We start from the raw sequence: 48,674 nt of genomic DNA, 5'->3' as shown, positions 1-48,674 counted from the left end.
TTTATACCCTAAAATCAAAGATTACAAATTATAAACTGCTTTGTATGCGCTATACAAACAATACTTTATAGCATTGATTAGATTATACCAAACACAATAAAAGTCCTAGAAGCTAACTTCTAGGACTTTTGTTGTTTATATTTATGCGTGTAAACAAAAAAAGAGAGTAACATTATGTTACTCTCTTCTATAAAATTGTATTTATGTTATTTATTCTTCTTCTCCTGAAGTATCTTCCTCTTCTTTGTTAATACTGTTTTCCAATATGTTTAACTTCTTCAGCTTTGCTTTCCAGGTATTTAAAGAATCTTTTTGACTATTTATATTTTTAAGAACATTTTTTACTAAAGGATTGTCTTCTGAAGCGTTAGAAAAGAATTGTAAATTATTTTCTAATTGACGTATTTCATTTTTACTTTCATCAATTTTCCTTTTAATAAATAATCTTTCTTTGTAGATAGCGTTTTCATTATCGCTTGCAGATAATTTTTGAATTTTATCACCGTACTTAAGTAATTCAGATTCTTGTTTACTAATATCTAGCTTTCTGAAAATAGCATCTAAAATGGTATTAAACTTGTTATTAATGTTTTTCTTTTTGAAAGGTACGTGACCATACTTTTTCCATTCATTAATAAATTCTTTTATATCAGCAACGTCTTTAGATCTGTCTCCAGATAATTGAAATTCTTTAAGTTTGTTTAAACACGCTGTTTTGTGTTCAAGGTTTACAAGTTCTTCTTTGCTAGATTGATTTTTTAAAGCGTGTAATCTATCAAAATAATGATTACAAGCTCCTTTAAACTCGTTCCATATTTTATCTGAATACTTTCTAGGGACATGGCCAATAGTTTTCCATTCGCCTTGTATACGTTTCATTTCTTTAGTCGCAACATCCCAATCTTCACTATCTTTTGTGGCAAGAGCAATTTCTAATAATGCTCTTTTTTTATCTAAATTGTCTTGTTGTTCTTTCTTTAAATTCTTGTAGAAAGCATTTTTAGATTTATTAAATGTTTTAACGGCTTCCTTAAATGTTGCCCAAGTTTCCTCATTAAATTTCTGAGGTACTTTACCTGCTTTAAAAAATTCTTCTCTAAGAGCTTCAATTTCTTTAATTTGTTTTTGAAGTTCTTTGTGATTGCTAGAAGTATTTTCTGCAATGTCTTTGATCTTAGAAATTATATCATTCTTTTTCTCTAAGTTAACCTCGTAAACTTTGTCTAGATCTTTATAGTAATCTTGTCTTCTTTGATGTAAGACTTTAGTAGCGTTACTAAATTCTTCCCAAATTTGTTCTCTATGATCTTTCCCAACAGGACCAATATCTTCTTTCCAGATTTTATGTAATGTTTGTAGCTCTCTAAAAGCTTTGTTTAAGTCTGGTTCATTGGCTAATGCATTAGCACGAACAATAAGTTTAAGTTTTTCTTCTAAATTGTGTTTAAAATCTAAATCTCTTAACTCTCTGTTTAAGTGTAAAAAGTCGTAGAATATTTCAATGTGGTGGTGGTAAGTACGCCATACATTGTTATAGTCGGTCCTAGGAATAGGACCTGCGTTACGCCAATTTTCCTGTAGGTCTTTAAAGTTTTTGTAGGTAGTGTTTATATCTTCTTCAACATTTACTAACCCTTTTAGGTCTTCAATTATTTGAAGACGCTTTTCTAGATTAGTTTTTAAGTTGCTTTCTAAGTTTTTGTAATAAGCATCTTTTTTTTCTCTATAATCCGAATACACTTCATTAAACTGTCTTTTAGTTACGGAGTTGTATCTAAAATCAATTTCATTACCACCATTAGCTATAAATTCTTCTTTCTTGTGCTCAAGAAATTCTTGAAATTTTAAATCAAATTCATATTTGATACCATCAATATGTTTCTTAATGGCTTGTACTTTTTCATTCTTTACTAAGCGCTGTAGTTCTCCAACTAAGTTTTCCATACTCATAGCATGGTAATCTAATAGGGGAATTTCGTGTCTTTGTTGATTGTCATTATCCTCTGCATCTTCTGCATTGGTTTCTTCAATCTCATCTAAAATTTCTTTTTCATCTTTGTTTATTTCCTCAGATGTTTCTTTTTTAGCTGCACCTTCGCTTGTTATTTCAGTAGTTTTCTCTGAAACAGTATTAGCATCAGTAGTTTCTGAATTTTCTTCACCCCCTACATTGTTTTGTAGTTCTTCTTTGCTGTCTTCCAACATAATGTTTGTATTTGGATTTCTTTATACTTGTAATATACTAACAACCAAACAAACCACAAAACTTAATATGTTTTTTTAGATGTCTAAAAATCAATATAAAACAGGTCTTGAATGTTGTTGTTATTATAATTAATGTGTTGTTGTAAAAATTTAAATGCTATGCTATTTTTTTTACTCCAATGGTATTAATGTTAGAAACGTGAATATCATAGTCTATACCTACTTTATTATATACATTTTGCATTTCTTTTGCTACTTTTTCTGCAATTTCTTTTCCTTGGCTTAAAGCAAAGATTGAAGGTCCGGAACCAGAAATACCACAACCCAACGCACCAGCATTTAACGAAGCAGATTTAACATTGTCAAAAGCAGGTATAAGAATAGATCTTATAGGTTCTACTATGTGGTCTTCTAGAGATCTTCCTATTAGCTTATAATCTTCTGTGTAAAGACCAGCTATTAATCCGCCAACATTTCCCCATTGTTTTATTCCGTCTGCTAAAGAAATAGTTGTTTTTAGTATTTTTCTTGAGTCTGATGTTTTAATTTCTATTTGTGGGTGAATTACAGTAGCGTATAATTCTTTAGGTGTATTTATTTTTATAATATCTAAAGGATTATAGCTGCGGACTAAAGTAAAACCGCCATATATAGCAGGAGCAACATTATCTGCATGTTGCACTCCACTGGCTAATTCTTCACCTTTCATAGCAAATTGCACTAATTCTAAATTAGAAAAAGGTTCTCCTAATAACTTGTTCATAGCCCAAACGGCACCAGTAGAGCTGGCTGCACTACTTCCAATACCGCTGCCAGCTTTAATTTTTTTATAAATTTCTATTTCAAAACCACCACTGTAATTAGTAGCAGATAATAACGCTAAGCCAGCTACGCCAGCTACATTTTTATGTGTTTCTAAAGGTAAATCTTGACCTTCTATTTTGGTTATTGTAATGCCTTTTTTAGTTGTTTTTTTTACAACCATTTCATCGCCAACATTGTCTAGTGCAACTCCTAGAACGTCAAAACCACAAGAAATATTAGCAATAGTTGCAGGACAGAATACTCTGATTTCGTTTTTCATAATTAAAAATTTCCTATTCTTATTATATCAGCAAAAATTCCAGAAGCCGTAACATCTGCACCTGCACCAGCACCTTTAATAATCATAGGTTGGTTAGGGTATCTTTCAGTAAAAAATAAAACAATATTGTCACTTCCTTCTAAATTATAAAAATCGTGTCCTTTAGGAATATGTTGTAATCCAACACTAGCTTTACCGTCTTCAAATTGAGCTACATACTTTAATTTTGAGTCTTTTTCTGCCGCTGCTTTATACATGTCTTGAAAAGATGCTTCATATTTAATCAATGAAGCAAAAAAGTCATCATTATTAGTTGTGTTTAAACTTTCTTCAGGTAAAAACGGTGCATTTTTAATTTCTTCAATATCTAATTTATAACCACTTTCTCTAGCTAGAATTAAAATTTTACGAGCAACATCAATCCCACTTAAATCAATTTTAGGGTCGGGTTCTGTGTAGCCTTCTTCTTGTGCTTGTTTTACAACATCATGAAATGTAGTTTTATCATTAAAATTATTGAATACAAAATTTAAACTACCAGATAAAACAGCTTGTATTTTTAAAATTTTATCTCCTGAAGCAATTAAATGTTTTAGAGTATCTATAATTGGTAAGCCAGCACCAACATTAGTTTCAAATAAAAACGGAGCATTATATTTTTGCGCTAAATACTTTAATTTACTATAATTAGTATATTCAGATGAACAGGCAATTTTATTACATGTAACCACAGAAATACTATTGCTTAAATAGTCTGCATAAGTATTAGATACTGTTGCGCTAGCTGTATTATCTACAAATATGCTGTTTCTGTAATTTAGTTTATTTACTTTATCAAAAAAGGCTTCTTTATTTGCTTTTTCTCCACTAGTAAGCAATGTTTCCCAATTTTTTAGAGAGATACCTTCTTCGTCAAAAAACATAGTTCTTGAATTGGAAATACCAATAACTCTTATATTTAGTTTTAAATTTTCCTTTAAATATTTTTTTTGTTGTTTAACTTGATGCAATAGTTTAGAACCTACATTGCCTACTCCCATAATAAACAAATTTAATTGTTTTGTGTTTTCTTCAAAAAACTTTTCGTGAAGAGAGTTTAGGGCTTTTTTAACGTCATTTTTATCTATAACAGCAGAAATATTACGTTCTGATGATCCCTGAGCTATAACCCTAATGTTTACATTATTTTTTCCTAGCGTGCTAAACATTTTACCACTTAACCCTTGGTGATTTTTCATATGATCACCAACTAAAGCTATAATAGCAAGATTATTTTCTACTAATACTGGTTTTATTTTTTTTAATGAGATTTCATATTCAAATTCATTATTAATAGCTTCTTCTGCCAAATTAACGTCATTGGCATCAATTGCAACACAAATAGAGTGTTCTGATGATGCTTGAGTAATAAGTACAATGCTTATTTGTGCTATAGATAAAACTTCAAAAAAGCGCTTAGATATTCCAGGAATTCCTACCATACCTGGACCTTCTAAAGAAATAAGGCTTATATTTTCTATATGACTAATGCCGCGAACTGTTTTGCCATTTTGTTCCAGATTTTTTGTAATAGTAGTACCCTGAGATTCAGGATTAAATGTGTTTTTAATTGTAATAGGAATTCCTTTTGTGAGTACAGGTTGTATTGTAGGAGGATACAGTACTTTGGCACCAAAGTGAGAAAGCTCCATTGCTTCTTTATATGATATATTAACTATAGCTTTAGCTTGTTTTACAAGTTTTGGATTGGCAGTATACATACCGCTAACGTCTGTCCAAATCTCTAAATCATTTGCGTTAACAGCAGCTGCAATAATTGCAGCTGTATAATCTGATCCACCACGACCTAAAGTAGTAGAGTCTCCTTTTACTGAAGAAGCTATAAAACCACCCAATACCGTAATTTTAGCAGAATTATTATTAAAAAAATCTTCAATTAAATTATTTGTATCATCAAAATTATAAATAGCTGCTTTTCCGTAATTTGTATTTGTTTTTAAAAGATCTCTACTATCTTTATATACAGCATCTAAGTCTTGAGAAATAAAATATTCACTAATTATATAAGAAGATAGTAACTCGCCATAGCTAACAATTTTATCAGATAGTTTTGGTGTTATTTCTCCAATAAAAAATGCACCTTCTAATAAGGTTTCTAAAATGTTTAGCTCGTTTTTTACTTTACTTAAAACTCTACTTTGGTTAGTAACAGGCACTAGTTCTTTTATGGTAGAAAGGTGTCTATCTTCAATCTCTAAAAATACTTTTTTGTAGTCTTCTTGGTGTATTGAAGCTAATTCTGCAGCTTTTAATAATAGATCTGTTACGCCTCCAAATGCAGAAACAACTACAGCTGTCTTTTCAGTAGAATTTTTAACTATATTTTTAACTAACTCTATGTTATTGGCGTTGGCAACCGAAGTTCCGCCGAACTTTAATATTTTCATTGTAAAATAATTATAGATTTTTGTAAGTTGTATTGATAAAACAATACGTATAACGGACGTGTATTATATAGCAAATTACCCCAAAGGGGTAATTGTTGTGTTAGTAATAACACAAGTAAAAATTGTAGTAGAAAATGTAGTTACGTTGTCCAAAATGTTTGTTTAAGCTTTGCTTATTAACAAATCAAATGTAGTACTTTTGTCTTTTTAAACAAATGATTTCTAAAACTTTTACCATTTTAATAGTAAAAGCCTAATATTTTTATAGAATGAAGATTTTTACAGGAGAACAGATATACCAAGCTGATAAATTTACAATTAAAAAACAGCAAATTACTAGTGATGAGCTAATGGAGCGTGTTGCAGTACAAATATTTAACTGGTTGCACTTGCGTTTGCAAGGAGCACAACCTAAAATACATTTGTTTTGTGGTATAGGTAATAATGGAGGAGATGGTTTAGCTGTTGCAAGACATTTACAAGAGCACGGTTATAATATAGAAGTGTACATTGTAAATTATAATGAAAAAAGAACAGATGAGTTTTTAACAAACTTAAAACGTTTAAAGGATAGAAATGTTTGGCCTAACTTTTTGTCTGAAGAGACAGAATTACCACAAATAGGGAGAGAAGATATTGTTGTAGATGCTATTTTTGGTATTGGTTTAAATAGAACACCTGTGACTTGGGTAGCTAAGTTGATGACTCATATAAACAAAACAGAAGCTTTTATTTTAGCGGTAGATGTTCCATCGGGCTTATTTTTAAATAAAGTTGTAGAGGATCCTAATGCTATAATACAGGCAAATCATATACTTACTTTTCAGTCACCTAAATTAGCTTTCTTTTTACCGCAAACGGGTATTTATTGCAATCAGTGGGAAATAATAGATATAGGTATTGATGTAGAATATTTAACCGTTACAGAAACGGAGTACACACTAATTAGTAAAAATGAAGTTTTACAAAGTTATATCCCTAGAGAAAAATTTGGTCATAAAGGAACTTATGGTCATTCTTTAATAATTGGGGGTAGTTATGGTAAAATTGGAGCTACAATACTAGCTGCTAAAGGAGCTTTAAATGCTGGTAGCGGATTGGTATCTGCCTTTTTACCTAAGTGTGGTTATGTGCCTATGCAGAGTTCTATGCCAGAAATTATGGTGCATACAGCAGATAATGACACTATTGTTTCTGATTTTAATTTTGATTTAGAGCCAACAGTAATAGGCGTTGGTCCTGGTTTAGGAAAAGAAAAAGAAACTGTGACTGCTTTTGTAAGCTTTTTAAAGCAAAATAAATCACCTTTAGTTATAGATGCTGATGCTCTAAATATCTTATCAGAAAATAAAGAATTATTTAGTTTCTTACCAGAAGATAGTGTGTTAACACCGCATCCTAAAGAGTTAGAGCGTTTGGTTGGTAAGTGGGATAATGATTTTGATAAATTAGAAAAAGCTAAGTTGTTTTCTGTAGAACACAAATGTGTGCTTGTTATAAAAGGAGCTCATACTATAGTATTATATAAAGGTAAAGGATTTATAAATACATCAGGTAATCCAGGGATGGCAACTGCTGGTAGTGGTGATGTGTTAACAGGAGTAATAACTGGGTTAATTGCACAAGGATATCCGCAAGTGGTTGCTGCAATTTTTGGTGTTTATTTACACGGTAGTGCAGGGGACTTGGCTGTAGAGAGTTTGGGATATCAATCTCTAACAGCTTCTAATATTGCAAATTCTATAGGAGGGGCGTTTATAGAATTATTTAAAAGGCCAGAGGCTCCACAACAACAGGAACAGCAAAAAGCTTAAATATAGGTTAGAGTAGCGACACTAAAAGTTATTCTTTAGCTTTTGCTGTCGCTGCAGAACCTAACCTTCTTTTTACCCAAGTTAATGCGTTAGAGTATTCTATAAAAAACTTCATTGGTTTTTTGTAGAACATTTTTTCAATTTTAAAATTATGCATATCTATTTCTTTTACAGAAACAATTGCTAATGCTTTTAAATTTTCTAATCCTCTAACAAAGTTATAAACTGTAGGGTCTATTGCGTAAGAGTTTTTGCGTAAACTAATGTATCCAAAATCTCTGTCTCTAAAATGTATTTCTGAAATGCCTATAATTTGAAAAACTTTTTCTAATGTAATAGTAGTGCCTTCATCAAAAGAAGCTACCATATAATTATCATAGATGTATATTTTTCCAGACTCTAATTGATATTCTTTAACAATTACAGCCTTTCTGGTTTGCCCCATCTTCATATATGTATGTAATAAAATAGTGTTCGGGCGCTAAAATAATTTTATGTTAAGATAATTAGAAAAAAACTAGATAAAAGGTTAATATATCCTTTAACAGTTGCTAATATGAATAATGAATGGCAAAATCTTTAAGTTAAAAGTTTTTCGGTATAAAAAAAAGGGATCAATATGTATTGATCCCTTTTTTAATAAGTTACTTATAATTTTTTATGCTTCAGAAGCTTTACCCTCTTTTTCAATTTTAATTGTAAGTTCATTTTTGTCATCATCTAAATCCATAAAAATACTATCACCTTCTTCCAGTTTAGAATTTACTATTTCTTCAGCTAAAGCATCTTCAATGTACTTTTGAATAGCTCTTTTTAAAGGTCTTGCGCCATATTGTTTGTCAAATCCTTTATCTGCAATGTAGTCTTTAGCTTTTTCAGATAATGTTAAAATGTATCCTATATCTTTAATTCTAGTGTATAGTTTACTTAATTCTATGTCAATAATTTTGTGAATATCTGCTCTTTCTAAAGGATTAAAGACGATAACGTCATCAATTCTATTTAAAAATTCTGGAGCAAACGCTTTTTTAAGAGCGTTTTCTATAACACTTTTTTGGTGTTCATCTGCTTGTGCTTTTTTAGCAGACGTACCAAAACCAACACCTTGTCCAAAGTCTTTTAATTGACGTGCACCAATATTAGATGTCATAATAATGATAGTGTTTCTAAAATCAATTTTACGACCTAAGCTATCAGTTAAAAAACCATCATCTAATACTTGTAGCATCATGTTAAACACATCTGGATGCGCTTTTTCTACTTCGTCTAATAATACAACCGAGTAAGGTTTTCTACGTACTTTTTCAGTTAATTGTCCTCCTTCTTCATAGCCAACGTATCCTGGAGGTGCACCTACTAATCTAGAGATTGCAAATTTCTCCATATACTCACTCATATCAATACGTATAAGTGCATCTTCAGAATCAAACAACTCTTTAGCAAGTACTTTTGCTAATTGTGTTTTACCAACACCAGTTTGACCTAGAAATATAAACGAACCAATTGGCTTGTTAGGATCTTTAAGTCCGGCTCTGTTACGTTGTATTGCTTTAGATACTTTTGCAACTGCATCATCTTGGCCAATAACATTACTTTTAATAAGGTTAGGTAATTCAGCTAACTTATTAATTTCGGTTTGTGCAATTCTGTTTACAGGGATACCACTCATCATAGATACAACATCTGCAACATTTTCTTCTGTTACAGTTTCTCTATGTAATTTACTTTCTTCTTCCCATTTTTCTTGAGCAAGTGCTAAATCTTTTTCAATTCTTTTTTCGTCATCTCTTAACTTAGCAGCCTCTTCATAACGTTGTTTTTTAACAACAGTATTTTTAAGTTCCCTAACATCTTCTAATTGTTTTTCTAACTCAAGAATTTGTTTAGGTACATCCATATTTACAATGTGTACTCTAGATCCTGCTTCATCTAAAGCGTCAATAGCTTTGTCTGGTAAAAAACGATCTGTCATATAACGGTTCGTTAATTTTACGCAGGCTACTAAAGCTTCATCGGTATAATTAACATTGTGGTGTTCCTCATACTTGCCTTTAATATTTTGCAAAATTTCTATTGTTTCATCTACAGAAGTAGGTTCTACAATTACTTTTTGAAAACGACGTTCTAATGCACCATCTTTTTCTATATATTGTCTGTACTCATCTAAAGTTGTAGCACCAATACATTGAATTTCTCCACGAGCTAATGCAGGTTTAAACATATTGGATGCATCTAAGCTTCCGGTAGCACCACCAGCACCAACAATAGTGTGTATTTCATCAATAAAAAGAATAATATCATCATTCTTTTCTAGCTCATTCATAACAGCTTTCATACGCTCCTCAAACTGTCCACGGTATTTTGTTCCAGCAACTAAAGAAGCTAAGTCTAGTGTTACAACACGCTTGTTGTATAAAATTCTAGATACTTTTTTATTTATAATACGTAAAGCTAAGCCCTCTGCTATGGCACTTTTACCAACGCCAGGTTCACCAATTAAAAGCGGATTGTTCTTTTTACGACGAGATAAAATTTGCGATACACGCTCTATCTCTTTTTCTCTACCAACAACAGGGTCTAACTTGTTTTCTTCTGCCATTTTGGTTAAATCTCTACCAAAATTATCTAGAACAGGAGTTTTAGATTTTTTGTTAGATTTTGGGCCAGCGGTAGAGCCTCCAAAGCTTTCCTTTTCATCATTGTCACTATCAGAGTCACCAGGAAAAGATTCTGCTCTTGGTGTATCTATATAGTCTTCATCTTTAGTGATGATAGTTTTAAATTCGCTTTTAACATTATCATAATCTACTTTTAGCTTGTGTAAAAGTTTTGTTGTAGGGTCGTTTTCGTTTCTCAAAATACATAATAATAAGTGCGCAGTATTAATAGAAGAACTCTGAAAAAGTTTAGCTTCTAAAAATGTTGTTTTTAACGCGCGTTCTGCTTGCCTTGTTAAGTGCAAGTTTTTTTTATCTTTTTGCAAATTGTCAGAACTAGGGTTTGCTGGGCTTAGTATTTCCACCTTGCGTCGCAAATGATCTAAATCTACCTCTAATGCATCTAATATGTTAATTGCTTTTCCGTTTCCGTCTCTTAGTAACCCAAGCATTAAGTGCTCGGTACCAATAAAATCGTGTCCAAGTCTTAACGCCTCTTCCTTGCTATACGCAATTACATCCTTTACTCTAGGTGAAAAATTGTCATCCATAAATTAATCCTTAATCAATTATAAAAGTAATAAATCTATTTTTATATAAGGCAAATACTGTTCCTATATTCGTTAAAGTTTGATTATTTGTCGAAAAAAGCGGCTTGGACTATCATATTTTAAATAATTATTAACTATTTGCATATTAAAAAGTGTTAATAAATAATGTATTAAAGTGAGTAAATATTACTTTTCTCGTGATGTTTTTATGTATATTGGCATGAATTTTTAATCAAATTAGTATTTAAGATTTTAATATGGCAGAAGGGGAAAAAATTATTCCAATAAACATAGAAGACGAAATGAAATCTGCCTACATTGATTATTCAATGTCGGTTATAGTATCACGTGCCTTGCCAGATGTAAGAGATGGTTTAAAGCCAGTACATAGGAGGGTTTTATATGGTATGCATGAATTGGGTGTTCGTTCCAATAGCGCACATAAGAAATCTGCCCGTATTGTGGGTGAGGTTTTAGGTAAGTATCACCCACACGGAGATACTTCTGTTTATGATTCTATGGTACGTATGGCTCAAGAGTGGAGTTTACGTTATATGCTTGTAGATGGTCAAGGTAACTTTGGTTCTATAGATGGTGATAGCCCTGCAGCAATGCGTTATACAGAAGCACGTATGCGTAAAATTGCCGATGACATGTTGGCAGATATAGATAAGGATACAGTAGATCACCAGTTAAACTTTGACGATTCTTTAAAAGAACCGACAGTTTTACCTGCAAGAATTCCTAACTTATTAGTTAATGGAGCTTCTGGTATTGCAGTAGGTATGGCTACAAATATGCCACCACATAACTTGTCTGAAGTTGTAGATGGTACAATAGCATATATAGATAACAATGATATAGAGATTGATGAGTTAATAACACATATTAAGGCACCAGATTTTCCAACGGGTGGTATTATTTATGGTTATGACGGTGTTAGGGAGGCTTTTAAAACAGGTCGTGGTCGTGTAATGATGCGTGCAAAAGCTACTTTTGAAGAAGTTCAAGGTAGAGAGTGTATTGTAGTTACAGAGATACCATACCAGGTGAATAAGGCTGATATGATTAAGAAAACAGCCGATCTTGTTAACGATAAAAAAATAGAAGGTATTTCTACTATTAGAGATGAATCTGATAGAAACGGTATGCGTATTGTATACATTTTAAAAAGAGATGCTATACCTAATATTGTACTTAATACCTTATTTAAATATACAGCGTTACAAACATCTTTTAGTGTAAACAATATTGCACTTGTAAAAGGTAGACCGCAGTTACTTAATGTTAAAGAAATGATTCACTATTTTGTGGAACATAGGCATGAGGTTGTTGTACGTAGAACGCAGTACGAGCTTAAAAAAGCAGAAGACAGAGCTCATATCTTAGAAGGTTTAATTATTGCATCTGATAATATAGATGAAGTAATTGCTATAATTAGAGGCTCTTCTAATGCTGATGAAGCTAGAGAAAACTTAATAGAGAGGTTTAAACTTTCAGAAATACAAGCTAAAGCAATTGTAGAAATGCGTTTGCGTCAATTAACAGGTCTGGAACAAGACAAGTTAAGAGCAGAGTATGATGAAATAGTAAAAACTATAGCAGACTTAAAAGATATTCTTGCTAATGAAGAGCGTAGAATGCAAATTATTAAGGATGAGCTTACTGAAGTTAAAGAGAAATACGGAGACGAAAGAAGATCTGAAATTAATTTTGCAGGTGGCGATTTAAGTATTGAAGATATGATACCAGATGAGCAAGTGGTAATTACCATTTCTCATGCAGGTTATATTAAGCGTACACCATTAACAGAGTACAAAACACAAAATAGAGGTGGTGTAGGACAAAAAGCATCATCTACAAGAAACGAAGACTTTTTAGAACATTTATTTGTTGGTACAAATCACCAATATATGTTGTTCTTTACACAAAAAGGAAAATGTTTCTGGATGCGTGTTTACGAAATACCAGAAGGTAGTAAAACATCTAAAGGTAGAGCAATACAAAACCTAATTAATATAGAGCAAGATGATAAGGTAATGGCCTTTATATGTACACAAGATCTTAAAGATGAAGAGTACGTAAATAGTCACTACGTTATTATGGCAACTAAAAAAGGTACTGTTAAAAAGACATCTTTAGAACAGTATTCTAGACCTCGTTTAAACGGTATTAATGCTATAGGTATTAAAGACGGTGATGAGTTATTAGAAGCTAAATTAACAACAGGTACTAGTCAAATATTCTTAGGATTAAAATCTGGTAAAGCAATTAGGTTTGAGGAGAGCAAGACTAGACCAATGGGTAGAAATGCTTCTGGTGTTAGAGGTATTACACTTGCAGATGATAATGATGAAGTTGTAGGTATGATATCTGTACACAACTTTGATGATAATATTTTAGTAGTTTCTGAAAAAGGTTACGGAAAACGTTCTAGCTTAGAAGATTACAGAATTACAAACAGAGGGGGTAAAGGTGTTAAAACTATTAGTGTTACTGATAAAACAGGAGGACTTGTAGCTATTAAAAATGTTACCGATTCTGATGATTTAATGATTATTAATAAGTCTGGTATTGCAATACGTATGGGCGTAGAAGATTTACGTGTAATGGGTAGAGCAACACAAGGTGTTAGATTAATAAATATAAAAGGAAAAGATTCTATTGCAGCAGTTGCAAAAGTTATGAAAGACGAAGACGCTGTAGACGAAGAAGGTTTAGAAGGAGAAACTCCTGACGCTATAGAAGGTGATGCTTCTACAGAAGATGGCACGGCTCTTGATAATGATACAACGGAATCAACTGAAGAATAAATTTTTTACACTAATTATTTAATAGAAATTGAAATGAAAACTAAATTTTTAATATTAACGGCAGCAATGTCTTTTTCTGCAATGACTTTTGCACAAAAGAATGAAGTTAAGGCTGCTGATAAAGCATTAAAATCTGATAATGCAGCAGAAGCTAAAGCTGCTTTAGCAAAAGCAGAACCATTATTAGGATCTGCAGATGCAAAAACAAAAGCGTTATACTACCTAGTAAAAGGAAAAACATATTCTAAACTAGCTAAGGCTGGTGAGCAAGGTGCATTTAAAGAGTCTATTGCTGCTTTTAATGATTTAATTGCTTACGAAGAAGAAGTAGGTAAAAAGAAATACACAGTAGAAGCTAAACAGGCTATGACTGGTATGACTGGTGATATTGTTAATGCTGCAATTAAAGATAATAACGAGAAAAAGTTTGATGCTGGTGCAGATAAACTTTACTTAGCATATAACTTAAGTAAAAAAGATACAGTTTATTTATTTTATGCTGCTAACAGTGCTGTTAATGCACAAAATATGGAAAAAGCACTTAAGTACTATAATGAACTTAAAGACTTAAACTATGATGGTAGCGAAGTAAAATACTCTGCTGTAAACATTGCAACAGGAGAAAGAGAAGAAATGGCTAAGGCACAAAGAGATTTGATGGTGAAGTCTAAACAATACAAAGAGCCAAAAGAGGAGAAATCTCCATCTAGAAAAGCAGAAATTGTTAAAAACATAGCACTTATTTATACTCAATTAGGAGAAGATGAAAAAGCATTAGAAGCTTACAAAGAAGCAAGAGCCAATAATCCTGGTGATGTAAATTTAATTTTAAACGAGGCTAACTTACAGTATAAATTGGGTCATAAAGACCAGTTTAAAGTATTAATGGCAGAAGCTACTAGAGTAGACCCTAACAATCCAGATTTGTTTTACAATATTGGTGTTATTAATATGGAGCAAGATAATATTGCAGAAGCAAGATCTGCTTATGAAAAAGCAATTGAACTTAATCCAGCTTATGTTAATGCACAATTAAATTTATCTACTACGTATGTAAACGAAGGTAACGGATTAATTGATGCGATGAATGCACTAGGAAGTTCTAGAGCAGATATTGCTAAGTATGATGAGTTAAAAGCACAAAAAGACGGGTTGTTTAAAGAAGGAGCTCAAATTTTAGAAGATGCTTTAAAACAAACTCCAGGTAACCAAGCATTGTTATCACAGTTAAAGAATATTTATGGTGCATTAGGTGATACAGAAAACTTTATGCGTTTAAAGAAGTTGTTAGGAGAGTAATCTTTTAATATATAATAACTAAAAAAGCCTTCAGAAATGAAGGCTTTTTTTATGCGTGTAAAACAAGTTAAATTGTTATTAAATAATCTTTTTTATAACTCGTAACTGGTGAGTATAATTTTTTAATTCGGCATTAAAAATTCCGGTATGGTCTATACGGTCTATACGTACTTTTCCGTGACAATGAATAATATAATTGTCTTGCATAATAATACCCACGTGATCTATAATACCTTCCTTATTATCAAAAAATGCCAAGTCTCCAGGTTCACTTTCTTCAATAAAACTTAAAGGTTCTCCTTGTGTAGACTGTTCTTGTGCTGTACGTAATAATTTGTACCCACTTATTTTATAAACCATTTGTGTTAAACCAGCACTATCTGTACCAAACGGAGTTTTTCCGCCAGATAAATACGGACTGTTTAAGTACATTAATGCAGCATCTATAAGTTTTGCTTTAGCTTGTACACCCTGTATATAGTTACCATCATAAGAGTGGTCTAATATTGGAATTCCGTTTAAAACAGAACCTACTAAAATTGGCATTAAGTCATTACTACCTGCAGATATAAAAGCTATTAAGTCAGAGCTTAAAGCAACATCTGTAGTGGCTTCTAAAGCTGTATATTCATCTTCCTCTATAAGTACGTATTGGTTATTGCTAACCCAAGCTTCAATACCATCAAAAGCAATTCTTATTCTACTCCAAAATTTACGGTGTTCCAAAACCTTAAAATGGTCGCCATATAAAAGCTGTGCGACCATTTCTGAATTTTCTTCTGGGGTTAACCTTACTGGAACTATACTAAGATTACAAATACCGTATTGCATAAAAATTGTTCTATTCCGCTATATTACGCTTTTTCTAAAACAATTGCAGATGCACCACCACCGCCATTACAAATAGCAGCAGCTCCAATTTTTCCGTTATTTTGTTCTAATACACTTAGTAAAGTAATTACAATTCTGGCTCCAGAGCAACCAAGTGGGTGTCCTAAAGATACTGCGCCTCCATTTACATTTACATTAGTATCTGTTAAACCTAATATTTTCATATTTGCTAAACCAACAACAGAAAAAGCCTCGTTAAACTCAAAATAATCTACGTCTCCTATTTCTATACCTGCTTTTCCTAAAGCTTTTGGTAATGCTTTAGATGGTGCTGTTGTAAACCATTCTGGTTCGTGTGCAGCATCTGCATAACTTTTTATTTTAGCTAAAGGTGTTAGGTTTAATTCTTTTGCTTTATCTGCACTCATAAGTACAAGAGCAGCAGCACCGTCATTAATAGTAGATGCGTTAGCAGCAGTTACAGTACCTTCTTTTGTAAAAGCAGGTCTTAATGCTGGTATTTTTTCTAGTTTAACATTTTTAAATTCTTCGTCTTCAGAAACAATAACAGGCTCGCCTCTTCTTTGTGGTACTTCTACAGGTACTACTTCGTTAGCAAACTTACCTTGTTTCCATGCAGCTGCAGATCTCTTATAAGACTGTATTGCAAAATTATCTTGATCTTCTCTACTAAACTCATATTCTGTAGCACATGCATCTGCACAAACGCCCATAGCGTTTTGGTCATAAGCATCTACTAAACCATCTTTTTGTAATCCATCTACTAATGATGTTGGTCCAAATTTTTGTCCATTTCTTAAATGTACATAGTGTGGTACCATACTCATATTTTCCATACCACCAGCAACAACAATATCATTATCACCTAAAGCAATAGATTGTGCAGCTTGCATTATAGTTTTCATACCAGAAGCACAAACTTTATTTATTGTTGTGCAAGGAACTGTGTTTGGTATACCAGCATAAATAGCCGCTTGCCTAGCAGGAGCTTGCCCTACACCAGCTTGTACTACATTACCCATTAAAACTTCTTGAACCTGAGATGGCTCTAGTTTTATTTTATCTAAAGCGCCTTTTATAGCAATTGCACCTAATTTTGGTGCAGCAACACTAGATAATGATCCTAAAAAACTCCCAATTGGAGTTCTTGCCATAGAAACTATAACAACATCTTTCATAAATTCTAAATTTTTTGGTGTTGCAAAATTAATAAATTAATGCACATAGAACAGGGTTCTTTTGTCAAAACCATTTTTTAAGCGCATAATTTTCTATTTTTGGAAAAAGTTACTTTAACTACAAAAAATATCTTGGAGAAAATATATAAAAATCAATCGTTACTATACAAGTGCTTTCTTTATGTTGGCACTATCTTTTTAATTGTATTTTTCTTTCCAAAAGGAGGTAAGTTTAAGTATGAGTTTCAAAAAGGAAAACCTTGGCAGTACGAGAATTTATACGCACCGTTTGATTTTTCAATAAAGAAAGATGTATCTGAGATAGATAAGGAAAAGCAAACAGTTACAAATAATCATCTAGACTATTACAGCTACAATCAAGAGATAGTTTCATCTGTTTATAAAAACTACACGACTAATTTTGATGAGGTTTTTAAAAATTCTGATTTTAATTCCGAAGAAAAAAGATACTTAAAAACTGTTGGTAAAGAAATATTAGGTACACTTTATGCTAACGGAATTTTAAAAAAGAATAAAGTTACGTCTAAAGCCCAAAAGCTTTTTTTACTACGTAATAATGAAGCTAAAGAATTAAGCTTTAAAGATATTACAAGCATACAAAGTATAGATAAAATTATAACTTCTGTATTACGTAAAAAACAGTTAACAGGGTATAATACAAAGTTTAAACAATTGTTTTTTAATATTGTTAAACCTAATGTATTTTACAATGATAATATCTCTAAAAAATCTTTAAATGAAGAATTAGCTAAAATTTCTGTAACAAGAGGAACCGTAGACGAGGGTAAGCTAATTATTGTAAAAGGAGAAGTTGTAGAGGCAGAAAACTATAAAATATTAAACTCTTTAAAACAGGAGTTTGAGTCTGAACTTTGGACTGAAAATAATTATTACGTAATAGTATCTGGTTACACTATTTTGGTAGCATTAGTATTGCTTATGTTATTGCTTTTTTTAAAAAAATATAGAACATCTGTATTTAAAAATAACACCAAGGTAACCTTTATCTTTTTTAATATTTTATTAATGGTTTTTATAACTACTATGGTTATAAAGTATAATGAAGCCTATGTTTACGTAGTACCACTTTGTATTTTACCGTTAATATTAAAAACTTTTTTTGATGCCCGTTTGGGACTTTTTGTACACGTACTTACATTGCTTATTTTAGGCTTTGTAGTGCCTAATAGTTTTGAGTATATTTTTCTTCAGATAATGGCAGGTATTGTAACCATTTTAACAGTTTCTCAACTATATAAAAGAGCCAATTTATTTATTTCTGTTGGTCAAATTACGTTAATATATATTATAGGTTATTTTGCTTTTCATATTATACACGAGGGTAATTTAAATAATATGTACGCTATTACTTTTGGAGTATTTTTATTAAACGGAATGATTACACTTTTTGTGCAACCGCTTATTTACATTTATGAAAAAATATTTGGTTTGGTTTCTGATGTGTCTCTACTAGAACTATCAGATACCAACTCTAAGTTGCTTAAAGAACTGTCTAACAAAGCACCAGGTACATTTCATCATTCTTTACAAGTAGCAAATTTAGCTGAGGCTGCAGCACAAGAAATTGGAGCAAATGCAATGTTGGTTAGGGTAGGTGCTTTATACCACGACATTGGTAAAATGAAAAATCCTACCTATTTCACAGAGAATCAGGTAACTAATGTAAATCCGCATAATGAGCACACACCAATAGAAAGTGCAAAAATTATAATTAATCACGTTTTAGACGGAATAGAAATAGCACGTAAAAATAATTTGCCAGACCGTGTTATAGATTTTATTAGAGTACACCACGGAACATCTAAAGTGTATTATTTTTACAAAAAGCAATCTGAGATAGATGAAAATGTAAATGAGGACGATTTTAAATATCCTGGTCCATTACCTTTTTCTAAAGAAACTGCAATTTTAATGATGGCAGATGCTGTAGAAGCTGCATCTAAAAGTTTAAAAAATCCTACTTTTTTGATGATAGATGAGTTTGTAGATAAGATTATAGACGGACAAATGAGAGCCAACCAATACTCTAATGCAAACATTACCTTTAAAGAAATTGTAGAAATTAAAAAGGTCTTAAAGTTAAAGCTTACCAATATTTATCACCTTAGAATAGAATATCCGGAGTAATTAAAAGTTATTCTAACTAACCATTAAATTTTATAAACTATTATATTATGAAAACATACGTTGTTTCAGTAAATAATGAAGAAATAGCTTTAGATAGTAAGGATATTTCTGAGTTAGATATTGTTAAAAAATCAGAATCGGAATTCCATATTTTAGAAGATAATAAAAAGTATAGTGCTAAATTATTGCACGCAAATTATTTAGCAAAAGAGCTTACCGTAGAGGTAAACGGAAATACATATACTATTGCTATTGCAGATGAGTACGACCAAATGGTTAAACAAATGGGGTTACTAACATCTAACACTAAAAAAGAAAAGAATATTAATGCTCCTATGCCAGGGCTTATTTTAGATATTTTGGTTGCTGAAGGTCAAGAGATAAAAGAAGGAGAGCAAGTATTGGTATTATCTGCAATGAAAATGGAAAACATTATTACGGCACCTAGTGATGGCGTAGTAAAGTTAATAAATGTTGCTAAGGATGATGCGGTAGAAAAAGGACAATTATTAATAGAGATCGCATAAAAATGAAAAAAATTCTAGTTGCAAATAGAGGAGAAATTGCATTACGAGTAATGCGCTCTGCTAAAAAAATGGGAATAAAAACTGTTGCTGTCTTTTCTGATGTAGATAGGGAGACACCACACGTAAAGTTTGCAGATGAAGCGGTATGCTTGGGAGCAGCACCATCTTCTGAGTCTTACTTGGTTATGGAAAAAGTCTTAAAAGCTGCACAGGATACTGGGGCAGATGGTATACATCCAGGATATGGTTTTTTAAGTGAAAATGCTGAATTTGCTAAAAAAGTAGAAAAAGCAGGTATCACATTTATTGGTCCAAGGCCACACGCTATAGAAGTTATGGGAAATAAGTTAGCTGCAAAAGAAGCGGTTAAAGATTATAATATTCCTATGGTTCCTGGTATTGAAGAAGCTATTACAGATGTAGCTTTGGCTACCAAAATAGCAAAAGAAATAGGCTTTCCTATACTTATTAAAGCTGCTGCTGGTGGTGGTGGTAAAGGTATGCGAGTTGTAGAAAATATAGAAGAGTTACCAGAGCAAATGAAACGTGCCATTAGTGAAGCTGTTGCTGCCTTTGGAGACGGATCTGTTTTTATTGAAAAATATGTGGCTTCTCCACGACATATAGAAATTCAGGTTTTAGCAGATAATCACGGTAATGTGGTTCATTTATTTGAGCGCGAATGTAGCATACAACGTAGGCATCAAAAAGTTGTGGAAGAAGCGCCTTCTGTTGTACTTACCCCAGAAATTAGAGAAGCTATGGGAGATGCTGCTATAAAAGTGGCAAAAGCCTGTGACTATGTTGGTGTGGGTACAGTAGAATTTTTATTAGATGCTGATAAAAATTTCTATTTTTTAGAAATGAATACACGTTTACAAGTAGAGCATCCTGTTACAGAACTAATTACAGGTGTAGACTTGGTAGAGCAACAAATTAAAGTTGCTAGAAATGAGACATTACAAATCACGCAAAATAATTTAAAAATAAAAGGTCATGCTGTAGAAGTTAGGGTTTATGCAGAAGATCCCTTGGATAACTTTATGCCTAGTATTGGTACGTTATCAACCTACAAAAGACCAAAAGGTAAAGGCATACGTTTAGATGATGGTTTTGAAGAAGGTATGGAAATACCTATTTATTATGATCCTATGTTGTCTAAATTAATAACCTACGGAGATACCAGAGAAGAAGCAATACAATTAATGCTTACTGCTATTGAAGATTATAAAATTGAAGGAGCATCTACAACACTGTCTTTTGGAAAGTTTGTTTGTGAGCATCCTGCATTTTTATCTGGAGATTTTGATACACATTTTGTTAAAAAATACTATTCTGCAGATAAGTTAATAGCAGCTCGTTTACCAGAACATAAAGTGGCAGCCTTATTTGGCGTACACTTATTTAACGAGTATACTAAAATAGTAAAAACACCAGAACAAGAAACTTCCAATTGGAGAACTAACAGAAATACAAAGTAAAATGGGAGAGCAAAGCAAAGAAAATATATTAAAGTCTAAAATAGATTTAGCTAAATTAGGCGGTGGTAAAGCACGTATAGAAAAACAGCACGCTAAAGGTAAATTAACTGCTCGTGAGCGTATTCATTTTTTGTTAGATGAAGGTTCTTTTGAAGAAATGGGAATTTTAGTAACTCATAGGACGTCTGACTTTGGAATGGATAAACAACAGTTTTATGGTGATGGTGTTGTAACTGGTTACGGAACAATAAACGGAAGACAAGTTTGTGTTTTTGCACAAGATTTTACTGTTTTTGGAGGTGCATTATCTGAAACCCACGCAGAAAAAATATGTAAAATTATGGATATGGCTATGAAAATTGGCGTACCTGTAATTGGATTAAATGATAGTGGAGGAGCAAGAATACAAGAAGGTGTACGTTCTTTAGGTGGTTATGCAGATATTTTTCATAAAAACGTGATGTCTTCTGGTGTTATACCTCAGATTTCTGCAATTATGGGACCCTGTGCAGGTGGTGCTGTATACTCGCCAGCTATGACAGATTTTACCTTAATGGTAGAAAACTCTAGTTATATGTTTGTAACTGGTCCTAATGTTGTAAAAACGGTTACTAATGAAGAGGTAACCTCAGAGGAATTAGGAGGTGCAAAAACACACGCTACAAAATCTGGAGTAACACATGTTACTGCAGCCAATGACATAGAATGTATTAATCAAATTAAAGAAATGATTAGCTATATGCCTCAAAATTGTGAGGATAAACCAGCTAAATTACCTTATACTTTGGGTGATGAAATTAGAGAGGAATTAGGAACTATGGTTCCGGAAAACGCAAATCAGCCTTATGATATGCGTACTGTTATAAACGGAATTATTGATGAAGATTCGTTTTTTGAAATACATAAAGATTACGCAGATAATTTAGTTGTTGGTTTTGCTCGTTTAGCGGGTAGGAGTATTGGTATTGTTGCCAACCAACCAATGAGTTTAGCAGGAGTTTTAGATGTAGAAAGTTCTAAGAAAGGAGCTCGTTTTACACGTTTTTGTGACTGTTTTAATATTCCGCTACTTGTATTGGTAGATGTACCAGGTTTTTTACCAGGAACAGATCAAGAATGGAATGGTATTATTACAAACGGAGCCAAATTGTTATATGCTTTAAGTGAAGCTACAGTGCCAAAAGTAACCGTAATTACACGTAAAGCTTATGGTGGTGCTTATGATGTTATGAACTCTAAACACATTGGTGCAGATATGAACTATGCTTGGCCTGGAGCAGAAATAGCAGTAATGGGAGCTAAGGGAGCTAGTGAAATTATTTTTAGAAAAGAAATACAAGCGGCAGAAGATTCTGCAGCCAAATTAGCAGAAAAAGAACAAGAGTATGCAGATGCATTTGCTAATCCGTACAGTGCTGCTCAAAGAGGTTTTATAGATGAGGTTATTTTGCCAAAAGATACCCGTAAAAAACTTATAAAAGCTATGGCAATGTTAGAGGATAAAGTTGTAAATGTGCCTAAGCGTAAACACGGTAATATTCCGTTATAGGATATATTTTTAAAAAGTAAAAGCGCCAATTTTAATATAAAATTGGCGCTTTTTTTATGAGTATTTTTTTCTACTGTTTAACAGTTAAAATATGGTACTCCCAAGGAGCTAATTTTAAAGCTGTGTTTTCTTCAATAGCAAAAGTGTTGTTAGAGATGTAGTCTGTAAATTCACCATTTAAACTAATAGTTGCTTCTTTTATGGTATCACTTAAATTAGCAATAAAATAAACAGTTTCACCATCTTTATCTCTTTTAAATGCTAGTATAGCTTCGTTATTAGATGTGTTAACTCTTGTGTAATTAGCAGCTTTTTTACCTCCGTTTAAAGCTGAATTTGTATTTTTTAATTCGCCTAGTTTTTCTAATAAAGTAAAATATTTTCCTTTAGTTTTAGGAATTGTATCTTTTTCAAAAAAGCGTAATCTATGTTCCATATCATACTCTTGACCAGAATAAATTAGTGGCATACCAGGCATAACATAGGTTAGTGCTGTAAATACTTCTTTGTTATTAGGCATTCTTTCTAATAAAGTACCGTTCCAAGAGTTTTCATCGTGGTTGGTAACAAAGTTCATATTAATATCATCTGCTTCTAAAATAGTATCTAGTTTAACCATATAAGCATCAAACTTAGAAACAGAAGCTTCTCCTTTAGCTATTTCATTAAAAATATGGTGAACTTCCCAACCATATTGCATATCAAAACCATTTTGTAGTAAGTCTGGCTGTTCTGCTTCTGCTAACATAAAAATTGACTTTACTGTTTTCATTTCTTTTATAGCAGTATTAAAAAAATCAACAGGGACTTTGTGTGCAACATCCATTCGGTAGCCATCAATGTCTGCTTTTTCTACCCAAAATTTCATATCACTAATCATTTCCTTACGCATTTCTTTATTATCGTAATTTAAATCAGCAACATCTGTCCATCCCCAAGATTCTCCTGTTTCTGGGTTTATAGGATCTATAATTTCTCCTTGCTCGTTTTGAGTATAATATTCTGGATGATCTTTAATCCAAGGATGATCCCAACCTGTATGGTTTGGTACCCAATCTACAATAACTAAAATACCATTATCGTGTGCAGTAGTTACCATATTTTTAAAGTCATCAAACGTACCAAATTCTGGATTTATTGCTTTATAGTCTGATACAGAGTAGTAGCTTCCCAAGTATTTTTTGCGTTCTTCTTCATTTTCAATTTCACTTGTAAATTTTTCTCCAGTAGCTTTACGCTTTATTTTAGAAATAGGATTAATTGGCATTACCCAAATAACTTTAACGCCTAATTTTTTTAGTACAGGAATATCCTTAGAAAAAGCATTGAAAGTCCCTTTTGGAGAGTATTGACGAATGTTTGCTTCATAAATAACTCCATCTTCCATAACTTGTGTTACGGAAATTGGTTCTTTTTCTGCAACATTGTCTACAGGAGGTTTTTCTACTAAAAATGCAAGTTTAGCGTATTGGAATAACGATCCTTTGATACAATATATAGTTATTTTATTTATGTTTTTGGCGGGTAGTAACTTTGTGTTGAGTTACTTTGCTTTTAAGGGTAAAATACAAAAAATGTTAAAAGATGAAGAGTTTAAATTTTATACTGGCTTTGTAGTGTTTTTTACCTTAATAGCAGCCTTAACAGTATATTTAAAAGCAGATGTTCCTGTTTCAGATTATCACCCTATGGTATTAGGAGAAGCAGAAAGTGCTTTTAGACATACACTCTTTCAAATTATATCTGTAATAACTACAACAGGTTTTGTTACTGCAGACTTTACAAGCTGGACACCTTTTTTAACTGTTTTCTTTTTTGGATTAATGTTTTTAGGTGGTTGTGCTGGTTCTACATCTGGTGGTATAAAAGTAATGCGTCATTTACTTATTATTAAAAACGGATTATTAGAGTTTAAACGTACGTTACACGTTAACGCAATTATACCGGTACGTTATAATAATAAGATGGTGCCAGAAAAGATTGTCTACAATATTATAGCTTTTTTGGTTTTATATATGCTGCTATTTATACTAGGTGCTTTAGTGCTTAGTTTTCTTGGGTTAGATTTTGTTACTGCTATTGGTGGTGCAGCAACTTCTTTAGGTAATGTAGGTCCGGGTCTTGGTAGTCTAAATCCGTTAGCTAATTTTGATGGTTTACCTGCTTTAGGTAAATGGTGGACAGCCTTTTTGATGTTAGCAGGTAGGTTGGAGCTATTTACGGTACTTATTATTTTAACTCCGTATTTTTGGAAGAAGATATAAATGTGTCTAACAAGTTGTTTGTTTTAGTTTGAATTTTAGATTTAAAAAAAGAAGACCAACCTAATAAATATCCGCTTATACCTAATGCTTGTTTAGACCAGTTCCATAAATTAAATGTGTCTACGTGTTCAATTATTTTTCCGTCTAAAAAGGTAAAATTAGCTGTAATGTTATTTGTAACTTTTCTTTTTTTTGAACCGTAAGTGTACACGGCTTTCCAATGCACACTTCCTTTGTTTTTATTAGTTGTAATAGAGTTAAATGTTATTTGAGTTCCTCCGTTGCTTCTGCTTAATAACATTTGCCACATTGCTTTTGCTCTATTGCCTTGTAATGTTCCAAAGGCAGGATCTGTAAATGTAATATCATCGTGATAGCAACTAAGCATACCCTTAATATCTGCATTAGAAAAGGAGGTGTAAAATTTCTGAATTAACTCTTTGTTTGTCATTTTTAATGAGTTTAGTATGTGGTTGTCATATCATCATCAACACAAATAATATAATCAGCAACATTTAAGTGCTCTTCTTTTAGCTTGGTAATATCTTCTTGATTTACAGTGCTAATAGTTACGTAGTTTAAATTACCGTTTTTGTTTTTTAAATACCATAAAATACCTTCGTAATTATTAGAGTGGTATGCACCATTGTAATGTATAAAGGTGGTATTGGGTTTGTAATTTTTTAAAATAAAATGAGCCATTGTAGCGTCTTTTATTGCTTGTGCCATAACTAGCTCTGGAGTACCATGATCTCCCATCATTTTTAAAATATTTTTATAAGTGGGTAATTCGCTATCAAAAATAATAGGTAAAGGTGCTATCCAGCTTTTTTCTAGTGTAGATAAAGAATCTAAACCAGAAAAGCCCTTCTTGTAGACCAAGTTGGCATATCGTCTTGGAATGTTGGTTGCAATAAAAGGTAGTTTGTTCTCTTTTGCGTAATTTACCAGAGGAGCATAGTCTGTTTTGTAATTAGGCCATAACCTAGCAACAGTGTCTAATGCTTTTGCGTCTATAATATTATTTAGGTAATTGTTTACTTGTGTTTGGTTGTCTGCCTCTAGCATTTCTGCGCCTAATACAATTGTTTTGCTTTTATGTATGTCTTTAGTAACCTCAAGTTCTAACCAGTGAGCAATGGCGTTATTGTGTAATTCTCCAAACAGAACAATATCTTTTTGACTTAGGTCTTTTAGCATTTTCTTGTAACCTACTTTTTTACCTTTAGCATTATAAATTACATATGCTGGTTTTTGGCTATAAATTGATAAGGAAAAAAGTAAGGCTATTGCAATTTGAAATATTTTCACAGTTGTAATTTTTTTTGAATTTTACTAAAATAAACATTATTAGTAGAGCATAGTAGTATTTAAAAATGCTATGTTCTTTTAAAAGTAACTATTTGCTACTATTTAATACATTAAAAATGCAAAAGCACTTAGTATTGTAATTGCTATGGGTATTACAATTACAAAATAAATAAAAGTAGCTAAAGAGCCCTTAAAGAAGCTTAAAAGCCAGCCTTGCTTATAAAATTTTTGTAGAGCAATACACAAATATATAAAGGTAGAAAGTATAATTAAAAATTGAACATAACCAGAGAAACTAGGCCACACAAAACTAATTAGTAATAAAATTATAAATGTGCTAAATAGATATGAAAAATAGTAAAAAGCAAACACCAAGTGGTATGCAAATGGCCCTTTACTGTAAAAAAGTAATTTTAGAATAAATGCGAATATTGGTAGTAGAAAAAACAATGCAATTGGTATAGTGTCATAAAACGAGTGTAAAATGCTTGCTAAACTACCGTTGTCTTTATAAAGTTTTAAGACTTGAGTGTATGCTTTTTTTGTAAAATAGCCTGCATCTTCTGTTTGGCCCATTTCTTTAGTTATTAAAGAGTCTGGTGCGTTAATATCAATTAAAGAATCTACTTTAGATTCGTTAAAGCCAAAAGTCATAAAGTCATCACCTTTGTAATTTTGTCCTTTAATAATAGAATCTAACTTCGCTAATTCTTCATCTTTTAGGCCTGTTTTATCTTGGTTTTGCTTTAGTTTCTCTATAACAGTAGCAGCAGCTAAAGAATCGTTAGCGTTGTATGTTTTTATAGAATCTATAGTTTGTTTAAGTGTTTTTTCTGATTTTACACTTTCTCTAATTTGACGTTCTTGTTTACTTACCTTAAATGAAAAGAAAAAGAAAAATACGATTGACGAAAATAAGTACAGTTGTGCAGGGTGAAGATATAATAAGCGCTTGCCTTCTATAAATTTAGTAGGTAAATACCCAGGTTTTAAAAGCAAAGGAAAAAAACTTTTAAAGAAACGAGCGTCTACAGAAAAATAGTTTTTAATTGTGTTGCTAAATAAAACACCAACCGTTAATTTGTCGTTAGATTTTTGTCCGCAATGAGGACAAAACTCATAAGTTGCATCAAATTTGTTTTCACAATTTTTACAAGTAGTATTGGTGTTGGGCATTTATGCTGGTTTTACAGCTAAGATAATTATTTTATTTAAACAGAGAAATCGTAGTCTAAAGGGGCAGGAAATAGCTTAGTAAATTTTTTATGTGGCACCTTTTTTAAGCTCATTTTTTCATTTGTAAATGGATGAATAAAATCTAGCGAATATGCGTGTAAATACAATCCTTTTCCTTTTATAATTTTATCTTCAAGTCCATACTGCACATCTCCTAAAATAGGATTTCCAATAGAGGATAAGTGTGCTCTAAGTTGGTGTTTTCTTCCTGTTTCTGGTTTTAATTTTACAAGATTTAGATAGCTAAATCTTTCTGAGGCTACACTTTTTATTACGTTGTATTTAGATAAGGCCTCTTTATTGTCTACTATGGTGCTAATAATTCCTTTTACGGGCATTTTTCCAATAGTAACTGCTAAGTAAGTTTTTGTGATCTTTTTATTTTCAAAAAGCTTATTAAGGGCTAATATGCTAGCTGAGGTTTTTCCAATTAATAGTAGTCCTGTTGTAGGATAATCTAGTCTGTGTGTTGGTCGTGGTTTTGTAGCGTCTGCTAGGGTACTTTTTACAATGTTTTGCTCTAGTGCGTTATCTATGGTTTTAAAAGAGTTGCCGCTAACTAATATTCCTGCAGGTTTGTTTATTACGGCTAAATAATTGTCTTGGTAAATAACCTCTAACTCTAAATCTAGCTTTTTCTTATTCTGATTTTCTTTAGGCTTGTGATAGGTTATTTTTTCAGCTCCATTTATAAACGTAGCGGTAGTTGCTTTTTTTCCATCAATATAAACCAGCCCTTTTTTAATTGCTTTTTTTAATGCAGATTTTGTACTTATACCTATAAAAATACCTATGCCATATTCTTGAAACCGAATAGGTGTTTTTTGTAAAGTTGCTATGTGAGTTTCTGTAGAGATAATTTTACTTTTAAGAAAAGTAAATGTATAAAAAAAGGTCTTATTGCAAATGCTAATAAGACCTTTTGTGTAGTTTTGTTATGCTTATTTATAAGACAGCTTTAATTCTGCTTACAGCTTCTCTTAATTCTTTTTCTGATGCAGCATAAGAAATACGTATGCAATTAGGATTTCCAAATGCTTCACCTGTAACAGTTGCAACATTTGCATTTTCTAATAAATACATAGATAAGTCTGATGCATTGTTTATGGCAGTACCATTTAATGTTTTACCAAAAAATGCAGAGATATCAGGAAAAACATAAAAAGCACCTTCTGGTACATTTAATTTAAAACCTTCTATTTCGCCTAAAAGCTCTAAAACAAGATCTCTTCTTTTATGAAACTCATCAATCATAAATTGTATTTTGCTAACAGGAGCTTCTAACGCAGCAATAGTTGCACGTTGAGCAATTGCATTAGCACCACTTGTATTTTGACCTTGAAATTTAGTACACGCTTTAGCAATAGATTCTGGAGCGCCAATAAAACCAATACGCCACCCAGTCATTGCAAATGCCTTAGAAACACCGTTTACAGTTATTGTACGGTCATACATACCATCTATACCAGCAATACTAACGTGTCCGCCTCTAAAGTTTATGTGTTCATAAATTTCATCAGAAACCACATAAATATTAGGGTGTTTTTTTAATACTTCTGCTAAGCCTTCTAGCTCTTCTTTGCTGTATACAGATCCGCTTGGATTACAAGGAGAGCTAAACCACATCATTTTAGTGTTAGGGGTAATAGCAGCTTCTAATTGAGCGGGAGTCATTTTAAAATCTGTGTCAATACTAGTAGCAACTTCTACAGGAGTTCCTTCTGCTAGTTTTACAATATCACTATAGCTAACCCAGTAAGGTGCAGGTAAAATTACTTCGTCACCCTTATTTAACATACACATAGCAATGTTAGCTAAAGACTGTTTAGCACCAGTGCTAACTACTATTTGGTTAAGACCGTATGTTAAATTGTTGTCTCTTTTAAATTTGTTTGCAATAGCTTGTTTTAAATCTGCATAACCATCTACAGGAGAATAACTGCTGTAGTTATCATCTATAGCTTGTTTTGCTGCATCTTTAATAAAATCTGGAATATTAAAATCTGGTTCTCCTAAACTTAAACCAATAATATCTTTACCAGCGTTACGTAATTCTCTTGCTTTTGCTGCCATTGCTAATGTGGCAGATGTAGACATATTTGTGATTCTGTCAGATAAATGATTGCTCATACTTTTTTTGTTTTTACTAGTACTGTAAAGCTGGTTTTTTTCCAAGCTCTTTTAAATGTTTAAAGTGCGAAATTATAGCTTTTCTAGTAGTTTTGTATTCATTATAAGGCAAATTAAATTCATTTGCCGTTTGTTTCACAATTTTAGAGATATTTGTGTAATGAATGTGACTAATATTTGGAAAAATATGATGTTCAACCTGATGATTTAATCCACCTGTAAACCAATTTACAACCTTATTTTTAGTTCCAAAATTTACAGTAGTAAACAATTGGTGTATAGCCCAAGTGTTTTTCATTGTACCTGTTTCGTCTGGCAATGGTGTTTCTGCATCATGAACAACATGTGCTAATTGAAATACGACACTCAAAATAACACCAGCAACATAGTGCATAATAAAAAATCCAATAAGTACTTGCCACCAAGCAACATTAGCAAAAAGTAATGGTAAAACAATCCAAATTGTAATGTACAATAATTTTGTAATTACAAGTGTACTCCAGTTACCTACTTTACTTGGTTTTTTACCATAAGACAAATTACGCTTCATGTAACGATACATCTGTTGAAAATCTGTAGTAATAGCCCAGTTAAAAGTTAATAAACCGTATAGAAATACAGAGTAAAAATGCTGAAATTTATGGTGTTTTCTCCATTCTGCATGTTTAGAAAAACGCAAAATTCTTCCGGCTTCTAAATCTTCATCATGTTCATGGATGTTTGTGTAAGTGTGGTGTAATACATTATGTTGTACCTGCCAGTTGTAAACATTACCAGCTAAAATGTAGATACTACCACCCATTATTTTATTTACCCATTTGTTGTTAGAGTATGCGCCATGGTTACCATCGTGCATAACGTTCATACCAACACCAGCCATACCAATTCCCATAACAATGGTTAATAGTAAATTAGCCCAAATTGGTAACCCAAGGGTTAATATTAAAAAGTAAGGCGCTAAAAATAGCGTAAACATTACTATTGTTTTAATGTGTAGTTTCCAGTTTCCTGTTTTTTTAATCTCGTTTTCTTTAAAGTATGTATTAACACGTTTATTCAATGTTTTAAAAAACTGAGCTGAATCTTTACGTGAAAACCTTATTGATTTATTCTCCATAATTATTAAATTCTTAATTCTGTTTTCCTCTGTAATTGTTTTATTGAGGAATATATTTTATTTAGTAGATTTTTTTTATGTATTGGTTATTATGATCTATTTGTAGTTAATAGTCACAAAAACTAAGTAAAGATAATGCAAAAGTACTTTTTATAATATGATAATTATCTTAAAATAAGAAATTTTTATGATTATGGAATTGCTTACTTTTGCCAAAACTTAGATTAAATTTATGAAGGCAGATATTATTTTTAAGTATTTTCCAGACTTAACAGAACAACAAAAACAGCACTTTATAAAGCTTGAAGCGTTGTATGCAGATTGGAACCAAAAAATTAATGTGGTTTCTAGGAAAGATATAGACGAAATATATCTACGCCATGTGCTGCATTCTACAGGGATTGCTAAATTTCAGCAGTTTTTACCTGGAACAACTGTTTTAGATGTTGGTACAGGTGGAGGTTTTCCTGGTATACCTTTGGCCATTCTTTTTCCTGAAACTCAATTTACTTTAGTTGATGCAATTGGCAAAAAAATAAAAGTAGTACAACAAGTTGTAGATGGTTTAGGATTAACTAATGTTACTGCTAAACATATGCGTGTAGAAGATCTTGATACTCAGTTTGATTTTATAGTGAGTAGGGCAGTAGCTGCAATGCCTACTTTTGTCCGTTGGATAAAGGGGCGTATAAAAAAAGATTCTTTACACGAACGTCGTAACGGTATTTTGTACCTTAAAGGGGGTGATTTGTCAGAGGAGTTAAAAGATTATAAAACTACTGAGATTTACAATCTTTCTGATTATTTCTCTGAGGACTTTTTTGAAACCAAAAAAGTAGTTTACTTGCCTTTAAAGTACAAGGGATAACTTAGATACTAAGCATTCTGTTAAAAGAGTACTTACAATTTTTAGCATAATTCTTCATATAACTATATATGTTGGTTATGCTAATTTTTTTTCTCTGTTTTTCTGTGTGTGTGGTAACGCTCTCTTTCATAGTCTGTCTATTTTTTAATCAAATTTACAATAAGTAAACTGTCTGTTTACATTTACTTAACGTTAAATTTACATTAAAATTGTTTAAAAAGCAATTTTTCAATAGATGTGACTTCTTATTAAACATAAAAAAGCCAAAACTAATAGATAAAAATCTATCGTTTTGGCTTTAAATTTGTTTTTAAAAAGATCTTATCCTAAAAACGGATACCTGTAATCTGTTGGTGTAACAAATGTTTCTTTAATTAATCTTGGAGAAACCCAACGTAATAAGTTTTGTGCAGAACCAGCTTTATCGTTAGTTCCAGATGATCTGGCACCACCAAATGGTTGCTGACCAACAACTGCTCCTGTTGGTTTATCGTTAATGTAGAAGTTACCAGCACAGTTTTGTAATGCTTTTGTAGCTTCTTCTATTGCGTAACGATCTGTAGATAAAACAGCACCAGTTAATGCGTACTCAGATGTACCATCTACTAACTGTAGTGTTTCTTTCCAATCTTTGTCATCATATACATAAATAGTAACTACAGGGCCAAAAAGCTCAGTTTCCATAGTTGTGTATTTAGGATCTGTTGTAACAATAACTGTAGGCTCTATAAAGTAACCTTTAGATTTGTCATAATTACCACCAGCAAAAATTTCAGCATTTTCATCAGCTTTAGCTCCATCTATATATTTTGCTAACTTATCAAAAGAACCTTCATGAATTACAGCAGTAACAAAGTTGCTCATATCTTCAGGAGAACCTGGTTTGTTAATGGTAGCTAAATCTCTTTTTACTAAGTCTAAAGTTTCTTGAGCTTTAGATTTTGGTAAGTATACTCTAGATGCAGCACTACATTTTTGTCCTTGGAACTCAAAAGCACCACGTACAATAGCTGTAGCAACTTGTGCAGGGTTAGCTGTTTTGTGTGCTAAAATAAAATCTTTACCACCAGTTTCACCAACTATTTTAGGGTATGTTTTGTAATTGTGTATGTTGTTACCTATTTGTTTCCAAAGTTCTTTAAAAACATAAGTAGAACCTGTAAAGTGTAAACCAGCAAAGTCAGGACTAGCTAAAGCAGTTTCTGTAATCATAACTGGATCACCGTAAACAACGTTGATAACGCCATCTGGTACGCCTGCTTCTTTAAACACATCAATAATTACTTTTGCAGAAAATACTTGACTATCACTAGGCTTCCATAAAACAACATTACCCATCATAGCTGCACTAGCAGGTAAGTTACCAGCAATAGCAGTAAAGTTAAATGGTGTAATTGCGTATACAAAACCTTCTAATGGACGGTATTCCACACGGTTCCAGATACCTTCTGCAGAATCTGGTTGCTCAGCATAAATCTGAGACATATACTCTACGTTAAAACGTAAAAAATCTATTAGTTCGCAAGCAGCGTCAATTTCTGCTTGGTGTATAGTTTTGGATTGTGCCATCATTGTGGCAGCGTTTATTTTAGCTCTATAAGGACCTGCAATTAATTCTGCAGCCTTCAAGAAAATAGCGGCACGTTGCTCCCAAGCAAGGTTAGCCCAAGCCTCTCTAGATTCTAAAGCGTTATCTATTGCTTTAGTTACGTGTTCTTTTTCTGCTAAATGGTACTGACCAACAATGTGTTTGTGGTCGTGTGGAGGAGACATTGGTTTTGTGTTACCAGTCTTTATCTCTTCTGCTCCAATATATAAAGGAACATCTACAGTACTGTTGTAATAAGCCTTGTATTGCTCTAATACAGCTTCGCGCTCTGGTGATCCCGGAGCATAGCTTTTTATTGGTTCGTTAAAAGCGGTTGGAACTTCAAAAAATCCTTTACCCATTGTGCTACGTTTTATAAATTATAATAATTGTAACAAATGTAGTAAAATCCTATTCGTTATTAAAACAATTAGAATGTTAGAAAAAAGGTTTTTTTAGTTTAATGCAAATGGAGCGCTAAATTTAAAACTAGGAATGTAAACTCTAAATTTTTTGCCGTCTGTAAAGCTGACCATATTGTAATGCCCGCGCATAGCTCCAATAGGAGATGTTAATAAGCAACCAGAGTTGTATGTATGAGATTGCCCTGGGTTTAAAACCGGTTTTTTGCCAACAACTCCTTCACCATCCATAATCTCTAAATCGTTTAGAGAATCATAAATTTCCCAATGTCTAGATGTTAACTGTACAGATTCCTTGCTTAAATTTTCTATGGTTACGGTGTAGCCAAATGCGTAATGCATTTTGTAATTTTTAAAAAATGTACCTTCAAAGTTGGTGGTAACTGATATTTTTATGCCTTTAGTAACTTGTGTAGTCATACGTTTTAACTTTAAAAAATATAATACTCAATTTAGTATTATGTTAAAAAAAAGAATGTCTCATTACAGAGTAATGCCTCTCCTTATTTTAAAGTAGAAATGTGCTAAGTTGCTATAAGCGTGACACATTAGCTACATACAAATATAAAAAGGAAAATTTAAACTAACTTAATAGTCATTCATATATTCGCTGAACGAACATTTTTTCGGTAAACCGCTAATTATGGCTGTTCATTGATCTGACTTTGGTTATTTTAGTTGGTAATGTTTCTAGAATTTCCATTTCCAACACCTATAACGCTATCATATTGATCTCCAAAATTTCTGTAATAAACCAAAACAAGATAGTTGTTTTCTGTAAAATGAAAATTGCCTCCAATTGCATTGTATTTTAATTCGTCTTTATCCGTCTTTAGTACATATTTGTAATTGTAAAACCCTTGTTTTAGCATTATGCTAGTTTCTAGGTATCCGGTATCTTCATTATATGTCATTTTGTTTTCATCTGTAATGGCGTAGTTGTTAAACTTGCCAAAAACATAAACATCATTTAAGCCAATAACATCTGTATAAGGTAGTTTAAAGTGCACATTAGTGTACTCAGACTCTCTAGATGCGTCTTCTCCTTGTTGTGTTGTTACCACAAAATCACCATTAATATCTGGGTAATAGGTGTAGGGTTCATTGGCTCTTAAAATATCTGCATACATATAGTGGTTATATAATTCTTTCATTTGTACTCTTGCAATTGCAGTGCTAGTAGCTCTTAAATCTTTAGTAGTAAAGTTTAAAAACTCATTGCCTCCAAAAAAATTACTTTCCTTATCGTATTTGTATAAAAGTTCTTTGCCAATAGTGTATTGTGGTTTTAAATTTGTTATTGCAGAGGGCCAATAGTAATTTTGTAAAATGGTTACTTTAACTTCGTTTTTAGGGTTGATAAGTTGAAAATTACCTGCGTTAATTGCAATCTGTACAGCCTGTTTTTGATTTAAAAACTCAAAGTCTCTTGTTCTTTTAATACTAACACCAACCGAAACAGCATCTTTATAAATAACAAAGCGTCTAGAGAACTGAAGCTCATTGTAATTGTTGTAAATTTCTAACATATAGTTGCCGCTTACCTTTAGGCTTAAATTATTGTTAGGTATTTGTAAGCGATAGTTAGAGTATGCTTGTAGTGTATTATAACTGTTTTCGTAATTTGTAATTCTAAGGTTGTCAAATCCACTCAGGTACTGTGACTTAGAAAGGCTAGATGGTGTCCAGTCGTAATTGTAATATGTAATTTTGTAATAGTAATCTTCTTCAGAAGCAGTTATATCATCAAACTCTAAAGTTAGTGGGTCGCCTAATTGTGCAACAGGAAATTGATCCTCAGTGGGACCTTTAAATATGATAGATTTTATGTTCTTAGGAGCATCTTTTTCAGTGGCATTTTGTCCAAAAATTGAAAAATAAGATAAAAGCAAAGAAAATAATAATGTGTACTGTTTCATTTATGTTGTAATTGTATTACAAAGATAAGCAAAAGTTGTGCCTAAAAATTAAGAGCTAATAATCCAATATTATTTATTTAGAATTAATATAAATAAATACATCTTAACTGATTTTGCAAGGAAGTTTGCGGTTAAAACTTTAAATTCGCAGCAAATTTTGTTAACCTAAGGTCTGCAATAATATGTCTAAAGACATTCGAATAAAAAAAGGCTTAAATATCAACCTAGTCGGTGCCGCTGATCAAACTACTTCTAAAGCGGTTTTAAGCAATGTTTATGCAATAAATCTTAACGATTTTCACGGGATAATGCCAAAGATGTTGGTAAAAGAAGGAGCAACTGTAAAAGCAGGTGAACCTATTTTTTACAACAAAGATGTAGAAGAAATGAAGTTCGTTTCTCCTGTATCTGGTGAGCTTGTTGAAATAGTAAGAGGAGCAAGAAGAAGAATATTAACGCTGAAAATACGCGCTAATAAAACTGGTGAAGTAGTAGAACACAGTACGCTAAACTTAGCAAGCGCATCTGCAGAAGACGTAAAGTCGCAGTTGTTATTGTCTGGTTGTTGGCCTTTTGTAAAACAAAGACCGTATGATGTTGTTGCAAATCCTAATGTAGCCCCTAAAGCTATATTTATATCAGGATACACAACAGCGCCATTAGCAGCCAATTTAGATTATGTGTTACAAGGCAAGGAAAAAGAATTGCAAGCAGCTGTTACAGCGTTGGCAACTTTAACAACTGGTCAAGTACACGTATCTGTAGGTAGTAGTAACTCTCCATTGTCTGGTTTGTCTGGTGTTACAGAACATAAAGTTGCAGGTCCACATCCTGCAGGTTTAGTAGGTACACAAATAAACAAGATAGATCCTATTAATAAAGGAGAAATGGTTTGGACTGTTAATGCACAAGATCTAGTTATTATAGGTGAGTTGTTGTTAACAGGTAAGTTTAACGCGCAAAGAACAATAGCGCTAGCTGGTTCTGCTGTTAAAGCTCCAAAATATTACACAACTACTATTGGTGCAGAAATATCTACTTTCTTATATGCTAGCGGAGTTTCTATAGAAAACTTTAGGGTTATTAATGGTGATGTGTTAACAGGTTCTAAAACTAGCCCAGAAGGTTATTTAGGATTCTATAACAATACAGTAACTGTTATTCCTGAAGGAGATGATTATGAGTTATTTGGTTGGAATAAACCAGTTTTTAACAAAATATCGTCTACTAGAGCAATGACTTTCTCTTGGTTAAACCCTAAGAAAAAATACGATTTAAATACCAATACTAACGGAGAACATAGAGCATTTGTAGTAACTGGTGCTTATGAAAAAGTTTTTCCATTAGATATTTATCCAATGCAACTGCTAAAAGCTTGTATGGTAAAGGATTTAGATGAAATGGAACAGCTTGGATTGTATGAGGTTGCGCCTGAAGATTTTGCTTTAACAGAGTTTATCTGTATATCTAAACAACCGCATCAGCAAATAATTAGAGAAGGGTTGGACTTATTACAAAAAGAAATAGGATAAAAGATGGGTCTTAAAAATACATTACACAATTTAAAGGAAAAGTATAAAGGCAAAAAAATGGCACCTGCATTTAATGCAATCCATACGTTTTTGTACTTGCCTAATGAAACTACGCACTCTGGGTCTCACGTAAGAGCAGCAGATGATTTAAAGCGTACAATGAATACGGTAATAATGGCATTGGTTCCAGTTTTAATATTTGGAATGTTTAATGCTGGTTACCAACATTATTCTGCAATTAATGGTTTTCCTGCAGATTTCTCTTTACTAAACGATTTCCTTACTTGGGATAACTTTTTAGTAGGTATTACAACAGTATTGCCACTAGTAATTGTTTCTTATGTAATTGGTTTAGCAGTAGAATTTGTTTTTGCAGTTATAAAAGGGCATGAGGTAGAAGAAGGTTACTTGGTAACTGGTATGTTAGTGCCGTTAATTGTACCAATAGATACGCCATTATGGATGCTAGCAATTGCAGTTATTTTTGGTGTTGTAATAGGTAAAGAAGTTTTTGGTGGTACAGGGATGAATATCTTAAACCCAGCATTAACTATTAGAGCATTTTTGTTTTTTGCTTATCCTACTTGGATGAGTGGAGATAAAGTTTGGGTGCACGAGGCTGTTGAAAGAGCTGGTACTGCAGATGCAATTTCTGGAGAAACTATATTAGGACAGTTAGCTCAAAATACAGATGCATCATATTCAATTTCAGATATGTTCTTTGGTTTTATACCAGGTTCTGTTGGTGAAACCTCTACATTCTTAATTCTATTAGGTGGGTTGTTTTTAATTTTTACAAAAATAGCTAGCTGGAGAATTATGTTGAGTGCTGTAGTAGGTGCTTTAACAATGGGCTTAATTTTTAACGGAGTTGTTAGTGCAGATTGGATTAGCGAAGGAAGCAAATTCTACGGATTAATGAGCTTTGAGTTTTGGCAACATTTACTTGTTGGTGGTTTAGCTTTTGGTATTGTTTATATGGCTACAGATCCTGTTACGGGTTCGCAAACAAATAAAGGTAAATGGTATTACGGTTTCTTTATTGGGTTTATCTCTGTTTTAATTAGAGTATTTAACCCTGCGTATCCAGAAGGTGTGTTCTTAGCAATATTATTAATGAACGTTTTTGCACCAACTATAGATCATTACGTAGTTCAAGGTAACGTTAAAAGACGTTTAAAAAGATCAAAAAAAGCTACAGCTTAACAGCGTAAAAAGAATAGATATGGCAATTAATACAGATAAAAATAGTTACACCGTCATTTTTGCAGCCATTATGGTTGTGGTTGTGGGTTCTATCTTAGCATTTACTGCATCTAGTTTAAGTGGTAAAATTAAGATGAATGAGAAGTTCGAGAAGCAACAGAACATCTTGTATGCAATGGGTGTAGATGAAAATGTAGACGAAGGAAGTATAAACTTTATATCTACTGATAAAGTAGAAGTTGAGTTTAAAAAATATATTAAAGAGCAATTAGTTATAGTAGACGGTAAGGCTACTCCAAATGATGAAGCTTATTTGATAGATTTAAAAAAGCAAGAGACAGCTGCTAAAAACGGTGAACCAAGAAAATTACCTTTATTTATTGGAGAAAAAGATGGTGTAAAATCTTATATTATACCAATGAGAGGTAAAGGTCTTTGGGATGCTATTTGGGGCTTTGTTGCTGTAGGCGATGATTTAAAAGTACAAGGTGTATTTTTTGATCATAAAGGAGAAACACCTGGTCTAGGAGCAAATATTAAGCAACGTTATTTTATGGACGATTTTAAAGGAGAGTCTATTTTAAACAACGGTGCATTTGTTGGGATAAGTGTTGCAAAAGGTAACAATGACCCAATAAATAAAAGAAAAGATGATAATAAAGTTGATGCTTTAGCAGGTGCAACCATTACAGGTAATGGTGTAACAGCTATGATTAAAGAAAGCGTAAAACTTTATCAGGGATATTTAGAAACTATAGCTAAAAAATAAGAAATGGGATTACTTTCTAAAAAAGATGCAAATCTAATATTAGATCCATTAGCAGATAACAACCCAATTACTATACAGGTATTAGGTATATGTTCTGCATTGGCAATTACAGCAGAGTTAAAGGCGTCAATAGTAATGGCGGTTTCAGTAATGTTTGTATTAGGAATAGGTAACGTTGTTATCTCTTTAATGAGAAATATTATACCTTCTAAAATTAGAATTATTGTGCAATTGGTAGTAGTAGCTGCCTTAGTAATTATAGTAGATCAAGTGCTTAAGGCATTTGCATATGAACTTAGTAAAACTCTTTCTGTATTTGTTGGGTTAATTATTACAAACTGTATTATCATGGGACGTTTTGAGGCCTTTGCATTAGCAAACGGACCTTGGAGGTCTTTCCTAGATGGTATTGGTAACTCTTTTGGTTACGGTTTAATATTAATCATTGTTGGTTTCTTTAGAGAGCTTTTAGGTTCTGGTACTTTATTAGGATTTAAAGTATTAGGAGATCCTATTGGTAGTCCAGAAACGGGACCTACGGGTCTATATGCATTTGGATATGAGAACAACGGATTTATGTTATTGTCTCCAATGGCATTAATAGTGGTTGGTATTATTATCTGGGTACAACGCTCAAGAAATAAAGCATTAATAGAAGAAAACTAGAATTAGTTATATAAAAAATACAATGTTATGTTAGAACATGTAGAATTATTTTTTAAATCCATATTTATAGATAATATGGTATTTGCTACCTTTTTAGGAATGTGTTCCTATTTGGCAGTATCTAAAAAAGTATCCACAGCCGTTGGTCTTGGTGCTGCAGTAATATTTGTACTTGCAGTAACTGTACCTATGAACTGGTTGTTAGATCAGTACTTATTAAGAGATGGAGCTTTAGCTTGGTTAGGGCCAGAGTATGCAGATTATAACTTAAGCTTTTTATCATTTATACTATTTATTGCAACTATTGCAACTATGGTACAATTGGTAGAGATAGTAGTAGAAAAGTTTTCGCCATCATTATATAACTCTTTAGGTATATTTTTACCTTTAATTGCTGTAAACTGTGCCATTTTAGGTGGTTCTTTATTTATGCAATCTAGAGATATACAAACGTTAGGTTTGGCTTTTAACTATGGTGTAAGTTCTGGTATAGGTTGGTTTTTAGCAATTTTAGCAATTGCTGCTATTCGTGAAAAAATTAGATATTCTAATGTTCCTGCTCCATTAAGAGGTTTGGGTATTACGTTTATCATCACAGGTCTTATGGCTATTGGTTTTATGAGCTTTGGTGGTATGTTAACTGGTGGTGATGATGCTCCTAAAAAAGAAGTAAAAGAAACTGCACAGAAAGCACAAGACAAGGAAGTTAAAAATGAAATTGATGAAAATTCGGTTTCTTACAATAACGCTTTAAATAAATAAGAATGATTTTAGCTACAAGCACAATAGGTACAGTTGTAATTACAGTAATTGCTTTTATGGTATTATTGTTATTATTAGTTGCTCTTTTACTTTTTACAAAAGAAAAATTATCTCCTTCTGGTCCTGTTACTATTACTATTAACGGAGAAAAAAAGGTTGAAGTAGGATCTGGAAGTTCTTTGCTTACAACATTAGGTAATCAAAAAATATTTTTACCATCTGCATGTGGTGGTGGTGGTACTTGTATCCAATGTGAGTGTCACGTTTTATCTGGTGGTGGAGATGCTTTACCAACAGAAACACCTCACTTCTCTAAAAAAGAACTAAACCACGGTGCGCGTTTAGCTTGCCAGGTTAAGGTGAAACAGGATATGGAAATTACCATTCCTGAAGAAGTATTTGGTATAAAAAAATGGGATGCTACGGTTGTACGTAACTACAATGTTGCATCTTTTATTAAAGAATTTGTAGTTGAGATTCCAGAGGATATGGGCTACAAAGCAGGTGGTTATATTCAGATAGAAATTCCTGAATGTGAAATTAAATATGCTGATATAGATATTACAGCTCACCCAGAAGAGCATGAAACTCCAGATAAGTTTCAGGCAGAATGGGATAAATTTAATTTATGGCCATTAACAATGAAGAACGATGAAACTGTAGAAAGAGCTTATTCTATGGCTTCTTTCCCTGCAGAAGGTCGTGAAATTATGTTAAACGTGCGTATAGCTACGCCGCCATGGGATAGAGCTAAAAACGGATGGATGGATGTGAACCCTGGTGTTGCATCATCATACATATTTGCTCAAAAACCAGGAGATAAAGTTGTTATTTCAGGACCTTACGGTGAATTCTTTATTAATGAATCTGAATCTGAAATGCTTTACGTAGGTGGTGGAGCAGGTATGGCGCCAATGCGTTCTCACTTATATCACCTATTCAAAACATTAAAAACTGGTAGAAAAGTTACTTACTGGTATGGTGGACGTTCTAAACGTGAGTTATTTTACTTAGAGCACTTCTACGAGTTAGAAAGAGAATTCCCTAACTTTAAGTTTTACTTAGCTCTTTCTGAGCCTTTACCAGAAGATAACTGGAAAGTAAAAGAGAATATAGATGCACCAGGTGATGGTTTTGTTGGATTTATTCACAATTGTGTAATAGATAATTACTTAAATCACCACGAGTCTCCAGAAGATATAGAATTGTATTTCTGTGGACCTCCATTGATGAACAAAGCTGTTCAAAAAATGGGTGAAGATTTTGGTATTCCAGATGAGCACATTAGATTTGATGACTTTGGTGGATAAGCCAATAAGCAATATAATAGTAAAGCCGATACATTTTGTGTCGGCTTTTTTTATGTGCTTTTTTTAATATGTATTTTCAATTAAGTGCTTACTTTTTCACCGTTCGGTTCTTGTAATCTACCGTTTATCATAAAACTATTTTTTTTACTGCATAGCCGTTATACTTTTACAGTGTAATCAAAAAATAATAATCATTTAAATCATCAATCATGAAAAAATCAATCATCGCATGTAGTCTTTTATTAAGTGTAGTAGCAACTTCTGTAGCATCAGAAAAGAAACCACTTCCATTAAAAAAAATAGAAGTAACAACAATTAAAAATGTATCGCCATTAAGTATTGCAGTTGCAAAAGGAGACTATGATACAACTGCTAGTTTTTTAGAATACGGGGCAGATAGCAACCAAAAATCTGTTGGTTCTGGTATGACGCCAATAATGTATGCAGCAAGGTATAACAATGTTAAACTGTTAAAATTGTTAATTAGTAAAGGTGCCGATGCTACAGTAACATCTAAAATAGGATACACAGCTTTAGGGTATGCAAAATTATCTAATGCTACGGAAGCAGTAGCTTTTTTAAAGTCTTTATAGTCAATGCTAACAACTTGTTTGTAGAGCGTTAAGAAGCTTTTAAGCAACACCTAATCATTGTTAAATAAAAGTTATAATGAAAATTTTCTGAAACAAAATAAAAAAATCATCGTCTATATAAATGTAGTGTCTAAACAACATTGCTTAAATCAAAAAAAAGAATCATCACATCAAAAAAAACAATTATCATGAAAAAATCAATTATCGCATTCGGAATCGTATTTAGTTTAGTTGCAACAAGTTTATCTGCAAGTAATGGTCCAGACAAGCCATTATTAAAGAGAGATTTGAAAATTGAAAAAACAACTATTAAAGGTTTAACTCCTTTGAGTATAGCTGTTGTTAAAGGTAATATTGATATGACTCAAAAATTCTTAGAGTTTGGATCAGATATTAACAAAAAGTCAGGTACAATGGGTATGACTCCTTTAATGTACGCTGCAAGATATAATAAAGTAGAATTTATGAAGCTTTTAGTGGCTAATGGAGCAGACGTTAAAGCAAAATCTAAAATAGGAGCTACAGCATTAAAATATGCAAAAGCTGCAAATGCAGACGCTGCAGTACAATATTTAAAAAGCTTATAGGGCTTAGAACTTCTTATTTAATTTAGTTAGAAAGAGATTGCTTCTTTATTGGGGCAGTCTCTTTTTTTTGTTCTAATTTTGTAATATGGGAAAACCATTAACAGAGCAAGAACTACATAACTTGGCAATGAATATTGTTGGCAAGCATTTAGAAGCTAATGGGTACGAGTTTATGGGTATTAATAGTAAGCCAAAGCGTAACCCGCAATTTGTGTGTTTAAAAGATAAGGTATTACATTTTATTGTTGTTAGGGCTATAGCACATCCGAGTAACCCTAATGCTTATGATATCCCCTTTATGGATAAAATGAAAGAGCATGCAGAAAAAATGGAGGCTACAGCATATTATGCAGGCGTTAGGCTAACTAATGCTGCCGACCCAAACTTACCAGTGTATTTAAACGAGGAATATATAGTAGATTATGATGGACTTATTAAAATATAAATTACACCTTGGCGTGTTGTTGTTTGTTGTTGTAACAATGGCTTCTTGTAAAGATAGCAATGTTGCTAAAACTGTGGAAAACCGTAATAATGGTCCTGCCTTAGGTACATCATACAGTATTATTTATTTTTCAAATAAAAAAATAGACTATAAAGAAGAAATAGATTCTGTTTTTAAAGTGATTAATAAATCTATGTCTACTTATATGTCTTCGTCAGATATTTCTAAAATTAATAAAGGAGACTCTACTTTGCAGGTAGATCATATGTTTAAAGATGTTTTTAATTTGTCTAAAGAGATAAATATAAAAACAGATGGGTATTTTGATCCTACAGTTGGAACTTTGGTTAATGCTTGGGGTTTTGGTCCTGGAGAACAAATAAAATTAGATAGTTCTAAAGTAGATAGTTTGTTAGAGTATGTAGGTTTTAATAAAGTAGAATTAACAAATAAGGGGACTATTAATAAAACTAATTCTAATATATTCTTTGATTTTAATGCCATTGCAAAAGGGTATTCTATAGATAGGCTTGCAGTAATGTTAGAGAAAAAAGGTATTACAGATTATTTAATTGAAGTTGGTGGAGAAATTTATGCTAAAGGTGAAAATTTAAGCAAGCATAAAAAATGGGTTGTAGGTATTAACGACCCGCAGATTGAAGATAGGAGTCAATACAGAGCGGCAGTAGAATTGCAAAATGTAGCTATGGCATCTTCTGGTAATTACAGACATTTTAGAGTAGACCCAGTTACAAAAGAAAAATACGTACATACCTTAAACCCTAAAACGGGTTATACAAAAAATGCTAAAGTACTAGGCGCAACAATAATAACTACTAATTGTGCTAAAGCAGACGGTTATGCAACGTCTTTTATGGCGATGGATTTAGAAGATTCTAAAAAAATTATAGAAAACGACAGTACTTTAGAAGCTTATATTATTTATTTGGATGATAAAGGAGAAACAAAAGATTATATTACAGAAGGGTTTAGGAAGTTAATTTTAAAGTAGTAATTACTTTTTAACTACAGGGATAATTTCACCTTTAGCTAAACAGTATTTTGTTACTTCTTGTGGAGATAAAGTTGCAGTGTAATCTACTTCATCAACAGTAAAACCAATTTGTCTTAATTTATTAAAATAATCTCTTCCATATATACGAACATGGTCATACTGGCCAAAGATACGAGCACGCTCTTTACGGTCTGTAATAGTATCATCTTCAAAAGTGGATTCTCTATCTAAGTCTTGTGGTATCTGAAAAATTCCCCATCCGCCAGGTTTTAAAATTCTGTACATTTCTTGCATAGCTTTAGTGTCATCTGGTATGTGTTCTAAAACATGATTACAAAAAATTACATCATAGGTATTGTCTTTAAAAGGTAAGTTGCAAATATCTGCTTTTACATCTGCTAGCGGAGATTCTAAATCTGTAGTAGTATATTCTAAATTCTTCATTTTTCTAAAACGCTTATAAAAAGCTTGTTCGGGAGCAAAATGTAGAACTTTAAGCTCAGCAGAGAAAAAATCTGTTTCGTTCTGTAAATAAAGCCAAAGCAATCTGTGGCGTTCTAATGATAGAGTAGAAGGAGATAATACATTGTCTCTTTGCTTTTCATAACCATAAGGTAAAAACTTTTTAAAGCCTTTGCCGTCTATAGGGTCTACGTATGTGTTACCGCGCATAAAAAAAGTTAGTATAGGACGCGACACATAACTTAGTTTTATTAATAATGGTCTAGGTATGGTGTTTAAAATGGTCTTAAAAAGCTTTTTCATAAATGTATTTAGGTACTAAATGCTTGCTGCATATTTGTGTAGCAACTATTAAAACGTAAATATACTTTAAAAGTATGTTTTAGCTAGTTTTTATTGCCAATGCGTATAAAATACCAACGCCGATACTTAAAATCATTAAAATAATAAAGGCAAGTATAATATAACCCACGTATCTAAAAAAAGCATATAGTGTTTGTTTAAAAGTAAGTTGGTATAATTTTATAAAAACATATAATGCATAAATTGCAGATATAAGAATAAATGCACTTGAAATTATTTCTTTTGAAAGCCCTATAAGATTAAATAAAAAAAGTTGTAGAACAATAAGTGTATAGCCTAAATTTGCCTGTATATATGCGTTAAAAACTAAGTGCTCTGAGTAATTGTGGTCTCTTTTTCTAAAAGTTAAATACGTAAGTAAGCTATAAACAGGAATGCTAGATATTATAATTAGATTATAATAATTAGTGTAAAACTGATAAATTAAATTGATGCTTTCTAATGCTTCTTTTGGAGCTTTAGGGTTGGCATCGCCAATACCATATTTAAAACCATTAGTAAAGTCTACTACTTCAGTGCTAGGGAAAATTTTATTTATAATTAAGGCTATGGTTGCGTAAACTACTAAATATGAAAATGGCTGAAAATATTTTTTACGGGCACCATTTATGTATGCTTCTAAAACCTCTTTAGGTTTTGTAAATAAGTTAAATAAGGTTTTCCAGAAGTTATTGTCCCAACTAAAAAAAGGCCCAATGAACTCTTGCCATGCGCCTTTTAATGATATTCTGTCTAAAACTATTTTTGCTCCACAATTAGAGCAGTATTTATGTGTGTCAGTAATGCCTGTATTGCACGTTTTGCAATTCATAAAATAAGATGTGTTTAGGTTTTTATTTTACCCTAAACTCATCCTCTTCATTACTCTTTATTCCTAGGGCTTCATAAATATAATCAAAAGTAGATAATAATTGTGGTTTACCATTTACAATTGCTACGTCATGCTCAAAATGTGCGCTTGGTTTGTTGTCTAATGTTGTAATTGTCCATCCATCACTATGCTGTACAATTTTTCTTGTACCTTGGTTAATCATAGGCTCTATAGCAACCACCATACCTTCAACAAATTTTTTACCTCTACCACGTTTACCGTAGTTTGGCATTTCTGGCCCTTCGTGCATTTTTTTACCCAATCCATGACCAACTAGTTCACGAACAACTCCGTAACCTTCTGCTTCGCAAAATTGTTGTATTGCAAAACCAACATCGCCTACTCTATTGCCAGCTTTAAACTCTTTTATACCTACGTATAAAGATTGCTTAGTAATGTCTAGTAATTTTTTAGTTTCCGCATCTACTTCACCAACTTCAAAAGTATAAGCATGGTCACCGTAATAACCGTTTTTTAATACACCACAATCTACAGATATTATTTCTCCGTTTTTTAATGGTTTATTATTAGGTATGCCGTGTACAACCTGTTGGTTGGGACTCATACATAGTGTGTTAGGAAAATCATACAATCCTAAAAAACCAGGGATACCACCATTATCTCTTATAAATTCTTCTGCAATTTTATCTAACTGCAAAGTAGTTACACCAGGCTTAATTTCTTTAGCAATTAGGCCTAGTGTTTTAGAAACCATTAATGCACTTTCGCGCATTATTTCTATTTCTTCAGGTGTTTTAATTTTTACCATAGTTTGCAAAGGTAAAACAATCTTATAAAAACAGTATTATAACGTTAAAAATCTTAAACTAAAGATTTTTGTGTCATTAACTCTGGTTGTTCTACTCCTATTAATTTTAAAATTGTAGGTGCTATATCTCCTAAAACACCGTCGTTTATTTGTTTTAATTCTTTGTCTACTAAAATTAGTGGTACAGGATTGGTTGTGTGTGCAGTGTTAGGACTACCATCTGGGTTTACCATAGTTTCACAATTACCATGATCTGCTATTGCAATTGTAGTATAATCATTTTTTAAACCAGCAGTAATTACAGCTTCTGCACAACTATCTACTGTTTCACAAGCTTTTATTGCGGCTTGCATATCGCCAGTATGACCTACCATATCTGGATTAGCAAAGTTTAGGCAAACAAAATCTGCTTCTCCTTTTTCTAACTCAGGAATAATAGCGTCTCTAATATCAAAAGCACTCATTTCTGGCTGTAAGTCATAGGTAGCAACTTTTGGAGACGGACATAAAATACGTTTCTCGCCATCAAAAGGAACTTCTCTACCGCCGTTAAAGAAAAACGTTACGTGTGGGTATTTTTCTGTTTCTGCAATACGAATTTGTTTTTTACCAGCTTTAGACAATACTTCGCCTAAAGTTTCTTCAATATTTGCTTTGTCATAAATAACATGCACATTTTTATAGGCCTCGTTATAATTTGTCATTGTAACATAGTATAACTTTAGCGGGTGTGTGTTGTATTCATGAAACATTTCCTGACTTAACATTTCTGTTAGTTCTCTTCCACGGTCTGTTCTAAAATTAAAAAAGATAACTACATCATCTTCTTGTATTTTAGCAGTTGGCGTGCCGTTTTCATCAGTAACAACAATAGGTTTTACAAATTCATCTGTAATATCATTGTCATAACTATCTTGTATGGCTTGTTCTACATTATTAGTTTTTGTGCCAGCATTGTTAACTAATAAATCATATGCTAGTTTAACGCGTTCCCAACGCTTATCACGATCCATTGCATAGTAACGGCCAATTACACTAGCTAATTTTGTGTTTTTATCTTCACAAAAAGTAGTAATATCATGAATATAACTTTTACCACTTTTTGGATCTACGTCTCTACCATCTGTAAAAGCGTGTATATACGATTTTTGTACACCATAACTTTCTGAAGCACTAATAAGACCTTTTAAGTGTGTGGTATGTGAGTGTACACCACCATTACTAAGTAAACCTAAAAAGTGTACAGCTTTGTTGTTTTCTTTAGCATATTTAAAAGCATCTGTAATTACTTTTTCATCTTTAAGAGTATTCTCTTTAACTGCTAAATTAATTTTTGCTAAATCTTGATAAACAATACGGCCAGCACCCAAATTCATATGTCCAACTTCGCTGTTTCCCATTTGTCCTTCTGGCAACCCAACATTCATTCCGTCGGTTAACAAATTAGCGTTTGCGTATTTTGTATACAACCCATCTATAAATGGAGTATTTGCATTTTCTATGGCCGAGATTTTAGGATCTGGAGACTTGCCCCATCCATCTAAAATCATTAAAATAACTTTTTTGTTCATCGTATAAATTTTTGCTACTCAAAAATAGCACCAATTATTAAGTTTTACAGTTATCTAAGTGTCTTTTTTAAATTTTTCAGAAAGTCTTAACTATTCGTTTTTACTAAAACGATATCGTATATAAAAATGGTTGTTAAAATTATGTTATAATCAATTTTTACTGAAACATATGTGGCTAGAGGTCGTCTATTAATATATCAATACAATTCATCACAATCATCAAAAAAAGAACAATCATCATGAAAAAAACAATTTTAGTTATAGCAGCTGCT

Annotated in this window: 39 protein-coding genes and 1 pseudogene; 19 read left to right on the top strand and 21 right to left on the bottom strand. The window is 32.2% G+C overall.

The annotated features are described in order from the left end of the window. Positions 1 to 210: 210 nt before the first annotated feature. From ABJD66_RS15415 to thrA, 3 genes are all read right to left on the bottom strand, one after another. Positions 211 to 2,205 (bottom strand): DUF349 domain-containing protein, encoded by a 1,995-nt coding sequence (locus ABJD66_RS15415; RefSeq protein ID WP_303543670.1) that lies wholly within the window; start codon positions 2,203 to 2,205, stop codon positions 211 to 213. A 157-nt stretch (positions 2,206 to 2,362) separates the two neighbouring features. Then, positions 2,363 to 3,289, bottom strand: a complete 927-nt coding sequence (locus ABJD66_RS15410; protein ID WP_303543672.1) for a homoserine kinase — start codon at positions 3,287 to 3,289, stop codon at positions 2,363 to 2,365. Between the two features lie 2 nt (positions 3,290 to 3,291). Beyond that, positions 3,292 to 5,736, bottom strand: a complete 2,445-nt coding sequence (thrA, locus tag ABJD66_RS15405; RefSeq protein ID WP_348133265.1) for a bifunctional aspartate kinase/homoserine dehydrogenase I — start codon at positions 5,734 to 5,736, stop codon at positions 3,292 to 3,294. A 269-nt stretch (positions 5,737 to 6,005) separates the two neighbouring features. Here thrA and ABJD66_RS15400 point away from each other — a divergent pair, with 269 nt between their 5' ends. After that, positions 6,006 to 7,550, top strand: a complete 1,545-nt coding sequence (locus tag ABJD66_RS15400) for an NAD(P)H-hydrate dehydratase (RefSeq protein WP_348133262.1) — start codon at positions 6,006 to 6,008, stop codon at positions 7,548 to 7,550. Positions 7,551 to 7,578: 28 nt separating this feature from the next. Here the strand turns inward: ABJD66_RS15400 and ABJD66_RS15395 are convergent, their stop codons facing one another. Both ABJD66_RS15395 and ABJD66_RS15390 read right to left on the bottom strand, forming a co-directional pair. After that, positions 7,579 to 8,001, bottom strand: a complete 423-nt coding sequence (locus ABJD66_RS15395; RefSeq protein WP_198519447.1) for an STAS/SEC14 domain-containing protein — start codon at positions 7,999 to 8,001, stop codon at positions 7,579 to 7,581. 207 nt (positions 8,002 to 8,208) lie between these two features. Continuing rightward, positions 8,209 to 10,758, bottom strand: a complete 2,550-nt coding sequence (locus tag ABJD66_RS15390) for an ATP-dependent Clp protease ATP-binding subunit (protein ID WP_100896443.1) — start codon at positions 10,756 to 10,758, stop codon at positions 8,209 to 8,211. A 257-nt stretch (positions 10,759 to 11,015) separates the two neighbouring features. Between ABJD66_RS15390 and gyrA the strand changes: the two genes are divergently transcribed. Continuing rightward, positions 11,016 to 13,571: a DNA gyrase subunit A gene (gene gyrA / locus ABJD66_RS15385; RefSeq protein ID WP_100896442.1), complete on the top strand. Its 2,556-nt coding sequence runs from the start codon at positions 11,016 to 11,018 to the stop codon at positions 13,569 to 13,571. A gap of 33 nt (positions 13,572 to 13,604) precedes the next feature. Further along, on the top strand, positions 13,605 to 14,870 hold the full coding sequence (locus ABJD66_RS15380; RefSeq protein ID WP_100896441.1) for a tetratricopeptide repeat protein: 1,266 nt from the start codon (positions 13,605 to 13,607) through the stop codon (positions 14,868 to 14,870). 78 nt (positions 14,871 to 14,948) lie between these two features. Here ABJD66_RS15380 and ABJD66_RS15375 read toward each other — a convergent pair whose 3' ends face one another. Together ABJD66_RS15375 and ABJD66_RS15370 are read right to left on the bottom strand one after the other, a co-directional pair. Continuing rightward, positions 14,949 to 15,701 carry an NlpC/P60 family protein gene (locus ABJD66_RS15375; protein WP_303543684.1) on the bottom strand — a complete coding sequence of 251 codons (753 nt, stop codon included), beginning with the start codon at positions 15,699 to 15,701 and terminating at the stop codon, positions 14,949 to 14,951. A 23-nt stretch (positions 15,702 to 15,724) separates the two neighbouring features. Beyond that, complete coding sequence (locus ABJD66_RS15370) at positions 15,725 to 16,900, bottom strand: acetyl-CoA C-acyltransferase (RefSeq protein ID WP_348133257.1); 1,176 nt, start codon at positions 16,898 to 16,900, stop codon at positions 15,725 to 15,727. A 99-nt stretch (positions 16,901 to 16,999) separates the two neighbouring features. Here ABJD66_RS15370 and ABJD66_RS15365 point away from each other — a divergent pair, with 99 nt between their 5' ends. From ABJD66_RS15365 to ABJD66_RS15350, 4 genes are read left to right on the top strand one after another with little or no spacing between them, the layout of a single operon-like run. Continuing rightward, positions 17,000 to 19,069, top strand: a complete 2,070-nt coding sequence (locus tag ABJD66_RS15365; RefSeq protein ID WP_348133255.1) for an HDIG domain-containing metalloprotein — start codon at positions 17,000 to 17,002, stop codon at positions 19,067 to 19,069. Positions 19,070 to 19,116: 47 nt separating this feature from the next. Continuing rightward, positions 19,117 to 19,596 (top strand): biotin/lipoyl-containing protein, encoded by a 480-nt coding sequence (locus ABJD66_RS15360; protein WP_348133252.1) that lies wholly within the window; start codon positions 19,117 to 19,119, stop codon positions 19,594 to 19,596. Between the two features lie 2 nt (positions 19,597 to 19,598). Continuing rightward, the gene (gene accC, locus ABJD66_RS15355; RefSeq protein ID WP_348133249.1) at positions 19,599 to 21,077 is read left to right on the top strand and encodes an acetyl-CoA carboxylase biotin carboxylase subunit; all 1,479 of its coding nucleotides are present in this window, start codon (positions 19,599 to 19,601) and stop codon (positions 21,075 to 21,077) included. Position 21,078: 1 nt separating this feature from the next. Beyond that, the gene (locus tag ABJD66_RS15350; protein WP_348133246.1) at positions 21,079 to 22,626 is read left to right on the top strand and encodes an acyl-CoA carboxylase subunit beta; all 1,548 of its coding nucleotides are present in this window, start codon (positions 21,079 to 21,081) and stop codon (positions 22,624 to 22,626) included. Positions 22,627 to 22,696: 70 nt separating this feature from the next. Here ABJD66_RS15350 and ABJD66_RS15345 read toward each other — a convergent pair whose 3' ends face one another. Further along, a complete protein-coding gene (locus tag ABJD66_RS15345; protein ID WP_348133243.1) occupies positions 22,697 to 24,013 on the bottom strand; it encodes an alpha-amylase family glycosyl hydrolase in 1,317 nt (438 codons plus the stop codon). 31 nt (positions 24,014 to 24,044) lie between these two features. On the opposite strand from ABJD66_RS15345, the pseudogene ABJD66_RS15340 reads away from it, so the two are divergent. Then, a pseudogene (locus ABJD66_RS15340) lies at positions 24,045 to 24,890 on the top strand (potassium transporter TrkG); the annotation flags it as partial. On the opposite strand, the gene ABJD66_RS15335 reads toward ABJD66_RS15340, so the two are convergent. The 6 genes from ABJD66_RS15335 to ABJD66_RS15310 all read right to left on the bottom strand — a co-directional run bounded on the left by ABJD66_RS15335 (position 24,856) and on the right by ABJD66_RS15310 (position 30,684). Further along, positions 24,856 to 25,341: a nuclear transport factor 2 family protein gene (locus ABJD66_RS15335; protein ID WP_100895027.1), complete on the bottom strand. Its 486-nt coding sequence runs from the start codon at positions 25,339 to 25,341 to the stop codon at positions 24,856 to 24,858. The pseudogene ABJD66_RS15340 and the gene ABJD66_RS15335 sit on opposite strands and share 35 nt — an antisense overlap. Before the next feature lie 11 nt (positions 25,342 to 25,352). After that, a complete protein-coding gene (locus ABJD66_RS15330) occupies positions 25,353 to 26,201 on the bottom strand; it encodes a ChaN family lipoprotein (RefSeq protein WP_348133240.1) in 849 nt (282 codons plus the stop codon). 102 nt (positions 26,202 to 26,303) lie between these two features. Next, the gene (locus tag ABJD66_RS15325; RefSeq protein WP_303545543.1) at positions 26,304 to 27,377 is read right to left on the bottom strand and encodes a DUF3667 domain-containing protein; all 1,074 of its coding nucleotides are present in this window, start codon (positions 27,375 to 27,377) and stop codon (positions 26,304 to 26,306) included. A gap of 35 nt (positions 27,378 to 27,412) precedes the next feature. After that, positions 27,413 to 28,021 carry an RNA pseudouridine synthase gene (locus tag ABJD66_RS15320; RefSeq protein ID WP_348133270.1) on the bottom strand — a complete coding sequence of 203 codons (609 nt, stop codon included), beginning with the start codon at positions 28,019 to 28,021 and terminating at the stop codon, positions 27,413 to 27,415. 361 nt (positions 28,022 to 28,382) lie between these two features. Next, positions 28,383 to 29,567 carry a pyridoxal phosphate-dependent aminotransferase gene (locus ABJD66_RS15315; protein ID WP_100896821.1) on the bottom strand — a complete coding sequence of 395 codons (1,185 nt, stop codon included), beginning with the start codon at positions 29,565 to 29,567 and terminating at the stop codon, positions 28,383 to 28,385. A gap of 16 nt (positions 29,568 to 29,583) precedes the next feature. Then, entirely contained in the window at positions 29,584 to 30,684 is a 1,101-nt protein-coding gene (locus ABJD66_RS15310) for an acyl-CoA desaturase (RefSeq protein WP_348133235.1), read from the bottom strand. Positions 30,685 to 30,916: 232 nt separating this feature from the next. On the opposite strand from ABJD66_RS15310, the gene rsmG reads away from it, so the two are divergent. Then, a complete protein-coding gene (rsmG, locus tag ABJD66_RS15305) occupies positions 30,917 to 31,552 on the top strand; it encodes a 16S rRNA (guanine(527)-N(7))-methyltransferase RsmG (protein WP_100895032.1) in 636 nt (211 codons plus the stop codon). A 321-nt stretch (positions 31,553 to 31,873) separates the two neighbouring features. Here rsmG and pruA read toward each other — a convergent pair whose 3' ends face one another. The 3 genes from pruA to ABJD66_RS15290 form a co-directional block, all read right to left on the bottom strand. Further along, complete coding sequence (gene pruA / locus ABJD66_RS15300; protein ID WP_100895033.1) at positions 31,874 to 33,502, bottom strand: L-glutamate gamma-semialdehyde dehydrogenase; 1,629 nt, start codon at positions 33,500 to 33,502, stop codon at positions 31,874 to 31,876. Between the two features lie 93 nt (positions 33,503 to 33,595). Beyond that, positions 33,596 to 33,982 (bottom strand): Co2+/Mg2+ efflux protein ApaG, encoded by a 387-nt coding sequence (apaG, locus tag ABJD66_RS15295; RefSeq protein WP_100895034.1) that lies wholly within the window; start codon positions 33,980 to 33,982, stop codon positions 33,596 to 33,598. Positions 33,983 to 34,236: 254 nt separating this feature from the next. Beyond that, on the bottom strand, positions 34,237 to 35,481 hold the full coding sequence (locus ABJD66_RS15290) for a type IX secretion system plug protein domain-containing protein (protein ID WP_348133230.1): 1,245 nt from the start codon (positions 35,479 to 35,481) through the stop codon (positions 34,237 to 34,239). A 182-nt stretch (positions 35,482 to 35,663) separates the two neighbouring features. Between ABJD66_RS15290 and ABJD66_RS15285 the strand changes: the two genes are divergently transcribed. The 10 genes from ABJD66_RS15285 to ABJD66_RS15240 all read left to right on the top strand — a co-directional run bounded on the left by ABJD66_RS15285 (position 35,664) and on the right by ABJD66_RS15240 (position 44,363). Next, a complete protein-coding gene (locus tag ABJD66_RS15285; RefSeq protein WP_348133227.1) occupies positions 35,664 to 37,013 on the top strand; it encodes a Na(+)-translocating NADH-quinone reductase subunit A in 1,350 nt (449 codons plus the stop codon). 3 nt (positions 37,014 to 37,016) lie between these two features. Next, complete coding sequence (locus tag ABJD66_RS15280) at positions 37,017 to 38,219, top strand: NADH:ubiquinone reductase (Na(+)-transporting) subunit B (protein ID WP_100895037.1); 1,203 nt, start codon at positions 37,017 to 37,019, stop codon at positions 38,217 to 38,219. 19 nt (positions 38,220 to 38,238) lie between these two features. Then, entirely contained in the window at positions 38,239 to 38,988 is a 750-nt protein-coding gene (locus ABJD66_RS15275; protein WP_100895038.1) for a Na(+)-translocating NADH-quinone reductase subunit C, read from the top strand. A gap of 3 nt (positions 38,989 to 38,991) precedes the next feature. Next, positions 38,992 to 39,654, top strand: a complete 663-nt coding sequence (locus ABJD66_RS15270; protein ID WP_100895039.1) for an NADH:ubiquinone reductase (Na(+)-transporting) subunit D — start codon at positions 38,992 to 38,994, stop codon at positions 39,652 to 39,654. Positions 39,655 to 39,681: 27 nt separating this feature from the next. After that, positions 39,682 to 40,416 (top strand): NADH:ubiquinone reductase (Na(+)-transporting) subunit E, encoded by a 735-nt coding sequence (gene nqrE / locus ABJD66_RS15265; RefSeq protein ID WP_100895040.1) that lies wholly within the window; start codon positions 39,682 to 39,684, stop codon positions 40,414 to 40,416. A gap of 2 nt (positions 40,417 to 40,418) precedes the next feature. Then, complete coding sequence (gene nqrF / locus ABJD66_RS15260) at positions 40,419 to 41,726, top strand: NADH:ubiquinone reductase (Na(+)-transporting) subunit F (RefSeq protein WP_100895041.1); 1,308 nt, start codon at positions 40,419 to 40,421, stop codon at positions 41,724 to 41,726. Between the two features lie 209 nt (positions 41,727 to 41,935). Further along, complete coding sequence (locus tag ABJD66_RS15255) at positions 41,936 to 42,319, top strand: ankyrin repeat domain-containing protein (protein WP_303545517.1); 384 nt, start codon at positions 41,936 to 41,938, stop codon at positions 42,317 to 42,319. 188 nt (positions 42,320 to 42,507) lie between these two features. Further along, positions 42,508 to 42,906, top strand: coding sequence for an ankyrin repeat domain-containing protein (locus ABJD66_RS15250; RefSeq protein ID WP_100895043.1), 399 nt, complete (start codon positions 42,508 to 42,510; stop codon positions 42,904 to 42,906). An 85-nt stretch (positions 42,907 to 42,991) separates the two neighbouring features. Next, complete coding sequence (locus ABJD66_RS15245; RefSeq protein WP_348133219.1) at positions 42,992 to 43,351, top strand: Na(+)-translocating NADH-quinone reductase subunit F; 360 nt, start codon at positions 42,992 to 42,994, stop codon at positions 43,349 to 43,351. Beyond that, entirely contained in the window at positions 43,329 to 44,363 is a 1,035-nt protein-coding gene (locus tag ABJD66_RS15240; RefSeq protein ID WP_100895045.1) for an FAD:protein FMN transferase, read from the top strand. Before ABJD66_RS15245 ends, ABJD66_RS15240 begins: the two co-directional genes overlap by 23 nt. A gap of 3 nt (positions 44,364 to 44,366) precedes the next feature. On the opposite strand, the gene ABJD66_RS15235 is transcribed toward ABJD66_RS15240, so the two are convergent. The 4 genes from ABJD66_RS15235 to gpmI form a co-directional block, all read right to left on the bottom strand. Further along, positions 44,367 to 45,131 (bottom strand): methyltransferase domain-containing protein, encoded by a 765-nt coding sequence (locus ABJD66_RS15235; RefSeq protein WP_348133215.1) that lies wholly within the window; start codon positions 45,129 to 45,131, stop codon positions 44,367 to 44,369. A 79-nt stretch (positions 45,132 to 45,210) separates the two neighbouring features. Further along, positions 45,211 to 46,002 carry a DUF3667 domain-containing protein gene (locus ABJD66_RS15230; RefSeq protein WP_348133212.1) on the bottom strand — a complete coding sequence of 264 codons (792 nt, stop codon included), beginning with the start codon at positions 46,000 to 46,002 and terminating at the stop codon, positions 45,211 to 45,213. Positions 46,003 to 46,024: 22 nt separating this feature from the next. Beyond that, a complete protein-coding gene (gene map / locus ABJD66_RS15225) occupies positions 46,025 to 46,831 on the bottom strand; it encodes a type I methionyl aminopeptidase (protein WP_100895048.1) in 807 nt (268 codons plus the stop codon). A gap of 53 nt (positions 46,832 to 46,884) precedes the next feature. After that, a complete protein-coding gene (gene gpmI / locus ABJD66_RS15220; RefSeq protein WP_348133209.1) occupies positions 46,885 to 48,402 on the bottom strand; it encodes a 2,3-bisphosphoglycerate-independent phosphoglycerate mutase in 1,518 nt (505 codons plus the stop codon). Positions 48,403 to 48,674 lie beyond the last annotated feature (272 nt).

This window comes from Cellulophaga sp., from assembly GCF_039943695.1.
GTDB lineage: Bacteria > Bacteroidota > Bacteroidia > Flavobacteriales > Flavobacteriaceae > Cellulophaga.
This window is presented reverse-complemented; position numbering and strand designations above follow the sequence as displayed.

Excerpts from the sequence above, each read along its gene's own strand:
- ABJD66_RS15415 (WP_303543670.1), bottom strand. The coding sequence starts at position 2,205 with ATGTTGGAAGACAGCAAAGAAGAACTACAAAACAATGTAGGGGGTGAA.
- accC (WP_348133249.1), top strand. The coding sequence starts at position 19,599 with ATGAAAAAAATTCTAGTTGCAAATAGAGGAGAAATTGCATTACGAGTA.
- ABJD66_RS15280 (WP_100895037.1), top strand. The coding sequence starts at position 37,017 with ATGGGTCTTAAAAATACATTACACAATTTAAAGGAAAAGTATAAAGGC.
- ABJD66_RS15290 (WP_348133230.1), bottom strand. The coding sequence starts at position 35,481 with ATGAAACAGTACACATTATTATTTTCTTTGCTTTTATCTTATTTTTCA.
- ABJD66_RS15410 (WP_303543672.1), bottom strand. The coding sequence starts at position 3,289 with ATGAAAAACGAAATCAGAGTATTCTGTCCTGCAACTATTGCTAATATT.
- ABJD66_RS15245 (WP_348133219.1), top strand. The coding sequence starts at position 42,992 with ATGGGAAAACCATTAACAGAGCAAGAACTACATAACTTGGCAATGAAT.
- gpmI (WP_348133209.1), bottom strand. The coding sequence starts at position 48,402 with ATGAACAAAAAAGTTATTTTAATGATTTTAGATGGATGGGGCAAGTCT.
- ABJD66_RS15350 (WP_348133246.1), top strand. The coding sequence starts at position 21,079 with ATGGGAGAGCAAAGCAAAGAAAATATATTAAAGTCTAAAATAGATTTA.
- ABJD66_RS15370 (WP_348133257.1), bottom strand. The coding sequence starts at position 16,900 with ATGAAAGATGTTGTTATAGTTTCTATGGCAAGAACTCCAATTGGGAGT.
- ABJD66_RS15250 (WP_100895043.1), top strand. The coding sequence starts at position 42,508 with ATGAAAAAATCAATTATCGCATTCGGAATCGTATTTAGTTTAGTTGCA.
- ABJD66_RS15395 (WP_198519447.1), bottom strand. The coding sequence starts at position 8,001 with ATGAAGATGGGGCAAACCAGAAAGGCTGTAATTGTTAAAGAATATCAA.
- map (WP_100895048.1), bottom strand. The coding sequence starts at position 46,831 with ATGGTAAAAATTAAAACACCTGAAGAAATAGAAATAATGCGCGAAAGT.
- ABJD66_RS15335 (WP_100895027.1), bottom strand. The coding sequence starts at position 25,341 with ATGACAAACAAAGAGTTAATTCAGAAATTTTACACCTCCTTTTCTAAT.
- ABJD66_RS15285 (WP_348133227.1), top strand. The coding sequence starts at position 35,664 with ATGTCTAAAGACATTCGAATAAAAAAAGGCTTAAATATCAACCTAGTC.
- ABJD66_RS15360 (WP_348133252.1), top strand. The coding sequence starts at position 19,117 with ATGAAAACATACGTTGTTTCAGTAAATAATGAAGAAATAGCTTTAGAT.
- ABJD66_RS15275 (WP_100895038.1), top strand. The coding sequence starts at position 38,239 with ATGGCAATTAATACAGATAAAAATAGTTACACCGTCATTTTTGCAGCC.
- pruA (WP_100895033.1), bottom strand. The coding sequence starts at position 33,502 with ATGGGTAAAGGATTTTTTGAAGTTCCAACCGCTTTTAACGAACCAATA.
- rsmG (WP_100895032.1), top strand. The coding sequence starts at position 30,917 with ATGAAGGCAGATATTATTTTTAAGTATTTTCCAGACTTAACAGAACAA.
- ABJD66_RS15235 (WP_348133215.1), bottom strand. The coding sequence starts at position 45,131 with ATGAAAAAGCTTTTTAAGACCATTTTAAACACCATACCTAGACCATTA.
- nqrE (WP_100895040.1), top strand. The coding sequence starts at position 39,682 with ATGTTAGAACATGTAGAATTATTTTTTAAATCCATATTTATAGATAAT.
- ABJD66_RS15230 (WP_348133212.1), bottom strand. The coding sequence starts at position 46,002 with ATGAATTGCAAAACGTGCAATACAGGCATTACTGACACACATAAATAC.
- ABJD66_RS15310 (WP_348133235.1), bottom strand. The coding sequence starts at position 30,684 with ATGGAGAATAAATCAATAAGGTTTTCACGTAAAGATTCAGCTCAGTTT.
- ABJD66_RS15255 (WP_303545517.1), top strand. The coding sequence starts at position 41,936 with ATGAAAAAATCAATCATCGCATGTAGTCTTTTATTAAGTGTAGTAGCA.
- ABJD66_RS15390 (WP_100896443.1), bottom strand. The coding sequence starts at position 10,758 with ATGGATGACAATTTTTCACCTAGAGTAAAGGATGTAATTGCGTATAGC.
- nqrF (WP_100895041.1), top strand. The coding sequence starts at position 40,419 with ATGATTTTAGCTACAAGCACAATAGGTACAGTTGTAATTACAGTAATT.
- ABJD66_RS15270 (WP_100895039.1), top strand. The coding sequence starts at position 38,992 with ATGGGATTACTTTCTAAAAAAGATGCAAATCTAATATTAGATCCATTA.
- ABJD66_RS15315 (WP_100896821.1), bottom strand. The coding sequence starts at position 29,567 with ATGAGCAATCATTTATCTGACAGAATCACAAATATGTCTACATCTGCC.
- apaG (WP_100895034.1), bottom strand. The coding sequence starts at position 33,982 with ATGACTACACAAGTTACTAAAGGCATAAAAATATCAGTTACCACCAAC.
- ABJD66_RS15240 (WP_100895045.1), top strand. The coding sequence starts at position 43,329 with ATGATGGACTTATTAAAATATAAATTACACCTTGGCGTGTTGTTGTTT.
- ABJD66_RS15375 (WP_303543684.1), bottom strand. The coding sequence starts at position 15,701 with ATGCAATACGGTATTTGTAATCTTAGTATAGTTCCAGTAAGGTTAACC.
- thrA (WP_348133265.1), bottom strand. The coding sequence starts at position 5,736 with ATGAAAATATTAAAGTTCGGCGGAACTTCGGTTGCCAACGCCAATAAC.
- ABJD66_RS15380 (WP_100896441.1), top strand. The coding sequence starts at position 13,605 with ATGAAAACTAAATTTTTAATATTAACGGCAGCAATGTCTTTTTCTGCA.
- ABJD66_RS15325 (WP_303545543.1), bottom strand. The coding sequence starts at position 27,377 with ATGCCCAACACCAATACTACTTGTAAAAATTGTGAAAACAAATTTGAT.
- ABJD66_RS15400 (WP_348133262.1), top strand. The coding sequence starts at position 6,006 with ATGAAGATTTTTACAGGAGAACAGATATACCAAGCTGATAAATTTACA.
- gyrA (WP_100896442.1), top strand. The coding sequence starts at position 11,016 with ATGGCAGAAGGGGAAAAAATTATTCCAATAAACATAGAAGACGAAATG.
- ABJD66_RS15345 (WP_348133243.1), bottom strand. The coding sequence starts at position 24,013 with ATGGAAGATGGAGTTATTTATGAAGCAAACATTCGTCAATACTCTCCA.